This window comes from Kitasatospora sp. NPDC017646 (genome assembly GCF_044329365.1).
GTDB lineage: Bacteria > Actinomycetota > Actinomycetes > Streptomycetales > Streptomycetaceae > Kitasatospora.
Map to the genome: position 1 here is coordinate 49,066 of NZ_JBIRJC010000023.1, position 53,615 is coordinate 102,680.

Genomic DNA, 53,615 nt, shown 5'->3' on the forward strand with positions numbered 1-53,615 from the left:
TTGCACCGGACACTGCGGGGGGAATGCAACGCGTCTATGTGGAGTGGTGCCGCGCGCGCGGGGGTGGCCTCCCACGGGCGCGCGAAAAGGGGGGTGCCGCGACGGGCCCGTCGCCGGTCGACCGCCACAAGACCGGCGGCAAGCACCACCTGATCACCGACGGCGGCGCATCCCGCTCAAGGTCATTACCACCGAGGCCAACGTCAACGACGTCACCGAGACCCTCGCGTTGGTCGACGGAGTCCCGCCGGTAGCCGGCCGTGTCGGCCACCCCCGCAAGCGCCCCGACACGCTCCTGGGCGCCAAGGGCTATGACAGCAACCCCAACCGGAAGGAACTGCGAAGGGGCGGGATCTTGCCAGCGATCTCCCGTAAGGGTCAGCCCGACATCCAGGACCTGGGCAGGCTGCGCTACGTCGTGGAGCAGACCTTCGCGCTGCTGCACCAGTTCAAGCGGCTCACCGTCCACTGGGAACTTCACCCCGACCTCCGCGACGCCTTCGCCTCGCTCGCCTGCTCCCTCATCTGCTGGAGGAGGCTCAGGAAGGGGTAGCTTGATCCTCCAGCGGCGAGGACGAGAACAAAGGGCGGGACGGATGTAGCCAAGATCGTGTTACGGGTTCTACAGCTGCCAGACCATCTACCGGTCGTCGATCCTCGAAATTTTCCGCGGAAAATCCGGAGCCGACAGACGTGAGCCGAGGCGTGCACCGCACCCAGGGTCAACACGGCAACCGGTGGCTGCGGGCATGACCGAACGACTGGTACGGGAGTACCCGGACCTCTGGCCGGTCCTTCGGGTCGAGGCCCCGGCCACCGATGTTGCCAACCGACCTCGGCCAGAAATTTTCCGCGGAAAATCGATCGGCCGCGGGGAGGGAGGCAGGCAGGCAGGCAGGGCACCCCTGACGGAGCGACCGGCCAGGCAGGACCGGACGCCCTGTCGGCGGCGGTTGAACCGTGACCCACTTTGGACGGTTGAGTTCTGACTCTCTCGCGTCGTCGGTGGGTAGCGGGGGAGTTGTCAGCCACCCATGGCCCCGGCACTGCTCAGGCGGTAGAGGACGAGGTCACCGTCCTGGGTCGTGCCCGTCAGGAGGACCGTGCCGTCCGGGCCGGTCGTACACCAGGTCCGACCGATGTGCGGCAAGGTGCCGAGCAGTTCGCCAGTGACCGCGTGCCAGCAACGCACAGCCTGCGGGTCGCCCGAGGCGATCACTACGGGTTCTCCGGCCAGATGCAGCGCGGCTGGCTCCGGGAGTTGCACCCCGCTATCGATGGGCTCGCCCATCGGTTCGCCGGTGGGCAGGTCCCACCGGCGGATACGGCCTTCGAATTCGGCGCCCACGACCAGCGCCGGTCCGTCGGACAGGTCGACGGTCACCACCTGGGGACGCAGAGCGCCTCATCCCCGTCGAGCCGCAGGCTGGGGTAGAGCGCCTTCGCGGTGAGCGCGTCCAGGCGCGGCACCTCCGCCTCCCTGGTCCGGGCGACGATCACCACCGTGCCGTCGCCAAGCATGCAGCACTCACCGCCGGCACGCTCCGGCACCCTTGGTCGAAGTGCTTCCCCTGGTAGTCGGAACTGGGCCATGTCCAAGGCGGCTCCGGAGCAGTCATCACCAGCGCGGGCCGTGCCACTCCGGCTCGGGGTGCATCGTTCAACCTCCCGAGTGACCTTCCCGCAGGCCGCGATGATCCCGTCGTCCGCCACCGGGCGATCGTTAGCGACCGGCTCGGACAACTGAGGTCGTCGGTCAATTTTCCGCGGAAAATTCGGGGGCCCGGCGGAAGGGCTGATCGAAGTCGTGGGGGAGTGATCAGTGGTACCGCACGTCTGGCACTGCCCGGCCAAGCCGGTGGTCCCGGATCGGCGGCAAGCCGGGGCCGGGAGGCGCGGAGCACAGTGGGCCGTGCAGGTTCAGGCTCTCCAACTCTGTGGGCAGGACGACGCCGGGTCAGAGGTGCGCCGGGTCGAGGGCGAGGCTGAGGTGCGTACCGCTGCCGGTCGGCGGCTGGAGCTCCCGGATGCCCTTGAGCGGTCGGAGGCCCTCACAGTCCTGCCGGAATCCCCTTCCGGCACACCACAGCTCGACCGTCGTCACCTCAGCGGACAATGCTGCGAGGGCTGACAGGGACCACCATGCATGGCCGAGCAGGGACCCGGACGATCCGAGGGCAGGCCTACCCGATGCTTCCCGGGCATGCTGGTGGTCCACTGACACGGTGATGCTTCGGTCGCCGGTGATGTCCATGCGGGCGTGCAAGGTGTGCGCCGGGGCTACGGCGGTAGCCGCGTGAAGCAGCTCCTCCCCCAGAGCCGAGAGTACGAACTCGGGCTCGTCGATCTGGACGTTGTCGTACGGGTGCCTCACCACGGGATGACGCTGGCTGCGGTGCCGGGGGAGCGGAGTACGACCTGTCCTGATCGCCTCTGCGAGCGGGCGATGTCGGCCGCGCGGTTGGAGTGGTTCGTCTCCGCCGACCTTCCGCGAATTTTCCGCGGAAAATCGGTCGGCCGGAGCGGGACCGGCCGGCGGCTAGGAGCTGTCCGGCCGATCATTGGTCGGTGCGTACGGTCGGCGGTAGTTGTCTGCGCGACCCCGTAACCTGCGCCCATGACCACCGAGCAGTACCTCTCGACGATTGACGCGTTGACCGTGCAGCCGTTCCCGGAGATGACCTATGTCGACGCTTCCGGGGGCGGTGGACCAGAGCATCATGTGCGCGAACTGCGGGTCAGTCGGGACTTCTGGGATGACGACGACGGGCAGGCCTGGGTTACGGCCGAAGCCGAGCTGCAGGCCTGCCTCGAAGACCTGTCGGCACGCTTGACGGCCCGGTGGGGCAATGCGTCCGTCGTGGATCTCGGACCCTGTCTAAGCGCCGGCTGCGAGGGGGAGCCGGTGCCCGAGCCGCTCGACTACCCCAGTCAACAGGCCGTGAGCATGCAGGTGTGGCCGCTCCCCGACAGCGGCCGTTGGCTCGCGCTGGCGATCGGCCAGGCCGACAAGGAGTTGCCGCTCATCCTGTTCGCTGTGGTAGGCCGGGCTTCCGCCCTCGACTTGAACACGAGTGGCCGGTCATGAGCGAAGCCACACGATGACAGCTGCAGCTGAGACGGTGCCGAGGAACACGTAGCCGTGCTTGTCACACCGCGTAGCCACTGCACGGAAGTTCTTGAGCCTGTTCACGGCTCGCTCGACGGTGTTGCGCTTCTTGTACCGCTCCCCGTCGAAGCCTGGCGGCCGTCCGCCGTGTGAGCCCTTGCGCAGGCGGGCGGCCCGGCTGTCGGCCTTCTCCGGGATCGTGTGCCGGATGCCGCGCCGCCGCAGGTATTGGCGGCAGGGGCCGTTGCTGTAGCCCTTGTCTGCTGCGACTCTGTCCGGCTTCTTGCGGGGCCTGCCCGAACCGGGCCGCGGGACCCGGATCTGCTCCGGCACCGGTAAGAACTGGGTGCCGGAGCCGAATCCGATGGCGAACCCCGTCGATCACCTGCCGGTGATCACGCCACCGCCCACCCCGGACCGTTGCGCAGAGACAGGACCGGCCGCAGTCGTTCCCAATCCGCGTCCGACGAATCACCGCGTTCTCCCCGCCCCATAACGCGAACAACGATCCGCCCAGCCAACAGTCACCTGCTCGGCCGGACAGCGCCTAGTCGGAGTTCTCCCGGACCAGTACGCCGGAACCGTCGGGCGTGATGACCGGAATCCAGGCCTCGGCCGCGTCCGAGAGCCGGAACTCGTCAAGGACCAGCGACGGCGGGTAGGGATCACCACCGCGGCCGGAGCCGTAGATTCCGAGGGAGCCGACGGCGGCCCGCAGCCGGTCGACCACCAAGGCCGGCCACTCCTGGCCGCGCATGCCGTAACCCTTCAGCGCGCCGACGAAGATCTCGTTCATCTCTTCGTCCAGATCCGTTCCGTAGAGCGGGACGAGGTAGTCCTCCTGCTCGTACTGCGCGCAGGCGTAGCCGCCGCACTGGTTCTGATAGACGACGTCGGTGGGGGCCGCCACGATCACGAACATCCAACCCCCGCCGCAACCGTCCGGGTCGAGCTGGACGTGGCGCTTCGTCGTCGTGTCGTGGGGCTGGTCCGTCATCAGGGTCAGTCTCCGGCAATGCGTGGGGGGTCGGCGGGCTGGAGGTGGTCGAGCAGCCGCCTGCCGTCCTTGGCAGCAGGGCCATCGAACCTCGGCCGGGGTTCGCGAGACCATCGGCTTTCGGTGAGCGCCCGGCATGCCCGATCCGGCTATCCAGAGGCTCCGGAATTTTCCGCGGAAAATTCGGCGGGGCCATGCCCCCGCCGATGCCGCTTCTTGATCACTGCGACGATGTATCGATGTCCTCCTCGCCCCTCCCCGCCCTGTGGCAGCGCGGCGTTGCTGCCAACCCGGCCGCTCCGTCCGAGGTCCTGATGCGTCTCCTGTCCCCGCCGGCGCGCGCCGCCTGGCCGGTCCTCTGCCGGGAGAGGCCGCTTCCGACGGACGTCGTCGACGCGGTGCTCGCCCACCCCGAGAGGGCGGTTCGCCGTGCCTTCGCCCGTAACCGGTACGCCGCTCCAGCTCAGCGCGGGCGGCTGGTCGGCGACCCGGATTCCCTCGTCCGCGCGGCCCTGGCCGCAGGCCCTCGTCCCCACCTGGGGGTGGCCGAGCCCCTCCCCGACGACGTCCTGGAGACGCTGCTGACCGCTCGGAACGACGACTGGTCGGAACAGCGGCTCACCGCCGACGAGATCAAGCAGGAGCTGGCGTCCTCCGGGCAGATCCCCCAGTCGTTCCGCCGCGGAATGGTCGATCATCCGAACCCGGAGCTGCGAACCCAGGCCACGAGTCTGTGGCTGTGGCTCAACCCCGCACAGCGCGAAGCGCTCCTGGCCGACCCGGATCCGGCGGTGTCGGAGGCGGCCCGTGAGAGCCACCGGACCCTGGATCCGGTGGCGATGGAAGCGGACCTGCCCGAGCGCGACTGCCACTACCGGGCCCTGCTGCTCGTCAACTACGCCGTCTCCCCGGCGGTGGCCGAGCGGTGCCTCGCCCAGGGGCGCAACCTGTGGGCGCTCGCCTCCAACCGCCACACGCCCGGCAACGTCGTCGCCCGGCTGGCGCGCGACTCCGACCCGGAGGTGCGTGAGCGGGTGGCCGCCCGGGCCGACCTGGATCCGGGGCTCCTGGCGGTCCTCACCGAGGACCCGGACGAGACCGTACGGACCCGGGCCCGGCTGCAGCCGCTTCCGCGGACCTGGCCGCAACGCGCCGCCCTCGACCGGGCCGTCGGGCACACGGCCGAGTGCGTCGGTCCCGTCGGCGAGATGTTCCTGGAGCCGGAGGCGAGCTGGTACGAGGCGTGCGCGGCGTCCGAGGAGCGCCTGTTGCGCCGGGTCGCCGCGACGTACGCGCGGTTGCCGGGGGAGTCGTTGCGGCGTCTGGCCGCTGACCCGGACCCGGAGGTACGGCACCTGCTGGCCCTCAACCATCCGCTGGCGCCGCCGGCTATCGTCCTCGACGCCTTCATCGCCGTGCCCCGCCACCGCCCCTACCTGCTGACGCTGGCCCGGCTACCGCGCACCGGGCTGGGGCACCTCCTCGACCACGCCGACGCTGAGGTCCGCGCTCTGGCTGCCGCCGACAGCAGCCTCGCCGAACCGCCGGTCCGGCTGCTGTCGGACTCCGACCCCGGTGTGCGCCGGGCTGCGGCCGCCAATCCGCTGCTTCCGCCGGAGCTGCTCTCGTCGCTGCTGGAGGACCCGGAGTCGGCCGAGGGAGCCGCGGCCAATCCGTCGCTGCCCGTCGCACGGCTCCACGAGCTGCTCGACCGCAGCGGGCTGCCGGCCACTGCTCCGTAAGGGAGGCGCCATCCGATCGGCGACGGTCGCTGACGGGCAGGTTCCTCTGCGGACAACGAAGAGGCGGGGACTGCTCAGTGCCCGGCGTTCCAGTCCGAGGCCCAGCTCCAGATGTTCACGATTCCCAGCAGGTTGAAGTCGGGACCGCCCAGGGCTGCGGGAACCGCCACGGTATACCTGCACATGCCCGCCTTCGCCAGAGTGGAGGACCCGACGCTGATGAGACCCCACACGATCAGCACGAGCTCGGTCAGGACACCGCCGTTGACGGTGTAACCCGCCGCTCGGTCGGCGGCGTTGCACACAAGGTGCTCGAACCTGGCCGGGACGGCTCGCAGGGACGCGGCGGCACCGGAGCGCCGGAGCATGCGCCGCACGCAGTGCCTCCAGGACTGCTTGCGCGATCTGCTGCACCTACCGTGCGGTGAGTCGTCCCTCCGCCCGGATCGCGCCGTCGAGCGAGCGCCCGGACACCGGTTCGCACCACCCTCCTGGCCTGCGCACGGCCGCCCGGTGTCAGGGGGACTTCGCCACACCGGTCGCAGTCGTCCATCTCCGTCGCGGGACCCGTTGGGTTCGGCGGATGGTGCGGTGGTTCGTCGCCCGTATCGCGGAGGTGCTGGGCGGCCGTGGGGCGGGGGAGGGGCCCGGATAGGCTGGAGAACGGCACGTCAGAGGGCCGTGAGCGGCTGGGGAGGGTCCTGGAGCATGGGGAAGAAGAGCGAGCTGGACGACCTGCGGGCGCGGCTGGAGACGCTGGAGGCGGAGGTCAGTCGCCTGCGTGGTGAGGCTGCGGCGACGAGTACGACAAGGGGTACGACGAGCGGTACGACGACGACGGCAGTGCCCGCTGACCACAACGGAGTGGAGCCCCGCTCCGCCCAGCACGGCCGCCGCACCCCAGCACTGGGCGCGAGCCTTGAGGAGCAGCCCGCGCAGCCCCAGTCGATGACCCGCATCGCGGATGCCCTCGGTGTCATGGTCTCCGGCCGGACCGAGGACCGGCCCGAAGAGCAGACCGAAAAGCAGACCGAAGGCCGGCTGGACGGGCGGCTGGACGGGCGGCTGGACGGGCAGATGATCGAGGAGCGGACCCAGGTCCTGCGGACGCGCCCCGAGCCCCTGGAGAACCGGAGCACCCCGGTCGTCGGGTACGGCGGCGGCCAGTTCCTGGAGAGCCTCCTGTCGGGCCGGCCGGCTCTCCAGAAGTAGCTGCGCCGGTAGGCACGCGGAGGGGCGCCCCGAGCAGTCGGGGCGCCCCCGTCCACGTCCGGAGCCGTCACGCCTTCGGCAGCGTTATCCCCAGCTCGAGCATGGCCGGTGAGGCCGGCCCGCCCTCGGAGCGCTCGGTCTTGTAGCCCTTGACCCCGGGGGCGACGGTGCGCGGGTCCACGGCCTCGGAGGGGGCGCCGGTGGTGTAGAGGCCGTCCGGGTCCTGGTCGCGGTCGTGCGGCAGCAGCCAGAAGACGCGGCGCCGGAAGGTGCCGGAGGCGCGGGAGGACTTGGCGTCGGGGCCGAGGATCGCGTAGCCGACCATGCGGCCGTCGCGGTGGTAGGCCGGGCGACCGCGCCGGGTGGTGAGACGGTCCAGCGACTGGCGCACGTAGTCGAGGTCGGTGGTGTCCTCGAGCCAGACGAGGTCGGTTTCGTGGGCGAGCTCGGCCGGGTCGATCAGCGCGCTCACGCGTTCTGCTCCTCTGTGTCGTCGGTGATCAGGCCGATGCCCGGGTAGTACTTGCGGCTGTTGGACAGGACCATCTCCTTGGGAGAGGTCATACCCAGTGTCTCGCGAACTCGCGCGGCGAACGCGCGGCCGGATACGGGATTGGCTCCCTCGAAGCCGCACCAACGGGTGTAGGCGCCGAAGAGCTGGGACTGTTCGGCGCGCATGCCCTCCCCGGTGACGCAGGCCTCCTTGAGGAAGCGGCCGACGTGGTCCTCGGTCTCCGCGTAGGCCGTGGTGGCGGTCTGGACGGCCTGGGGGCCGGCCAGGTCCTTCTCGCCCGCGAAGTAGCGGCGGGCGCCGTCGATGAGCCAGGCGAGGATACCGGGGCCCTCCTCGGCGACGAGGACGTGGGCCAGGTTGTCGATCTTGCGTTCCTCGGGGACGACCCGTTCGAAGGGAATGAGGCGCATGCGGCGCCAGAAGGCGAAGCCGCCGGTGCCGACCTCGGGGCGGTGGTTGCCGAGCAGCCACAGCTTGTGGGTGGGCTCGAAGGAGAAGAAGTCCTGGCGCATCCGGCGGGCCTTGATCTTGTCGCCGCCGGTGAGCAGCTTGACCCGGGCCTCGTCGAAGCGGTCGCCGGGCTTGAGCTCGGAGCAGACGATGATGCGCCGGCCGTGGAGTTCGGCGAGGTCAGTGGGGTGGCCGTCGAAGGTCTTGGCCATCAGGAAGCCGGGCGGCGCCGCGTCCGCGTAGTCGCCGAGCAGCTGGATCATGACGTCAAGGAGGACGGACTTGCCGTTCTTGCCCTGGCCGTAGAGGAAGGGCATGACCTGGGCTCCGACGTCGCCGCTGATCGAGTAGCCGAGCAGCAGGTGGAGGAAGTCGCGGGTCTGGCGGCCTTCCTTGTCGTCGCCGAAGGTGTCGGTGAGGAAGCGGTCCCAGCGGGGGGTGGGCATCCGGGCGGGGGCGAGCGTGGTGGAGCGCGAGTGGTGGTGGACCTTGGGGTCCGGCGGGACGATGGCGCCGGTGCGCAGGTCGACGACGCCGCCGGGGGTGCACAGGGCATAGGCGTCGGCGTCCAGCAGGGCGGCGTTGAGGACCATTCCGGGGGCGGACTTGGCCTGGGCGAGCATGGCGTTCATGCCCGAGGTGGACAGGGCGCGGCGGCGGTGCCGGCGCAGGTCGGTGTTGGTGTAGACGCCGCGGGCGTCGTGGGTGGCGATGCTCTCGGCCATCTCGCCGGCGGCCCACAGGACGGTGTCGTCCTCGTCGAGCTGCCAGCGATGGGTGGCCCAGCGGTACCAGCCGATGCCGGGGACGTGGCGGTAGTCGCGTCCGTAGAGGTGGACGAAGAGCTTGGCGTTGCCGCGGTCGGAGAGGGAGTCCGGCAGGAGGCCGTGCTGGCTCGCCTGCGGGCCTGCCTGCTGGCTCCCAGGCGAGCCCGGGCGCTGGCCTGTGCGCTGGCCTGCCTGCGAGCCCGTCATGGCCTGGGCGTTCTGCGGTTCCTGAGCATCGTGGAACGGCTGGACGGGCGCCTGCGGGGCCGCGACGGGAGCCGGGGCGACGGGGGCGTCGAGGAGGCTCTCCTGGACGGCGGTCCCGTGCCAGGGGGCCTGTGCGGGCCCTGGGACGGGCGGGTACTCCAGGATCTGCTGGGCAGCGGCCACGGGATCGAAGACCGTCCTCTTGCGGGGGCTGTCGCTCATCCTCGCGCCTTCCCGATGTGCAGGGGCTGCCGAGCCCCGGCAGCAAGGCCGGAGCGGATGACGGCGGAGCTCTGCCGGTCCTGGGAGGGACGGGCGGTGCGGGCGGCGTCGGTCAGCAGCTGCTCGGCGGCGGCGTGGGTGAGGTGTCCGGCGGAGACGAGGCCGCCGACGGTGTAGGCGGCGCGGTTGAGCTTGCCGGTGAACCCGGCTCCCTCGGGGATGGTGGCGCAGTCGGTGACGTCCTGGAGGACGGTGTCGAGGACCCGTTCGGCACCGCGTCGGCCCCCGCCCGCCGCGACCACGGCCTGGCGGGCACGGTCGGGGACGGCCGGCTGGTGGGGACTGGGCTGCTGGGGACGGTCCTTGAGGTGGCCGGTGCGGATGAGTTCCTCGGCGAGCCACCGGGGGAGTGGGGCGGGAACGGTTGCACCGGGCAGGGGGGTGTAGGTGCCGCTGGTGGTGACGGTGCTGGGCGCGACGATGTAGCCGCCGTGGGCGCGGACGTCGACCTGCCAGGCCAGAGCCCGACCGGGGGAGGAGCCGGTGGAGCAGGTGAAGCGGTGGTGGGCGTCGTCGCGGTACCAGATGTGCAGGCCACCGGAGGGGGTGCGCACGCGCAGGGTTCCGGTGTCCTGGGACGGGTCGGGGGCCTGTCGCAGGGCAGCCAGCAGAGCGAGGGTGTGGTAGCCGTTCTCCAGGCCGTCGAGGTCGACGCGGTCATGGATCGGGATCCCCGGCAGGATCCGGTCCCGGGTGGGCACCTCGGCGGGGTGGCTGTCGACGTCGATGACGACCAGGCCCGCGGGGCCGCAGGCGACGCCCGTACCGAAGCCGGGGTTGACCCGCCACCAGGCACCGATGACGTCCTGGTCGGTGGTGGCGGCGTGGAAGCCGTGGCACCAGCGACCGACCCGGGGGCAGGGGCACCCGACGGGGGAGTGGGGGGATTCCTGGCAGGGCTGGCAGTTCGCCGGCGGGGTCTTGCGCCCGGGAGCCAGCGGATGGACAGGCCATCCCTGCGCGGCACACCAGCGCGCGACGGCCAGCGCGTCGGGCTGACGCTCCGCTCGGTCGCTCCCCACGGCCTTCGGCGCCGTCACGCTGGTCCCTTCCCCTTGGTTCGGTAGCTACTGCAGCTACCGTCAGCTTCCTCAGTCGCTGGGTAGCTGTCCGGATTTGGGTCGCTCGTTCAGTCGCTGACGGCAAAAAGCCAGGTCAGAGCACTGGAGGGTGCCGGATCAGCGACTGAAGCGACCGAAGTCCAGAAGATAGCTCACACAGACTAGCCGAGCGAGCACATACGGTCCCGGACTGCTGGGACTTGCGGGGAAAACTGAGCGACCGAACCCTGGAGCAGCGACCGAGTCGCTTCGGTCGCTGTTTTCGGTCCACCGGCGTTTTCGCAGGTCGGAGCCGATTTTCCCAGCAAACAGCGACTGAAGCGACTGAAGCCCGGGTCTATAACGCGCACACGCACACGGGAATGTCTTCATATACCCGAGCTTGAGTCGCTTGAGTCGCTGATGTGGTGGCTCCATGGGCTCTGACCTGGGGTTTTGTCCAGCGACTGAAGCTCAGCGACCGAAAGCGACTGAGTCTCTGGAGGCCTGGTCCCCGGCGTGTCGCGCGTGTCAGGACCGCTGGCAAAGTCCCCGACTCGGTCGCTTGGGTCGCTTGAGTCGCTTCGGTAGCTCCGCCCGCCGTCCTGGGAACGGGAGCGACCGGTGGTCGCCTGCGCGCAGGACTTCCGACGTTGAGTCGCTTCAGTCGCTTGAGTCGCTCGGTCGCTGCCTGCAGGACAAGCCGCATGGGGCCCGGCGCAGGCCCACTGGCAGGATCCGAGCCGTCAGGCCAGCTACTGAAGCGACTCAAGCGACTCTGGTACGGACATGCCTCCGCCTCTGCTGCGAGGCTGGGCCCCAGGCCTGCCCCGGCAGGGTGAGCCCTGAGCTCCCAGCCAGGCCCTGGGTCGCTGCCACGCGCCGCCGCCTGGCTGAAGGACCGGTACTGGGCTGGTCGGAGCCGGGCCGCCGGCCAGCCGAAAGCGGGAAACGACGGGTGGAGCGGAAAAATCCGTGGACCGGGTACCTGGACGCGCCTAGGCTGCTGTCGGCAGTGGCCGAGGGCGGGGAGAAGCGACGGTGGTCCTGTACTTCACGCTGGTCTGCGATGAGGAGCCCAACCGCGTCGTCGTGACCGACCCGGGCCCCCACACCCTGGAGGTCCTGAAGGTCATCAGACGGCGGACCGGACTCAGTCTCTGGCACGGCAAGGTGCTCATCAGCCGACTGCCGGCGACGCTGCTCGAGGACGTGGCGTCGGATGTCGCCGCTGCCACGGTGGAGGAGCTCCGCGCCGTGGGCGCCACGGTAGAGGTGCAGCACTGAGCCCGCCGTCCGACCACCGGACTGGCGGGCGGAGCGACCGGGTCTACCATCAACCGTGCCGTCGTCGGGAGCATCGGCGGACTCGTGGCGGGCCGTCGGCCGAGGCGTTCGTGCCACAGGCCGGGGCACGCCTCGATGAAGTGCTCATCGCCGTCGCAGCCTGCGAACGGAATCCACAGCGTCCCCACCACGGCTCGTCCTGTTCGTCAGGGGCGGCACGGCCCGTTCGCCGGCCGGGTCCGATTCCGTCGCGCTTTGGTAGCGCCTGCCACACATCGCTACGCTCGCGCCATGAAGCAGCTGACCGTGCGAGAGGAGAACCTCGCGCAAGCCCGGGGCCCGGCCGTCGAGGCGGAGTTCGGCCCGTACCCGGCCGCCGGCCCCCGCGATGCCGCGGCGGTTGCCGCGTGATCCTGCGGATCGACCGGGCCTGGCTGCTCGACATCGCCCACCGGTTCGTACCCGGCGACCCGGACGTCACCGACTACGGGACCCTCGCCGCCGCCGTGGCCCGGCACGCCGACGCGGTCATGGGCGTCCCCGTCTACGAGGCCGTGAACCAACGTGCGGCCTCGCTGATGCACCAGCTGATCCGCGTTCCGGCGCTGGAGTCGGCCAACGAGCACTTCGCCGCCGTGGTCGCCGCCTCCTACCTCAGCGCCTCCGGCGTCATCGTCACGGCTGAACCCAAGCAGGCCGTCGAGCTCGCCGCCCGCATCCGCGCAGGGCACGCCGACGTCCGGGAGACCGCGGCCGTCATCCGCACCTGGTACAGCTGACGGCAGTCGGCAGGACCCGTTCGCCGGCGGAGCCGACCGCGGACCGGGCGGCCCTCCCTTCTCAGGCGGTGGCGAGAGCGTGGCCCACGAGCGACACCGCGTCGGGCATCACCCGCCGCCAGAAGCCGTCCGTGTGCTCCCCGTCGGGGAACCGTTCCACTCGCGCTCGCGCCTGCCGCGCGACCTGGCGGGCGGCAGGGCAGAACGGGTCCTCCTGACCGCACCACACGCCGAGGGTGCCGGCCTGGAGCTGCTCCAGACGGAGCGTCGGCTCGTGGGCCCGCCAGTCCGTCTCGTCGGCGTACCCGCCGGTCGTGCGGGCGTCCGTCCAGGTGCGGAAGACGGCCGGGCTGAGCAGCGCCACGGCGTCCAGGTTGCGGCCGGCCTGCGTGCGTCCGATGCCGTACTGCAGGGCGCCTGAGCCGCCCATGGAGATCCCCATCGCGGCACGGGGCGTCGGCAGTTGGCGGGCGTGCAGCCAGCCGGGGAGTTCCTCGCGGAGCATCGCCTGCGGGTCGTCGCCACCGGCGGTCTGCTGGTGCCAGTACGTGGCGTCCCCGCCGTCCACCGCGACGACGGCGAACGGCGGCACGCCGCCCTTGACCGCGGCCGCCAGGAACTGCGGAACCCCGAGCGTCACCATGCCCTGAGCGTCGTTACCGCGGCCGTGGAGCATGACGCAGACCGGCAGGTTCGTGCTCGCCGCGGCACCGGGCGGGAGCATGGTCACCATCGTGACCTCCCCGCCCCGCGCCGCCGAACGCACCTTCTCGACGCGCACGGGGCCCGGGACGACGTCCGGCACCGTGCCGTCCGTTCCGGTCATCCCCAGCGCCTTCTTCAACGTCACCCCACCGGGCAGCCATCCGGCGAGCATCCCGCCCCCGGTCGCGGCCCCGAGCAGGGCACCGCCACCCACGACGCCGGCCCCGATCCGCAGCAGTCGCCGCCGCGACAGCGCGCGGGTGTCGGGGGCCGCTGGGGGCTGCTCAGTGGTGTTGTCGGTGTGTGTGGTCATGTCTGTCGGCCTTTCGCCGTTCGGATTCGTACGCGCGGCCGCGGTCGGGACGGCTCAGAGGTCGGAGTCCGTGAACACGTCCACGTCCCCGGTCGCCCGCAGTGTTACGGGTGGAGCGTGGCGACTCACAGCAGCGGCAGGGGCATTGCCAGGGGCAGGGGCAGCGACCACGGGCCATTGGCGACGGCGGTACTGAGCTGCCTGCTGGTCCGAAGCCTCTGATCGGTCCTGCCCGGTTGAGCGGACCGACGTGGCGGCCTCGCTGAGCGCAGGCAGACGGACGAATGTCGGCACGCTTCCCCCGTCGGCCGGCCCAAGTAAAAACGATCATCGTAGTGGGTGGGACGAGGGAGCAGTCCATGGTCCGCCCCATCCAGGCCGAGCCGTTTCAGGCGCTCTTCGTGTTCGCCGTCGCCCCCGTAACCGCGGATGCCTCCGCCGGACCGCCCTCCGTGGAACGGCCGAGTTCGAGGGGTTACTTACGGCGTCGTCCACCGCCAGGGAGGGGAACGGCGCCAGTTGGCACGATCGTGTGACGCGGCCACGCGACGGCACCCCACCGACGCCCGCTGCGCCAGGATCGGACACGGGTCCCGTGCCGTGCCGCAGGCTCGCTGCGAGCCGAACGACCACTGACCGACCGTCAGGGACGCGCGTACGGAGCGACCGACGGATACTCCACGCCCGAGCACGGGCGATCCTCACCACGAGGAGGCGGTAGTGAAAGCGTTCCATCCCACCTTCGGCCGGCAATTGTGGCCCCACGGCCTGCGCGTGCTCCAGGTGTACGCGCTGCCGGACCTTCCCGCAGGGTCGGCCCTGCGCACCCTGCTCGGCGATCTGCGCAAGTCACTGAGCGGTTTCCCCCTGGTGCCGGTTCCCGACGGCCGCGCGCACATCACCCTCGACATGATCACCTCCGCGCCGGCCGACGCCATCGGTGACGCCGAACGCCGTGAACTCGCCGACCGGCTGCGCACCGCCGTCGTCGGTACCGGGCCGCTCGTCCTTCAGGCGGGATCACCGCTCGCCTACCGCACCGGCGTACGGCTCGACCTCCACCCCGACCACCAACTCGCCGTCCTCCAGCACCGGGTCCGCTCCGCGATCCACCACGTCTGCGGCCCCGACTCCACCGCCTACCCGCTCGGCGTCCTCCACATGACCGCCGGGTACGCCGCCGCGGACCTCGACACCGATGAGCTGGCGCAGGTCATCCACCGCGTCCGGCCCGGCCACGCGCCCTTCACGGTGAGCCGGATCGAGCTGATCGAGGTGTACTGGCGACGCGCGCCGGTGGACGGATCGGACACCTCCGGCTGGCGGATCTGTTGGGACACCGCTGCGGCCGTCCCCCTCGACGACGCGCCCGGCGCCGGACCGAGCGCCCCCTCCGCTTCGCACTGAGACCGCCGGCAGCACGAGTGCGCCCCTGCCCTCCGTGCCGGACCAGGCCGTCCTGGCCGGGGACCGGTCGGGTGCCCCGGTAACGAGCGGGTCGCGGGGAGGCAGGTGCCCGAGGATGCGTCTCGCCCCGGCGTACGGCCTCCCCGCGTACGCGCCGTCCCGCTCGCGCCTCGGGTCACCGGTTCGAAGCGAGGGGGCGGAGCGGCTGGCCGTGGGTTGTGGGTCGTGCGGTCGTATGCGGTCGCCGACGGCGCGGTCCGCGCCCACCTCTCCGGCGAGCGTCCGGGGGCGGTTACGGCCGCCTCCCGGCGGTAGGCCATCCTGGTTCTCCCGGTCGGCTTCGGCGACACGCGGCCGGCCGTCCTTCTACGTGGTGAGGTGTCCCATCGGCAAGAACAGCGGATCGGCGCTGACGGTGTGGCTGCGGGATCTCGACGCGCCCGGGTTGGAGCGGGTCCTGGCGGCGCGCCCGGACGCCGGGGCGGCTCCGGAGCCGCGGTCGCTCGGTGAGCTGGCGGACCGTCTCCAGCGTCCGCCGTCGGTGGCGTTGGCGTTGCCCCGGTTGACGCTGCCGTGTCTGCAGGTGGCGGAGGCCCTCGCCGCCCTGGCGTCCCCGTCCCGGGACGACCTGGCCGGCTTCCTGGACGCGACGGACGGGGAACGCGCCCGCGGACTGGCCGCCGCGCTGGAGGCGCTGACCGATCGCGCGCTGGTGTGGCCGGACGGCAAGGGCCTGCTGCACATGGCGGCGCCGCTGCGGCAGGCCTGGCACTCGCCCCTGGGGCTGGACCCGTCACTGGCCCAACTCCTGGCGCACACCACTTCGGAGGAACTGGCGCAGGTGCTGGCGAAGCTCGGCGTCAAGCCGACCGGCAACAACAAGCAGCGGCGGCTGGCCGCGTTGACCGAGCACCACGGCGATCCGGACCGGGTCGCGGCGCTGGTGGCCAAGGCGCCCGCAGCCACCCGGGAACTGCTCCAGCGGCGGGCACACGAGGTTCCGGAGCTGCCGGACTTCGTCGTGTTCGGGACTCCGTCGGACTCCTCCGAGCCCGGCATCCGATGGGCGCTGGAGCGTGGGCTGCTGATCCGGGACCGCCACCGGTACGGGCCGGCCCGGATGCCCGCGGAGGTGGCACTCGCCCTGCGCGGCCCCGACTGGCACGCCCCGTTCACACCCGCCCCGCCCGGCGTGCGGTCGGTGCCCGTCAGCGTCGCCGAGGTCGAACGGGAGGCCGCGGCCGCCGCGATGGCGTTCGCCGCCGACGCCACCTCCGTCCTCGGGGTGTGCGCGGCCGCTCCACCGACCCGGCTCAAGTCCGGTGGGATCGGCGCCCGTGAGCTGTCCCGGATCGGGAAGGCGGCGCGGTGCGACGAGGTCGTGGTACGGCTCGCGCTGGAGACGGCGAGCGCGGCCGGGCTGCTGGCCCGCGACGGCGACCGGTTCGCGGCGACCGCCGCCTACGACGGCTGGGCAGGGCAGGAGCCGGCCGACCGGCTCGCCGTGCTGCTCCGGGCGTGGTGGGAGCTCCCGCTGACCCCCGGCGGGAGCCGCGACGAGGACGGGAAGGCCCTGCCGGCGCTCGCCGGGGTCACGCCCTGCGGTGGCTGCGTCCAGGCCCGGCACGGGCTGCTCGCAGCCGCGGCACGGCTCCCGGCCAGCGAGGGCGCGGCGAACCCGGGGGACCTGGGGGCGCTGCTCAGGTGGCTGCGTCCGCTCGTCGACGAACTCCCGCAGGACACCACGCCGTTCGCCACTTTGCTCCGGGAGGCGGAACTGCTCGGCGCACTCGCCCTCGGGGCCGTGTCGCCGATCGGGGCGGCCCTGCTCGCCGAGGACACCGAAGCGATGGGCGCAGCCGAAGCGATGGGTGCCGTCGAAGGACTGGGCGCCGCCGAAGCGCTGACCGACGCCTGCCGGCGACTACTGCCCGCCGCCAGCGGGACCGCCCGCTTCGGCAGCGACCTCACGGCGGTGGTCTCCGGCACGCCGTCAGCGGCCCTCGCCGCCCTGCTGGACTCCGTCGCGGACCGGGAGAGCGCCGGTGCGGCGTCCGTCTGGCGGTTCAGTCCGGGAAGCGTCCGCCGCGCGCTCGACGCGGGCCTCACCCCCGACTCCCTCACGGCCGATCTGGCCGCCGTGGCCCTCGCCGTCGCCGCCGAGCCGCTTCCCCCGACGGCTCCCCAACCGCATGCCCAACCGCTGCCCCAACCGCTCTCCTACCTGATCCACGACACGGCGCGCCGCCACGGCCAGGTGCGCGTCGTCTCCGCGGCCTGCGTGATCCACGGCGAGGAGCCCGCCCTCCTGGCCGAACTGGCCGCCCACCGCAAGCTCGCCCGGCTCGGCCTGCGGCAGCTGGCACCGACGGTGCTGATCAGCCAGGTCCCGGTGGACAAGACGCTCGTGGCCCTGCGCGCCGCGGGCTACGCCCCCGTCGCCGAGAAGCCCGACGGGACCGTACGGATCGAGCGGGCCGAGTACCACCGCGCCTCGAACCCGGTCCCGTCCCCGCGCCCGTCCGGCGGCAGCTCCCGCGCGCGGCGTACGGGCACCCGTGCCACGCGCACCGGAGCACCCGTCGACCTGCGCGCCCTCGCCGCCCGGCTCCGGAACGCCCCGCGGGACGTCGCGGGGCCCGAGCCGTCCGACGGCTGCCCGCCCGGCCACCCGTCCGACGGCCACCCGTACGCCGGTGACACCGAGGAGGTCATCGCCGGGTACGCGCGCAACCTGACCGTCGCCGACGTCCGCCAGCTGGCCCACGCCGTCGACGAACGGCAGGCGATCACGATCGAGTACGTCGCCACCTCGGGCAACGCGAGCGTCCGCACCCTCAGCCGGCTCGAACTGGATGCTCCGTACCTCCACGCCTGGTGCCACCTGCGGGACGACGAACGGGTGTTCACCCTCTCCCGCATCCACGGGGTGATGCCCGCGTAGCCGCCGGACGGGCTGATCCTGGCGGGTTCTGTGGGCCGTCCGCAGCAATGTGGCCCGCGCCCGCTTGCGCCTGCTGCCACGGCGCCCGTGCCAGGCCGAACAATCGGCCTGGTCGGAACACAGGGACGAGCCCGAGTGGCAGTGAGGGGAACGAACCGATGGACGGAGCCGGTCGCCCGAGTCGTCGAGCACTGCTCGCCGGTGGTCTGGCGAGCGCCGCGGTGGCGCTCGCGGGGTGCACGACGACGAGGGCGGACTCACCCGCCGCCTCTGCCGCCTCTCCCACGGGCGGCAGCGCTTCGCCGGAAGCACGGCCCACCACGCCCGCCGCGGCGTTCGCACGGCTGATGGAGGGCAACAAGCGCTGGGTCAGCGGAGACCTCCATCACCCCGACCGGGACCCGAACCGGCGTCAGCTGGTGGCGCAGGAGCAGGAGCCCTTCGGGTCGATCCTGGCGTGCATCGACTCGCGGGTGCCGCCCGAGCTCCTCTTCGACACCGGCCTCGGCGACCTGTACGTGATGCGCACGGGCGGCGAGGCGGTCGGCCCTGTGGTCACCGGATCCGTCGAGTACGGGCCCATGACGAGCGGCACCCCCCTCGTCGTGGTCCTCGGGCACCAGCGCTGCGGCGCCGTCAAGGCGGCGTACGAGTCCTTCCGGGACGGCAAACCGCTGCCCGGCAACCTGGACGCGATCGCCAAAGCCCTGCGGCCGGCGTACGACCAGGCGGTCCGGGAGGGCGGCGCCGATCCGGTCGAGACCATGTCCCGCGCCCAGGTCACCCTGACAGCGGCCGACCTGCGCACCAACCAGGACCTGGCCCCGCTGGTGGCCAAGGGCTCGCTCGCCGTCGTCGGCGCCTACTACTCGCTGGACACGGGCGCAGTGGAAGTCCTGTCGGGGGCCCCCTGACCTGACGGGCCGGACGGCCTCGGGCCCGGCCCGCACGAAGGGGACGCGTCGGTCCGGGCATGCGCCGCCCGCGCCACGTCGACCGCCTCTCACCCTCATCCCCTGGGGCCGGCCCGTGCCGGACCGCCCGTCCGCGCGCCGTCCCCCGTCGCTCGGTCAGGCCTCAAGCGGCCCGAAGGCGGTGGGCACGGTGATCGGCGACATGACCTTGCCGAGGTTGCGTCCACCGCGGCCTGAATGACCAGCGTGGCCAACAGCACCGTCATCATCCCACCGCCGACGCCCTGGAGGACGCGGAAGGCGATCAGGCCCGGGGCGTTCCACACCGCGGCGCACAGCACCGACCCGGCGAGGAACAGGCCCAGCGCGAGGAGCCGGGCCAGCAGGTAGGCGGTGGTCACCCACTGGACGGTGGCGAGCGACGTGCGGAGTCGCCCGGCGAGGTCGTCGATGGCGACGCTCACCGGTCGGGAGAGACGGCTACCGGAGGGCCCTGACCACGACGGCGGAGAGCGGAGAGTCCTCGAAGGGCGGTGTTCGTCGACCTTCCGGTGTGCCCACCGTTCCTACACGGCTTGGGCGCCGGTGCGGTCCCGCCGGCGCCGCCCCGCTGGTGGTGTAACCCGGCGGGTGCGGGAGGGGCGGGCCCTTCCCCCACCCGCGACGAGGAAGTCGCTCTGCTGGTTCGGCGGGAGCTCTTACGCCTCGACGGGACCGTCGGACTGCAGCCGGCCGCCGATCGCCCAGTTGTCCGTCGACACGTCGCGCAGCACGACCCAGACGCCGTCCGGCGGGCAGTCGCAGGTCTCGACGAAGGCGTCGGTCAGGCGCTGGACGAGCGCCCGCTTCTGCTCCAGGGTGCGGCCTTCGCGCATGTCCACGGTGATCATCGGCATGGGGGTGCTCCTTCTGGTACGAGCTGGTACGAGCTGGTGCGGGCGGCTGGTGTGTGCTGCTGCGGTGCGCTGCTGGAGCGCGTGCGTCGCGTGTCCGCGTCGCCGGTGCGGGCCACCGGATCGGGCCCTGTCGGCGTGCGCCGCGATGCCTCCGAGTCTGCCGATCCAACGATTAGACGTCCATGTAGGTTTTCTACGCGAATTGCTAAGGTCTGCTTCCGTGATGGAGATGCGCAGGCTCCGCCTGCTCCACAACCTCGCCCGCTACGGAACCGTCTCGGCCACCGCCGAGGCGCTGCGGCTCACGGCTCCGGCCGTCTCACAGCAACTCACTGCGCTGGAACGGGAAGCCGGTACCCGTCTCCTCGAACGGGACGGCCGCAAACTGCGGCTGACCGAGGCCGGCCGGGTGCTGGTGGCCCACGCCGAGGTGATGCTGGACCAGATGGCGGCCGCCGAGGCGGACCTCGTCGCACTGCGTGCCGAGGTCTCCGGCACCGTCCGGATCGCCGCCTTCCCGTCCGCGATGGCCGCCCTGCTGCCACCCGCCTGGACCCGGCTCACCGCGCGCCACGGCACCCGCCTGCGGCTGCGCCTGACCGAGATGGACCCGTCGGACGGCCTGACCGCGCTGCGCCGCGGCGAGGTGGAGCTCACCGTCGCGCACGCCTACGACTTCCTGCCCGCGGCACTGCCGCCGGGCTGCGAGCGCCACGAGCTGGCCACCGACCCGGTGGTGGTCGCCCTCCCCGTTGCGACCGGGCCCCACGAAGGCGCGGACGCCGTCGAACCGGTCGACCTCGCCACCCTCGCCGACCACGCCTGGATCAGTGCCCCGCACCGCACCACGTGCTTCGAGATGTCCCAACGGGCTTGCGGCAACGCCGGTTTCGTCCCGCGGATCATCGCCGAGTGTGGGGACTTCCCCGCGGTCCTCGCCATGGTGGCAGCCGGGATCGGCGTCTCGCTCATCCCCCGGATGGCGGTACGGCACATCCCCCCGGGGGTGATGCTCCACCCCCTGGCCGTTCACGTGACCCGCTCGGTCTTCGCCGCCACCCGTCGCAGCGGCACCCAGTACCCCGCCGTCCGCGTCGTCCTGGACGAACTGCTGGCCACCCCGGCCGCCACGCCGCAGCCTTCCTAACTCCGGTCCCTGGACTGACCGCCGCAGGTGCGGGGAGGATTTTCGGCACCCCGTTGTGTCCTGTCTCCGGGCGAGGGCGTCGCCAAGGGCGGTGTGTGCGCGGCCGGTGAGCTACTGGCGCAGCAGCTGGGCTCGGGACCGGATCAGGCCTTCCCGGTAGCCGCGCGGCAGCCGGGCCCACACGCCCGCGGCCGTCGTGGCGGCACCGGTCCGGTCTCCGGCGACCCGTAGGCACGCGGCGGTGTCCATGGCCAGCAGGGCCCGTGTCATCACGGACGGGGAATCGGTCAGGTTCAGGGCGTCTTCCTGCGTGGCGTAGGCGCGGCTGGAGTCTGGAGAACCGTCCTGCCGCCGTCGAATGCGACACCGACCCGGCCCTGAGCCGCGGACTTCTCATGGGCCTACTCGTCAAGGAACTGATACGCCCCACGCGGGACACCGATCAGCACGACGCCATCGCGAACCTGCCACTCACCAGTGCTCGGCTCCTCGCGAGGCTCCCCGCCGTCGGCTCGGTCCGGTGGCCGGAGTTCGGTACTGGCCGTCGGTCGCCGAGATCCGGACAACTCGGTGCCACCGCCCGGCGCCCCGGTGACGGAGGCTTCTACGCTCGCACGGAATACCGGGTGTGAGGGGGAATGCCGTGGCTCGCAGGCCAGTTCGGCGGCGTCGGTCCGGTGCTGGCCGCCGGATGCGGCAGGCCGGGGACAACGCGCTGCTGGTGGGGATCGCGGCGGTGATCGGGCTCGCGGTGGTTTCGGTCGTCGTGCACTGGCTGGTTCAGCACTTGGCGCTGGTGGCCGCGTTGCTGGTGGTGGGTGCGGGGACGGGTGTGGCGGTGTTGCGTTCGCGGGTCCGCATGCGGCGGCGGGAGTTGGACGCGCGGGCGGCGCAGTTGCGGCACATCGGGCCGTTCCTGACGATGAGCCCGAAGGCGTTCGAGCACGCGTTGGCGGACCTGTGCCGACGGGACGGCTGTACGAAGGTGACGGTGGTCGGCGGAGCCGGGGACCTGGCGGCCGATGTGCTGGCCACGACGCCCGCCGGGCAGCGGATCCTGATCCAGGCCAAGAGGTACGGGCCGCGGACCTTCGTGGGTTCGCAGGACGTCCAGAAGGTCAACGGCACCTATCGTGACGTGCACCGCTGCGACCTGGCTGCCGTGGTGACGACCAGCTCCTTCACGAAGGCGGCGGCCGCGTTCTGTGCCCAGGTCGGGATCAGGGCCGTCGACCGGCGGGAGCTCGCGTTGTGGGCGGAGGGGACGGGCGGTCCGCCCTGGGCCTGAGGGTGACGGAGGTGCCGAAGGTGCCGAAGGTGGCTGCCATGGTGGCGGGGCTCACCGACAGGAGCGGGACGAGGAGACCGAGGACGCGGGCGTCCAGCAGGCCGTGGAAGACGCGGTTGGCGCCGGCGACGGCCAGGGCGGCAGTGCCCAGGGTGGTGACGGCGACGAGTGCCGGCGCCTTTCGTGACCCCTGGCGCAGGCTCACGGCCGTACCGATCCAGGCAACGACGGCGGCTGCGGCGAAGGAGAGGATCGGGAAGGCGATGAACCCCGGGGTGGCAGATGGTTGCCGGATCGGGGCCGCATTTGAGCCTCGCTGCTCCGTCCTGTCGGTGGCATGAGTACGGCTACTCATTCGTGCAGGTCCGGACACCGAATGAGCTGCAGTGACGTTTCCTCAATCATGCTGCTCAGAGGCGTTTTTGATGCCGTGAGCGCCGTGATACGTTCCGTGACGGAAACGGAAAATCAGTTGCCCCGGCGGCGCTACCAACACCCCGGGGCCCGGCGCCAGGAGCAGCAACTCCCGATGCAGATCCATCGTACAGAACACGCCCGCCACTTCACCGTGCTTCCCAATGCCGTCCTGCAGTTTCGGCGGCTGTCCTACACTGCGCGCGGTTTGCTCGCGGACCTCCTCTCCCGCCCCGACGGCTGGCGCGAGGACGGGCGGCACATGGCCGACACCAGCACCCAGGGGCGCGGCGCCATCCGCAAGGCCCTCAAGGAGCTGACGGCCGCGGGCTTCTACCGGATCGAGAAGGTCCGCATGCCTGACGGCACTATCCGCACCGAGGCCCACGTTTACGACACCCCGCAGCCGACGTCACCGAGTACCACCCATCCGGTACCCGGTGAACGAGCCACCGGCCGCGCTGGCGCCCCTGTAGTAAAGAACCAGGCGAAAGCAACCACCCTCCCCGGCAGCGCAGGTGAAGGCGAGGCCGTACCGGACGAACAGGTCAGCGCGGCCGTCGCCGCGCTGTACCGGGCGATCCGGCCTGAGCCGCGGCTGCGCCTCGGCGAGGCCGAGGCTCGGACGCTCGCACCGCTGGTCGCCCAGTGGCTCGAACGCGGGGCGACGCACGCCGACCTCGCCCAGGCGCTCCTGCCTGCGCTCCCCGTCCCCCTGCATTCGGCGGCCGGGGTGATCCGCTACCGCCTGGAGCACAAGCTGCCGCCGGCCCCACCTCCACTCCCGCCCCCGACCGCCGTACGGGCCGCCGAGTGCGCCTCCTGCCACGACCCCGTTCCCCGCCCCGGCATCTGCCGCCCCTGCGCGGGCCTCGGCACACGCACCCTCGCCGTCGGCGGCGGCGAGCCGTTCACCCGCAGCGGCGTGGCCCGGGCCAGAGCGGCCCTGCGCGCGGCCCGAACAGCCGCGTCGGGCCTGGGAAAACCGGCCCCGATCGGGTGAGGGCGCGTCATGGTGCGCACGTTCACCCGCCGGGCTGTGAATGCGCCAGTTCCCGGTACGGCCCGGGCACGGCCGGGAGGCCGTGCCCTCCGTGAGAAGCACCGGCGTACGACGTCCTCCGCACGCCGCCCTCCGCCCTCCGCCCTGCGGCTGCGTCAGCTCGCCTTCCACGCCAGCGGTGTGCCGTCCTTGTCGATCCACAACAGGTACGTCAGCGGCTCGTCGGCCGGCGCCAGGTAGATCGCACACTCGTGCTCGCGGAGTTCCGAGGGAGCGGTCTGCCGTGGCCGATGGTCGAACCCGGGCGGGGAGCCGAGCCGTCACCGCGTGGTGGCACCGAGCATCCGACCGCGCAAGGCGTCAGACGGTCGCCCGTAGTGGTGTGGTCCTGGTCCCGCCGCGACGTGAGCCGCCAAGCCGGACGGCGGGGGCGACGGGGTGAAGCGGATCCTCGGATTTGTCACGGGCGCATGCCCCCATGCTCCGGCAGCCACGGCGGGGTCCGCCTGAGTACGCGTACTCGGACCGGTCCAAGCTGCTACTCGAGCGAATGGAGCACGACGGGCTGCGACAGAGCAGCGGCAGGTGAATCGTTGCGCGTCCCTCTTTTCGTCTGACACGCGTTTATCGGATCATTTGTGTTCAAGGCTCCGAGATGCCATGGTGTCAGCCATGAAGATCACGATCACCGTGGAGGACCCGACCCCTGAGGCCCTTGAGAAGCTGCTCGCCCTCGCCGCCATGCCGGCCGCCGTCGTGACCGCGGTGCCCGACGACCGCTGGACACCGGAGCGAGCCCGCTCGTACTACGACCGGCTCCCGCCCCGTGCCCAGCAGATCCTGCTCCAGGTCGTCGAAGGCGAAGGTGAGTGTGCCGCCGAGGAGTTGAAGGCGAACGGACGGAACCTGCGGGGATCCACGGGCGCCTTCCGGCGGGTGCTCTCCGAGGGCAAGCGGACCGGCCTCTGGCCGGACGCCCTGCCCGTACCGCTCGTCTCGCACATCGTCAGCGGGCAGCTCAAGAAGCTTGAGATGCCGGGCGCCGGTACCGACCACTACGCGTACCCGGTCTTCGCGGAAGGGCTGCGCGACGTGCTGTCCATCGGGTGAAACGGCTGGTGGTGGTGGCCGGCGAAGGGAAAAGGCATCTTCCTCCGCCGGTAGATCCGCGATCCACGCCTTCGAGATGCTCCTCGGCCCGGGCGGAGTCAAAGCCCGTCCCATCGCCACCAATGAATCGGCCGAACCACGGGGGAGCTGACCACACACTGCCGGTCGGCGACCGGGCGCGGCTGCTCAACGGCGCCGAGATGGGACGGCCGCGGACCTGCGAAACCTGCCTGCCGGGCGACGCGACGACCTGAGGGCTCGCTGGCCTCCGGCGAGGTGGGCGCGGTCGGAGTCAGCGTCTCCTCCGAGGAGGCGCTGCGCGCGGCGCTCGACGCCACGCTCTTCGACGCTGTCCAGTTCCCGGCGAACGCCGTCAACACGGGCTTCGCCGCCGTGTTCGCCGAGGCCGAGCGCACCCACCTGCCCCTGCTCAACCGGCCGTTGGCCTCCGGCGCGATCCTCGGCACCGGCAACCAGGATCAGTAGACGACCGCGCTCGGGGACCTCGACGGCGTTCGGGTCGGTGCCGAGGCGGATCAGGAGACGTGTACGGCCAGCCCGCACAGGCCGAGCCCGTTGTCGGCGGCGGCGCGCCACAACCGCAGCGGGCCGTCGAGGACGCACTCGTCCGAGGGCGAGTAGTACAGCCAGTCCTGGGCGTCGGCGGCGGAGCGTTCGTCCCGGGTGAAGGCGAGAGCCCGCTCCACGCGCGGCAGGGTCTGACGGACCTGAGCTGACGTGAGGACGAAGTTGCCGCACCAGCCGGGTAGGAGAGCCGCGCGGGCGGGGCCGATGGCATGGAAGAAGGATGCGACCGCGTAATCCTTGGATTTGACCGAGACGAACAGTGCCTTCTCCGGCAGGTCCGCCCACACGACGTCGACGGCGGAGAAGTCCGGATCGACCAGGCCGGAGCACAGGTCGTCGACGTTCAGCCCTGGAGCGGTGAGTTCCCGGAACGAGTCCACTGCGGCACCGTCCGCCGCCGTGAATCCTGAACTCCTGTACCACGTGCGGTAATCGGGCAGTGGCTCCTGCTGCCACAGCTGCCACCGTTGTTGCGCGAGGGGCTGGGACCGGTCAGCTTTCATCGCGGGCAGCAAGCGGGGGGACAGGTCGGAAATGAACGAGTCGGGGTGGCTGGTGATCGCCCACACACTGGTGAAGCCCATGCTGTGGACGTTAGTACCTGCTGCTGACATCGATGGTGGGAGCCGGTACCGGTGCCGTGACTGTTCCGCCGCCGGCCGGAATGCGGTGCGACGGTGAGTTGGGCGTTCGGTCGAGGACCAAGGACCATGACACGCAGGCATGGCAGTTCGGCGAGGACGATCACGGCCACGGCCTTCGAGGGTGGACCGGAGGTGCCGCAGCCGTTCTGTGTCGTGAGGGGAGAGGGGGCGGGGTCAGGGCGACCACCCGATGGTGGAGAGTCGGCTTCCGCGGGCGATCTCGGCGAGGGCGTGGGCGGTATAGGGCACGGTGTCGGCCGGTAGGCGGTCGACCGGCCAACGGCGTAGCTCCTCGCACTTGTGCGGCTCGGCGTTGCGCACCTCGCCGTCGTAGCGGGCGGGGCGGAAGAAGAGCTGGAGGCGGCTGCGGCCGTCGTCGGCGTCAAGGTGGTGCAGTGTGTGGACGAGTTCGAGATCGTTCTCCGCGATGACGATGCCGAGTTCCTCCTCGGCCTCACGCGCCGTGGAACGGGTGATGGGCTCGCCCCGCTCCATGTGTCCGGCCGGGAGGTGCCACTGGCCGGCCGCGTAGCTGGTGTTGCGGCGCAGCCCGAGAAGGACGGCGCCGCCGTCCGATCTCGATACCGGCCTCCTCGCGGAACTCGCGTACCGCGCTCTCCCGGGCGCTCTCGTCGGCCTCGCGCCAGCCGCCTCCGGGACGACGGTCGTGAGGACGAACTGCCGTACTCGCGAGCCGCGCCGGTCGATGAGGTCCAGGTGCCGCGCGTACTCCAGCGCCGACCCGGTGAGCCCGGTCTGCTCGGCCAGCTCACGCGCCGCGGCCGCCGGTACGGATTCTCCGTTCTCCCGTCCTCCGCCCGGGTACTCCCACGGGCCGGGCAGGGCGTCGTGCGCAGCCCTGCGGATCATCAGGACCCGGCCGGAGGCGTCGCGGACCACCACGCCGACGCCGATCCGCTCGATGCACTCGCGGAGGGTCAGGTCGACCGGCACGTCGAAGTCGATCACTGGAGGGATTCCCTGTTCTCCCGGACCGGCAGGCTGCGTTGGGCGGGCACGCCGGTGCGCTCGTTCTGCAGGTCCCACAGCTCTCTGAAGCGGCCGCCCTCGTCGGCCACCAGCTCGGCGAACGTGCCCTCCTGGAGGACCTTGCCGTCTTCCAGGACCACGATCCGGTCGGCGACGGCCACGTTGGTGAGCCGGTGGGTGACGAGGACGACGGCCCGTTCCCGGGCGACGGCCCGCAGGTTCTGGAAGATCCGGTGCTCGGCGCGCGGGTCGAGGGCGGCGGTGGGCTCGTCGAGGACGAGGAGCCCGGCCTCGCGGTGGAACGCCCGGGCGATGGCGAGGCGTTGCCACTGGCCGCCGGACAGTTCCTCGCCGCCCATCCACTCCACCGCCAGCAGGGTGGACAGGCCGCGGCGGAGCTTGGCGACGACGTCGGCCGCCCCGGAGGCGTCGGCGGCGCGCAGCACCGCCGCGTCGCCCTCGGCGGTGGGCTGGCCCAGCGTGATGTTCTCGCGGCAGGTCAGCGGCCAGCGCGCGTAGTCCTGCGGGACCACGGCGACCTGGCGCCACAGGGCGTGCGGGTCCAGGTCGCGGGTGTCGCGCCCGTCCCAGCGCACCGATCCGGTGTCGGGCAGGTAGAGCCCCGCGAGGAGCTTGGAGAGGGTGGTCTTGCCGGATCCGTTCTCCCCGACCAGGGCGAGGATCTCGCCGCGTTCGACGTGCAGGCTCACCCCGTCCAGCGCCTTGCGGTCGGAGGCGGGGTAGGCGTAGGCGAGGTCCTCCACGGCGATCCGGCGCGGCGGTTCGGGGGCTCCGGTGCCGCGTTCGGGGCGGTGGCCGCCGGCGGTGTCGAGGAAGCTCGACCAGTCGTCCAGGTACATGCCGGTGCGGAAGAGGTCCGCACCGTAACCGACGATGCCGTGCAGGCTGGTGCCGACCGCGGTGAGGGCGAACACCGCCGCGCCGCCGCGCGGCAGGCTCATCCGGCCGGTGCTGACCAGCCACAGCATCGCCCCCCACACCACGGCGGTGCCCAGGCCGGACGCGGCGGCCCCGATCACCGACACCCGGGCGCTCTGCCGCGCCGCCCGCCGCGACGTGGCGTCCAGCCGCCGGCCGACCTGGTCGTACTTGGCGAGCAGGAACTCGCCCATGGTGTCGGAGCGGACCTGGTCGGCGTTGCGCTTGAGGTGGATGTACCAGCGCAGGTTCGCCATGATCCGGCGGTCGCCGATCGCGGCCCGGTTCGCCAGGAACTGCACCCGGGCGGCGTGCACCGACGCGATCCCCTGGGGCAGCGCCGCCAGCACCAGCAGGGGCAGGAGGGCGGGGTGGAGCACGGTCAGCACGCCGGCCGCGCCGAGGAGCGAGGCGAGGGCGGCGAGCAGGTTCTGTGCCTCCCCGACGATGTCCACGCAGACCTCGGCGCCGCGGTCGGCGGCCTCCAGCTCGTCGTTGTAGCCGGCGTGGTCGTAGGCGGTCAGTTCGGCCGCCACGGTGGCGCGCAGCACCGCGGCCTCCGCCTCCCGGGAGATGCGCGGCGACAGGTGGACGGTGACGGTCCGGATCGTGATGCCCAGCAGGGACCGGGCGCCGGCCGCCGCCGCGATCACCAGGATCGACGGCGCCGCGTGGGCGAGCTTGTCGTCGAGGCGGCCCGGGGCGAACAGCGCCGAGATGGTGCCGGTCGTCGCGAACAGGCCTGCCGCGCCGAGCACCGCGGACACGGTCTGGCAGGTCAGCAGCAGCGCGACGGAGGCGCGGTCGATGCGCCAGCCGAGGCGGAAGGCGCGGACGACGAGTGCGGGCAGGCGGCGGGCCATGGCGCTGACGCTGATCGCCTCGATCGCCGCGATGCGGCGGCCGTCGGCGAGCCACTGGAGTTCCTCGTCGGGGGCTCCGGCCGACGCCGTGGTCGTGGTGCTCACGCGTTCGTCTCCTCGCGTGACGCGGACGCGCGCGGGGCGGGTGGGACGTGGATCGCCGGGGCGGGGGGACAGGCCACAGATCCTCCAGACGCAGAGTGGTGCGTGGACGTGAGGAAGCGCCGAAGCAGCCGATGGCGCAGCCCAAGTCGGCTCATCTCAGAGTGAGTTGGCGGTTCCGTCACGACCGGGTGGCGTCCGATGATGGTGCTGTTCGAGTGCGCCGTTCAAGCGGATTTCCTCCGGGCGAGCCCGGGTCGAACGGGTACTTTTCGATTACCTCCCGGGCGCGGGCCAGGCGTCCTCCAACCGGTCGCGCACGGAGGCGATGAAGCAGCGGAACCCAGTGCGCAGGCGGCGAGAGCCTGTTCGATCCCAGCCGTCAGGCCGGCTTCGAGGCGGTCGCGGACGCCCTGGGGGGCGAGGCAGCCGGGCAGCGGGTAGCCGTCGCCGGTTTCACCCGTTCGGTTGGACAGCCACTCGATGAGGTTTCGGAAGGTGGGGTTCTCGGCCCTGCTGCCCAGCACGTAGCCAGCCACTCCGGCCGCTCCCGGGGCGGGCTGACCGCCAAGCTCCATCTGGCCGCTTCGGGCCCACTCCCAAGGAGGCCCGAGCCCCCCCTGGGCGGAGCCCGGCCGGCCCGCCGCGGGCCGCCCGAACCTCGGTACGTCCGGCCGATCCAGTCTCGGCATGCCCGGCCGATCCAGCAATCTGCCCCACCGTCATTCCGGCCCCGCTTCCGCGGAGGAATACCGAGATCGGCCGAATGAGTGAGGAGGAGTCAAGTACTGCCCGGAGAACCGCGATCTGTCCGTCAACTCTGTTGCTGACCAAGCGATTTGGAACACACGGTCGGCCGTCCCGCAGCGGCTCCGGCAGCGGTTCCGGTGGCCTACCTGACACTCATTTAGACCTGCTCGTCAGCCATTTGGCACGGACTGATATGACAGTCATTTAGGCGGTCGGTACGTTCATTCATGTCGGCGCCAAGCCGATTCAGTCCAGAAACAGGAGAAGGTCCATGAACAAGATGACCACCGCCATTGTCCTCGCGGCGTCGGCGGCCGTGGCCGTGACCGGTATCAGCTACGCGTCGGCCGCTTCCGAGCCCGTGACGAAGGCGGCCCCGGTCGTTGAGAAGGCCGCCCCGGCGGCCGTTCCCGCCCTGGCTCCGCTCGACGGCGGCACGAAGGGCAACGAGGGCAAGGGGAACGAGGGCCACGAGCGTCGCGAGCACCGCGAGCACCGCGAGCACCGGGGCGTCATCCACGTCAACGAGCGGTCGTACTCCGCCGACGACTTCGGCTGCATGACCGTGGTCAGCGGCCTGGGCGCCAAGTCGCTCAACATCCGCAACGACAGCCACCGGACCGTCGAGGTCTTCAGCGGCGCGGTCTGCGACAACGGCGCCCCCATCGCCACCGTCGGGCCGCACAGCGCCAGCGACGGTGTGCACCCGAAGCGGGTCCACGAGGGTGTCGAGGTCGACGACGGCGTCGTCGGCAGCTTCCGGGTCGTGCACCACGACTTCGGCTTCGGCGGACGCGGCGGCGAGCGCGGCGGCGAGCGCGGCGAGAAGTAGAACTAACTCCAACGGCATAATCTGGCGCCCCGGCCCGCCGCAATCGGGCCGGGGCACGACACCAGCATCTTTCCACAGGTCCCTGCAGCCCGCCCCGCGATGATGTCCGCCGGGACAGCGCAGCAGCGACCACTCCACGATCCGACCTCGAACAACACCTATCCGATCCCCCCGCCCGGTGGAACCAACCGGGCGGGGGCCTACACCGCCCACCACCACGGGAGAGCTGAGCTCGCCCACACCCCCAGCACATCCGGCGAAGAATGCGCGGAGGTCCCGATATCGACGCAGCCGCACTTCGTCCGGCAAAATCCCGCGATCCTGCGCCCGCAGCCACCTGCAGCCGCCTGCTCGGCGCTCGCCGCCCACGGCGGCCTACGACGTTCCCCACCTGGCATTCCTGCTCGGGGACCTGCCCGCGAAGGTGCTGGAGCGGATGCGCTCGGACCGCGTCCTGCGTAGGAGAGGTCGACCGCCCGCCCAGCGGCGCGACCCCGGAACCGGTGTGGTTGTGGTGCTCCGGCACCGACGCCACCCCCACCGACGTCGACCGCCTCTGGCGGGCGTTCTTGCGTCCGCGACGCCCATGCGGACGTCCTTCCTGAGCGCGGGCGTCCGTCCGCGTCGCGGTCGTTGCCGCGTCCTCTTCCGGTCAGGCGTCGAGCACCTGGCCGGCGCGCCGGACGACCGGGCCTTCCGACGACCACGGGAACTCGATCCAGTCGTCGGTCCGCTTCCACACGTACTCGCACTTCACGAGGGAGTGGGGCTTCTCGTAGATGACGGCGGACCGGACCTCGGCGACGTGGTCGAGGCAGAAGTCGTGCACCAGCCTCAGCGTCTTGCCCGTGTCGGCGACGTCGTCGGCGATCAGGACCTTCTTGTCGGTGAAGTCGATCGCGGCGGGGACGGGCGCCAGCATGACGGGCATTTCGAGGGTGGTGCCCACGCCCGTGTAGAACTCGACGTTCACCAGGTGGATGTTCTTGCAGTCCAGTGCGTACGCCAGACCGCCCGCCACGAACACGCCGCCGCGGGCGATGCTGAGGACGAGGTCGGGCACGTAGCCGTCGTCGGCGATCGTCTGCGCGAGTTCGCGCACCGCCCGGCCGAAGGTCTGGTAATCCAGGATCTCGCGCGCATCAGTCACGGCGTTCAGTCTCCTCAACAGTCGGCCGGTCGGCGAGCACCGGCACGCTGAGGACCGGAACCGGGGCGTTTCACGTCGGCAACACTAGTCCTCGAAGCCGTCGTCGCGGCGGCGGGCCGTTCCGTCCTCGCACCTCCCCGGCGCCCTGCGCGACGACTCCCGCTCCCGCGTCGAATTCCCGGGTCCCACCGGCCTGGCCGGCTGACGTCCGCGGTCGTCCCGGCGACAAACTTCCCGGGTTCGTCACCGGCGGGCTACGCGCGTGGAACCGGGGAACCCCTCCGACCCCGCTGACGTCATGGACCTCAGAGAGCAGGCAGCAGCGGGTTCGGGGGGAGTGGTCGTTGATGGACTTCAAGGCGCGCACGGGGAACGAGCGCAAGCGTTCATGGGCGTCCGTCGCCGTGGCGGTCGTCGTCACGGTGGCGGCCGCGTGGGCGATTCCGACCGTCACCGAGTCGATCGCCGCTCCCCACTCGACCGCCGGACACGAGGGGGGCACGACCGCCGACGGCGGCCACAACGGCCAGGACGGCGCCCAGGGCAGCGGCAGCGGCGGCGGTGCGCAGCAGGGGGCCGGCGGCGTACCCGAGGGCATAGCCCACGCCTCCGAGGCCGGGGGCAACGCCGTCAACATCACCATCGACGACGGACCCGACCCCGTCTGGACCCCGAAGGTCCTCGGCGTCCTCAAGCAGTACGACGTGAAGGCGACGTTCTGCATGATCGGACCGCAGGCCAAGGCCCACCCCGACCTGGTCAAGCAGGTCGTCGCGGCCGGCCACCGGCTCTGCGACCACACCGTGGACCACGACACCTCCATGGACAAGAAGCCCGTCGCCTACCAGGAGAAGGAGATCCTGGACGCGAAGAAGATGATCGATGAAGCGGCCGCGGGCACCGGCGCGGAAGTGCAGTACTACCGGGCCCCCGGCGGCTCCTTCACCCCCGACAGCAGGCGCATCGCCGCCGCGAACGGCATGCGCCCGCTCGGCTGGAACGTCGACTCCAAGGACTTCACCAAGCCCGGTACGGCCGCCATCGTCGACACCGTCAAGAAGGAGCTCAGCAACGGCCCGACCGTCCTCTTCCACGACGGCGGCGGCGACCGCCAGCAGACCGTCGAGGCCCTCGGCCAGGTGCTCACCTGGCTGAAGAGCCAGGGCCGTCCCACCGGTTTCCCGGTGCGCACCACCCCGTGACCAGCCGGCTCCCCGGCCGCCGGGTGCGGCCGGCGGCCCCCGGCTACCCTGGGGCGGGTGCTGCTCCCCACCATCCCGCGGACCCGCCTGCGCCCCGGCGACCGCCCGGCCGTCGACACGCCGTTCGGCCCGCTGCTCTTCACCACCACCGTCGGCAACACGGCCCTCCCGCCGCGGCCGGATGAGCTGTTCGCGCTGCCGGGCGGCCGCACGGTCGCCCGTTGGAGCGTTCCCGCGGCCCGCGTCGAGCTGCTGCTGACCCCGTACGACGCCGAACTCGACCCCGGGACCTGGGGGCCGCTGACCGACTGCCGGGCGGCTGTCTGGCGCATCGACGCCCGTGCGCCGCTCGACCGGGTGCGGTTCTCGGCGAGCCTGCCGGAGCGGCTTGCGGACAAGGCGGACGCGGGCTGGGACGGCGGTCAGGCCCTGGCGGCGATCACCGTCGACGACGACACCACCAAGCTCACCGTCGGCGGCCACGACGAGGAGGCGATCTGCTGGGCCGGCAGCGCCGGCGAGGCCCCCAGCCGGTGGGCCGCGATGATCGACGACGTGTACGACCGCTCGCCCCTCACCTGGGGCGTGGACTTCGGCCACCACCACGGCATCTCCTGGACGCTCCCCCCACTGGTCCCCGGTGACCACTGCGAACTCCCCGTGGTCGCCGCCTGGGCCCCGGCCACGGACGACACCGAGAACACCTGGTACGCCGTCACCGCCTCCCCGGCGGCGCTGCTGCGGCAGGTCGCCGCCCCCGTCCAGGGCGTGGTGTCCTGACGGTCTCACCGGCGGTCCCGCGACACCGCGACGGGGCGCGTCGCCGCCTGCCCCCGGGGCAGGGACCACTCCGGGGCAGTGACCACTCGAAGAAGGCGACCTGGCAGAAAACGCCCGGCGCCCCTCCTCGCCGGACGGGCGGGGAGGGGCACCAGGGCAGGTTGTCAGCTGTTGGTCGTCAGCAGGCGGTTGGCCAGGGCGTCCGCGAGGCGGTAGGCCTCGTCGGCCGAGAGGGTGCGGCAGATGGCGTCGGCCAGTTCCTCGACGTTGTGCCAGTCGACGCTGCTGAGGCCCGTCTGTGGGGCGGTCGGCGTCGGCTGTTCGTCCGACGGGGTGACGGCGCGCTGTTCCGGCATCGGGAGGGGCTCGGAATTTTCCGCGGAAAATCGGTCGGCGCTCGGAGCCGGTTCAGGGCTCGTCGGCAGCGGGCTGCGGGGAGCAGGCTCCGGCTCCGACCGGTCGGCAGCGGGCGTCGGAGCCGCCTCGGCGGGCGGCCGAGCAGACGGCGCAGCGGGCTGCTGAACCGTCGGCTGCTGAACCGCCTGCGGGGCCGGCTGCTGCTGAACCGTTGGCTGCTGAACCGCCTGCGGGGCCGTCGGCTGCGGGGCCGGCGCGTCGGCGGGGGCCTTCGCCGCCACCTTGGCCTCCAGCTTCGCCGCACGCCTGGCGGCGACGGCGTCGGCGTCGGCCTGGAGCAGTTGCTCCAGCTCCGCCGTCTGCTCGGCCAGGGACATCTCCTCGATGCCCTTCACCGACCCGAGCCGCCGGGCGACGTTGATGGAGACGCCCTCCTCGCCGCGCGCCTTGGCCCGTACCTGGCGCTGCAGTTCGGGGTGGAGCTTCAGCAGGTTCTTGCGGTGCGAGATCCAGCTCTGGGACCAGCCCTCCGCCTCGGCGGCCTCCTTGGCGGTCGGGTACTGCGCCACGATGAGCAGGACCGCGTTGGCCTCCTCGATCGGGTCGAAGTCCTTGCGCGCCATGTTCTCGTCGAGCGCCGCCCGCAGCAGGGTCGCCTTGGACTCGGCCACCGAGTCGTCGACGACGACCAGCAGTTGCTCGCGCCCGTACAGCTGCGCGGCGGCCCGGCGGCGGTTGCCGTTGACGATGACGACGTCCTCCGGGCCGGCGCCCAGCGCATGCCGGTCCTCCGGCCACAGCCGCAGGTAGGCGGCCGGGCTGACGGCGAGGCAGCTCTGCAGCTGGCGGTCCTTGATGCTCGCCAGGTCGGAGAGATCGCCCAGCTCGTCACGCGGGTTGCGCGGGTTGGGGAGGCAGTTGGCGGTGGGGATCCACCGCGCCGGGGTGTCGTTGGTGCGGTCCACCCCCGGGGTGTCGACGACCGGGTCGGCGGCCATCGAGGCGAAGGAGACACGACGGCCGGCCATCAGCGACCCCCGTACCCGAGTTCGAGGGACAGCCGGAAGAAGTCCTCGCGGGCCCGGTAGGCCGTGCCGCTCTCCTTGTACTGGGTGACGACCGTTCCCTCGGCCACCGCCCGGGAGTGGATCTTGTACCGGCGCAGGACGGTCTTGGCGCGCGGCCATCCCCGCGCGGCGATGTACGCCTCGGTGTCCTCCAGGTCGGCACGGCCGTCCCGGGGGTCCCAGTTGTTGACGACGACCCGGTACGGGATGTCCATCGGCTCGATGACCTTCTGGATGGTCCGCGCCGTGGGGTCGAAGCACAGCGGCTCGGTGATCATCGGGACCAGGACGTCGTCCGCGATCTCCAGCGCCCGGCGCAGGATCTCCTCGTCGGCCAGGGTGCCCGGCGTGTCGATGAAGATGTGCTCGTACTCGTTCTTGGCGCCGAGGACGTCGAAGGTGCACGCCGCCAGGTTGACCGTGGTGGTGGTCTTGCCGACGCCGCCCTTCTGGTTGGCGATCACATGGATCTTCGCGCCGGTCTTCTTGAGGTGGACCAGCTGTTCGGCCTGGTCGTGCGCCGCCATGAAATCGAAGGGCAGGTTGTCCCCCACCCGCTCGGCCCAGACGACCGCGGACCCCTGGGGGTCGGTGGACACGACAAGCACAGATGGCTTCATGATGTTCCGTTCTTTCCGTGGGCTTCCCGGGCGGCTCGCCCGGTACTGCGGATGTCCGCCGCTCAAAGCCGTGGCGGCGGACTGGGACAGCATTCCAGATGATCCACTCGGAACCTGACACGACCCGCGTGTGTTGGAGCACAACGGTGGTGATTCCGGGTCCGGGTTTCGGGAAACCCGACGGTTCGTCTCATGGCCCTTCCGCCTTGTCGTCTTCCCGTTCGCCGTGACATCCGGGTGGCGGAGCGGGGAAGGAAAGCGCGCGAGCGCTGGGACGGCACGGCGCCGGTGAAATCACCTGACCGTCCGGTCCCGTCCGCCCGACGGGGGGTGTTCGTACCGGAAGCAGCCGGGTAGCGCTGGCCCGGCCCGACTCGTCGAGCGACGGAGGGGCACGGCTCCCCACCTCTCCGCCTTCCACGGCAGGGTCCTCGAACGGAGCCGCTGAGTGTCGTATGCGGCCAACGGTGAGAGGAATGTGTGGTCAGGAATGTTGACCTTGGAGCGGTGTTCTGCGTTATCTTTCAGGTTGGGAGGTGCGCGATGTCCGAGATCTACGCGGCGGTGGACGCGCTGCTGGCGAAGGCGCGGGACGGCGGCGACCTGCCGGAGCCGGCAGAGCGGGAGCGGCTGCGCAAGGCTGCCGGGCTGACCCAGATCGAGGTGGCCGAGGCGCTGCGGACCCGGCGGGAGACGTTCGCCAAGTGGGAGAACGGCACCGCGCAGCCGCGGGCTCCCCGGCGCGGCGCCTACGCCTTCCTGCTGGCGGGCCTGGCCGACATCCACGGCACCCGGGGCCCGGACGGCTGGCTCGTCCTCGCCCGCAGGGCCCGTCCCCTCGACGCCGACGCGACCACCGCGGACGGGGTGTGACCCGCTGATGGACCGCAAGACCTACACCACCGAGCTCGCCGGTCTGCGCGAGTTGCGCGCCGAGATCACGGCCGCCGAGAAGGCGGTCGCGGCCGCGCAGAAGGAGCTGGACAAGCTCACCGCCCAGCGCGCGCGCCGGGTGGCCGGGCTCGCGGGGTACGAGGGCGCCCAGGCGCCTGCCGTCGCGAAGGCCTCGGGCCTGTCGGTCGGCGACGTCGTGCGGATCGCCCCGCTGCTGGACCCGACCCCGGCCGTCGTCCGCGCGGCCAGGAACACCGACGACCAGGCCGTCACAGCCCCTGCCACCACCACCACCACCGCTGCGCCTGTCCAGGCGCAGGCGCCGGAGGCCGCGCCGGTCGCCGCGTCCGCCGTCGCACCGGTGCCGGCCCGCTCCGCCGTCGTACCCGAGCGGCCTGCTCCCGCGGTCGCGGCTCCCCCCACCGCTTCCGCCGTCGCTGCGCCAGTCGAATTGGCTGCTTCGGTCGCTCCGGTCGCTGCCGGACGGCGCCCGGCGGCCGAGGTCGGGCCGCGTGAGCTGCCCACGATTCCCGAGGGCCCGGCGGGCGCGCGGTTCGAGGCCGTGACGACCGGTCTGACCTCCAAGCGCCCGAACTTCACCCAGCAGGCCCGCTCCACGGTGTTCCTGGACGCCGCGACCGGTGACCTCGCGGTTCGTGACCGCGTGGTACGGCTCGACCTCGGCGCGCGCACCCCGGGCGAGATCCTGGACGCCGTCCTCGCGGCCGCGCCCGGCACAGAGCGGGTCTACATCACCGCCGGCGCGCCCTGGCACGACGGGGCCGAGCGCTACTCCACCCTCAAGGACGCGGTCGCCGCCTGGCTCAACACCCCGTCGGAGCGGTGGACCACCGCCGTCGGCTCCGGCCGCGACAAGCTCGCCGGGCACTTCGTGCACCAGCGCCAGCCCGTCGGTCGCTACGCCCCCGCCACCGCCCCCGACAGCGGCACCACGGAGATCCGCTCGATGGGGGAGTGGTTCGACCCGGACGGCTCCGATGTCGTCACCTGCCGTCAGGCGTTCACCCTGCTGTGGCAGGCGCTGCGCCGGCACTGGGACGACGCGGTTCTGATGGGCTCGCCGTCGCAAACGGGCCGGGACCTGTGGTCGCGGACCGTCCCGACCACCGGCAAGTGGGCCGGCGGCTACCCGGTCCTCTCCGAGGAACTGCGCGGCCTGCTGCACGCCACCGGCGGCCAGGGCCGTACCGAGCTGATCCTGCCGCCGCGCGTGCCGGAGCAACTGCCGGCCCTGGTCGAGTACGACCGCACCTTCGCCTACGCCAAGCACCTGTGGAAGTCCCCGGTCGGCACGCCGCGCCGCATCACCGCGGCGGCGTTCGCCGCGATGACCGAGCAGGAGCAGACCAAGGCCCTGATGAGCTGCTCCCACTGGAACATCCGCGTCACGGTCCCGCGGGGCTGGGAGCACGTCGGGTTGCTGCCCGCTCCGGTCACTGGTGACCGGGCCTGGGTCTACCCGTCCGAGCCGGGCGCCACGTTCACGACGTGGGCGGGCGGCGCGGAGGTGCACCTGGCGTTGGCGAACCACCTGATGCCGTGGCGGATCGAGGTCCTCGGCGGCCTGCTCTTCGAGGACGGCAAGCCGCTCGACGAGTGGGGCAAGCGGCTCAAGGCCGCCTGGGCGGACCTGACCAACCTCTCGCGCGTGCACGCCGACGAGCGGCAGCGGCAGGCGGCCTACCTCGCCAGCCGCGCCGTCCGCTCGGTGCTGCTGTTCGGCCTCGGCGGCTTCGCGCAGCGCCCGCGCCTGATCTCCGGCACCACGCCGGTCGGCGAGGCGCTCCCGCCCGGGGTCGAGATCCTCGGCCAGGACGACCAGGTGGTGACCTGGCAGCGGCAGGCCGGCTTCTCCCGCGACCCGTACGCCCACCCCGAGTGGGCGGCGTACGTGTGGTCGGGGGCCCGGGCGGCGCTGCTGGACATGAAGTACCGGCAGGGCAAGGAGGTCATCGGCTACGCCGGGGCGCTGCACGCGAAGCCCGGTACGGTCGTTTACTTCGGCACGGACGGCATCGCCCTGACCGAGCGTCAGCCCTGGCCCTACCGGGGCGAGCCGGGTGACTACCTGCTCAAGGGCCACCTCACCGGCCTCGTCGAGCATCCGACCAGCCAGGAGCAGTACCTCCACCTGCGGGCCCAGGGCCGCGCCGAACTCGCCCGGACGGCAGGTGAGCAGCAGTGAGCCCGGCCGACCCGGACCACCCGAACGAGGCCGCGAGGCTGACCCGGCAGCTGATCGACCAGGGCTACAGCAAGCGCCAGGTCGCCCGGATGCTCGGCCGCGACGCCTCACTCGTCTCGCAGTTCTTCACCAAGGGCAAGGGCGCGGCGTTCGTGAACGCGCTGCGCCAGATCGTGCGCGCGGTGCGCGGCGGCGAACGCGACACCGAGGCGCTGACCGGGATCGCGGCCGAGCACGTGGAACGCCGCCGGACCAGGACCGGGCAGAAGGCGCGGGTGCGGGGCAAGGACGTCGTCGGCGCGCCCGGTGAGAGCATGGCCGGCCGCGCGGGCAAGCAGGCGATCCGCTCCGGCGCGAGCCACCTCGCGCAGGTCGTGCACGCGACGGGCCGGGCCGGCGGCCGTCTGGCCTTCACCGTGCGGATGAGGGCCGACCAGTTCACGATGTCGGCCGGCTCGACGGAGGACTCACCGGGCCTGCGGCGCGGCTTCGTCCCGCGCGCGGACGGCACGGAGGAGCGCACCTACGGCTCCGCGTCCACGGGCGGGTTCGACGCGGCCGAGTGGTCCCGGCGCGTCGCGGACCACCACGGCGACGTCACCGAGGCGATGAAGGCGTGGCTGGTGGAGACCGGCCGCGCCGTCGAGGACGCCGACATCCAGTACCTCGAAGTCCGAGCCTGGGTGCCCGGACCGTGAGACGCGACAACCCCGTGGACACCATGACCACCGCCGCCACCGCCGCCGAGACCGCCGCGCCGGCCGGGCCGCGCGCCGATGCCACGCCGCCCGTCCCGGAGCAGCCGCTCGGCACGGCCAACCCGCTGCCGCTGCACTGGTTCCAGAAGGACGCCGTCGCCGCCGCGGTGCGCGAAGTGAGGCACGGGGGCCGGGCCACGGTCGTCGCGGCCACCGGCTCCGGCAAGACCCTGATCGCCGCCGGCTGCGCCCGCCGCCTCGCCGCGCGTGGCGTCGTCCTGGTCCTGGTGCCGACGATCGAGCTGCTGGAGCAGACCGCCGAGTCCTGGTCGCTGAAGGGCGGGCGCCGGGGACTCGCGGTGGCGGCGTGCTCCCGGGAGGAGGCGCTGGAGAGCGCGGAGGCCGGCGGTCGGACCCGTGCCCAGGTCACCACCCAGGCCGCCCGCATCGCCGACCTGGTCCGCGCGGAGAAGCCCGGAAAGCCGGTCACCGTGTACGCCACCTACGCGAGCCTGGAGCGGATCGTCCAGGCCCACCAGCTGCACGGCCTGCCCGCCTGGGACCTGGTCGTCGTCGACGAGGCCCACCGCACCGCGGGCTCCGACGGCAAGCCGTGGGCCGCCGTCCACACGGACGACCAGGTCCCCGCCGCGCGGCGGCTGTACTTCACCGCCACCCCGCGCATCGTCGACGAGAGCCGCATCCCGCAGGAGGTGGTCGACGTCGCCGAAGGGGCCGTGCTGTGCTCGATGGACGACGAGCGCGTCTACGGCCGGACCGTGTTCACCTGGACCCTCGGCCAGGGCATCGAACACGGCTACCTCGCCGACTACCGCGTCCTCGTCCCGGTGGTCACGGACGAGGACCTGCGCGACCTCCTCAACCTCCCCGCCGTCGCCGACCTGCGCTCCCAGCGCAGCAACGAGGACCTGCTGCGCCTGGCGCTGCAGATCGCGGTGCTGCGCGCGGTCGCGGATCTGGGCCTGCGCAGGGTGATCACCTTCCACTCGCGGATCGCGGGTGCCCGAGCGTTCGCCACGGACCTGCTGGACGCCTCCGAGCTGCTGGAGGACGCGGAGCGCCCGGAGCGGATCTGGGCGAAGGCCGTGGCCGGCACGGACCGGCTGCGCGAGCGCCGCGCCGCGTTCGCCGAGTTCAGGGCCCACACCGGCGAGGACGGCGAGGAATGCGGCATCCTCGCCAACGCCCGTCTGCTCTCGGAAGGGATCGACATCGCGGCCGTGGACGCCGTCTGCTTCGCGGACCCCAAGTCGTCGGTCATCGACATCGTCCAGGCCGTCGGCCGGGCGCTGCGCCAGTCCTACCGGCAGGGCAAGGTCTCCTGGGTCGTCATTCCGGTCTACCTGCCCACCCCCGTCGTCGGCGACGACACCGCCACCGCCGACCCCTCGGAGGTGCGGGACGCCGGCGAGGCCGTGAAGGCCGAAGCCGACGCCGAGCTCGAAGCGTCCTCCTTCCGCACCATCTGGCGCGTCCTGCGCGCCCTGGCCGCACACGACGCCCGGGTGGTCGGCCGGATCACCGAGCTGCGCACCCAGCGCTCCCAGGGCCGGCACCCCACCGCGACCGAGCGCGCCGAGGGCGAGGCCGCGGAGGCCGGGGAAGCCGGGGAGGGTGAGCAGCCGTCGGCCGCGGTGGAGCCGCCGACCGAGTGGCTGAGGATCGACGCCCGCCGGCACGCCGCGCGGATCCTCCGGACCGTCAAGCTCCGTGCCTTCAACCCACGGGCCGTCGAGTGGCAGCGGATGCACGCGGTCGCCGCCGTGTTCCACATCAAGCACGGTCACCTCGACCCCACCGACAGGGAGCAGCACGCGGAGCTGATCTCCTGGCTCGCCCGCCAGCGCCACCTGAACGGACAGGGCCTGCTCGACCCGGCCCGGGTCAGCGAGCTGGACGCGCTCGGCATGATCTGGTCGAAGAACGCCAACGCCTGGGAGCGCGGCCACGCCTACGCCGCCGCGTTCCACCGCGCCCACGGCCACCTGGCGATCCCGGCGACCGCGAAACTCGACGACTACGCGGTGGGCGCGTGGATGCGCCGCCAGCGCAGGGCCGAGAGCCTCAGCCCTGGCCAGGTGGCCGAGCTCGACGCACTGGACGAGCTGTGGCGCCTGGAACCGGACTGGAACCGCTCCTACCGCCGCCTGCTCGCCTACCTCGCCGCCGGCGGCACCCTCGACGGCCCCGTCAACCGCACCGGCCTCGGCGACGACCCGGCGTTCCGCCCCGGCGCCTGGCTGCGCAAACAGGCCAAGGCGCGCACCGACGGGAAGTTGAGTGACCATCAGACCGCGCTCCTGGACGCGCTCCACGGGCACACGGCCCGGACCGTCACCGGTTGACCGTCACCCGGCCGCTCGGCGCAGCGGCTCACCCGGCCGCACGATGTTGCGCCGTCTCAGTTCGAGCGGGGCGAGGCGAAGGGCGCGGGCCGGTCCGTCCATCGCCGACTCCACGGCGAACGCCGGCTTGGTCGTCCCGTAGCCACGCAGCGCCCCGCTCGGGACGGTGTTGGTGTAGACCGAGTAGGCGTCGTACCTCATGCAGCCAGGTTCCCCCGGCGAGCCTGGCATCGCCCTCGCGCCAGTCCGCACCAGGCCGGTCGGGCGGGCGCCGCACGACCTCGGTGACGGTGTTGGGATCCACGGGAACCGGTCTTCCCCACGACGGCCGGCGCGCCTGCGACCGGTGCTGGGAAGCCCCGTCCTCAGTGGGGCGGCTCCGGGAGGCGGCGGACGAAGTCCAGCAGCAGGGCGCAGAACGCGGTGGGCTGTTCCAGCGGCGCCAGGTGTCCTGCGGCGGGGATGACCACGGTGTCGCCCGCGTCGAGGTCTCGGGCCAGTGCCTCGCCCCCCTCGAAGAAGTCGGGCATGTCGTGTTCGCCGACGCCGACCAGGGCGGGAACGGTCAGCGTGCGCAGCGCCGCCGTTCCCGCGCCGAGCGGGCCCGCCGCCTGCGCGGGCTCGCCGTGGGTGAGCTGCCCGGTCAGCTGGTCGCGGAGCATGCGGGCCGCATGCGCCCGTACGTCGCCGGTCGCGCCGGGCGAGGTCCACGCCCGGACGCCGGCCGTCACGGCCGCGTCGAGGTCGTGGGCGGCGAGCGCGGTCCGTTCGGCGTCCCAGGCGGCTCGCAGGCGCGGGGACGCCGGCTGGTGGTGGGACCGGTAGCCGACGAGCACCAGGCCCTCGGCCCGCTCGGGTGCCGTGAGCGCGACCTGGAGCGCCACCAGGGCCCCGAGGGAGTTCCCGGCCAGGACGAAGCGCTCGACCCCGAGGTGGTCGAGCGTGTCGAGGACATCCGTCCAGGGGGCCGCCTCACCGCCCCCGGGCACGGGCGCGTCGCCGTGGCCGGGCAGGTCCAGGGCGATGGCCCGCACGTCCGCGGCGGCGAGCAGGGGCAGGTGGGCGCGCCACATGGAGCGGTCGGTGGGGCGGGCGTGGAGCAGGACGACCGGGCGGCCCCGGCCTGCCTCGTCGAAGGGCAGCAGCATGGCAGACGTCTTTCTCGGGGGGACAGGAAGTGGGGGCGTGGTGGGGGACGGCCGGCTCACGGCGCCGACGGGACTTCCTCCGCGGGGTCGGTCCCGTCCGTCAAGGCCGCTTCCCGCTCGGATTCCGGCTCGGTTTCCGGCTCGGCCTCCCGCTCGGCCTCCCGCTCGGCTTCCCGCTCGGACAGCCGGCGGAGCAGGACCAGGGCGTCGGCGCCGGCGCTGCCGGGCTCCGCACTGTAGACGGACAGGTGCTGTCCGGGGGCGCTGGTCACGGCGAGCGCCTCGAAGTGCAGACGCATCTCCCCGACCCGCGGGTGCCGGAAGCGCTTGTCCTCGTGGGTGCGGGGACGGACCTCGTAGCGCGCCCACAGGCCCGCGAACGCGGGGCTGCGCACGCTCAGTTCGCCGACCACCCGCTCGATCCGTCCGTCCTGCGGGAACTGCGAGCAGGACGCCCGCAGGTTGCCCACCGCGATCCGCGCCGCGTGGTCCCAGTCGGCGTAGAACTCGCGCGCGACGGGGTCGAGGAAGATCATCCGCAGCAGGTTGTCGTACCGGGCGAATCCGCGGTAGAGCTCCCGCGCCATCGCGTTGGCCGCCAGGACGTCCTGCGCCGCCCCGACCACGAAGGCCGGCACGTCGCGCATGCCGTCCATCAGCCGCAGCAACTCCGGAGCGACGGTCGTCGTGGCGGTCACCGTCCCGAAGACGCCCAGGCCCAGCCGGAAGAGGTGGGCGGTGGCCGCGTCGTCCAGCCGCAGGGCCCCGGCGATCGCCCGCAGCACCTGCTCGGACGGGTGCCGCTCCCGGCCCTGCTCCAACCGCATGTAGTAGTCCGTGCTCACCCCGGCCAACAGCGCCACCTCGTCGCGCCGCAGCCCCGGCACCCGCCGGGCCCCGTCACCCGGCAGGCCGACACCCGCCGGCGCGAGCGCCGCACGACGGGCGCGCAGGTAGTCGCCGAATTCGTTCTCGCTTCCCATGGCCGTCACCCTAGGTTCCCCGCAGGCCCCGGGTCGTGGGTGCACTGCACCCACCCGGGAGGCCGGGCGGGAAACCAGGCGGTTCGCCAGGTGCGATCGACCGCCTGATGCGGGGCCGCCTGACGCGGGGCCCTCTGTGGCCGGGTCGGCGGTGACTGGGCCGCCGGTGGCCGGGACGACGGCGCCCCGGCCACCGGCGGCCCGGCGTGACCGTCCGGTCCGGGCGGTTCAGTTCAGTAGGTCGGCGGGGACGTCGGTGGCGCGGGTGAAGACGGAGACCGGGTACTGGGTGTCGCAGTACTTGTTCCCGGTCGACACCATGCCGATCACGACCCCGTTCACCACCAGCGGGCCGCCGGAGTCGCCCTTGCAGATGCTGTCGGTGCGGCCGGGCCCGGGCAGGCCGCAGACCTTGACGCGCGGTGAGTCGGCGGGATCGGTGTAGGGCTCGCAGCCGGCCAGCGGTGAGAGCGTCAGCACGGCCTCCTTGAGACGGGTGCCCGGTCCGTCCGTGCCGGTGCGGCCGTAGCCGTAGACGGTGGCCGGGCCGCCGAGCCGGTACAGGCCCTCGTCGCCCTGCCGCGCCACCCGGGCCGGGCGCTGCGGCAGCGGGCGGTCCAGGGTGAGGACGGCGGAGTCGTGGTCCAGGCCCGCGGTGTAGCGGGGGTCGACCTTGACGCTCTTCACCCGTCGGACCTGCCCGGCGGAGGTGGTCAGGTCGGTCCGCCCGGCGATCACCCGCAGGGTGGTCGGGTCGTCCGCCTCGGCGACGCAGTGGCCGGCGGTGAGCACCTTGGTGGGCGCGATCAGGGCGCCGGTGCACCACTGCTCGCCGGACGCGGTCTCCAACGCCACCACGAACGGGTGGGCCCCGGTGGTGGTGGCGGCGCCGCCGTGCACGGCGGCGGCCGGCGCGGCGGTGGCCGCCACCAGGCCGGCGGCGGTGAACAGCATGGCCATGTGGCGTCGCTTCGGCTTGCGCATCGGATGGGCTCGCATTCTCGGTCGGGGTGTTGTCGGGACGTCGGCTGTCGGTACGTCAGCGCACCGTCTGCCGTCTGCCATCTGCCGGTCACAGAATCGGTCGGGGCACGTCCGGGCCACAAGCCGTGACGGGAAGTCCGGGATGCTGGAACGTGAAAAGGTGCTCTGACCTGTGGTTTCGGGTACGGCCTGGAACGCCTGGCCGGGACGGGAACGCCGACGGCGGCCGCGCCGCGCCCGGCACGACCCCGACGCGCCCACCGACTTCCGGAAGGACTGTCAGCTCGACCTGACCCTGCACGTCCCTGGTGGCTGCACCTACGCGATCGTGTCCGCCGGCTACAGCGGCTTCGCGTCACCGGCGCCGGGTGCCTCCGACACCCAGCGGGCCGGCCACCACTTCCAGGGCGACGCCCGCACGACCGACTCGACCCATCACTTCAAGGGCGGATTCACCGGCGGCGGACGACCGGCACCGTGGACGTCGCCGTCACCTTTCTCTGGGGCAGATCGGTGTTGCACGGCGAGACCAGGCGAATCGGCGCAGCTCAAGGGCATTGCCGAGGACGCTATCGGGTGCAACAGGTGTGAGGTGTTGCGCTATCCCTCGCCGGAGTGATGCCGTCGGCCGAACTCGGCGTCGGATCGCATCGCGCTTCTTGACCCCGAAGTCCTCTTTCTCTGCCGGGCGGGAAGCCGCCGGAGGTGAGGAACACCTGCAGCACACTGGCGGGCATCCACGGCACGCGCGGGTACCGATCGACGTCGCCACGGGCGGGGTACCAGACGCAGACGCTGCCATCAGTCGGCGGAATTGGCCGGGGCCGGCGCCGGGATCGGGGTGGGAGGCGTCGACCAGGTGCAGCGCCACCGTGCCCACCCGGTGCGGGCCGGTGGGCTCCGGCAGCGTGACCCGCGCCGGGGTCACGCCGGTCGAGGCCGACGTGCCCTGGGCGGCCCAGGCGGGGCCTGCGGCGGGGAGCGGCACGGCGGCCCCGACCGCGAGCGCGGCGCCCAGCATGCGACGGCGCGTCATCTCGTTGCGGCTTGTGAACGGCATGGCGGTCACGGACCCTCCCTGGGTCTCTTGGACCGAATCGGGCTGTGCCCCGCGCTCGGGTAGCTGATCCGGCCCGCCAAATTCTTGATCTCCGGATGTCGGCGATCTTGTGATGAGGGCACAGAACCTCGCTCTAGCTGGCACGGGTGGCGCGAGGCGTCCCAGCGCGCGAATGCCTGGCGGGGTCGTCGTAGGAGGCCGACCAGGTCGCTCCCGTCGGCCGGTTGGTGGCTACTGACCGCCTGCCGTCTCGACCTTGGTGATCAGCAGCTTCAGCCGTGCGGTCTCCTTGGCGGGTGCGGCGTGCCCAGCCCAGGTCAGCGTGATCCGGTGCGGCTACCCGGCCGGCGTATCCTTCCCCGCCGAGACCGGTCCAGCCGTGGAGATGGTGGTGCGACTGACGCCCTGCGGCCGGGCCACGGGCGGCGACCGACGTCGTTTGCCGCGGCTGGATCCGGCGGGTCGGCGGGCCGCTGTCGGTGCACTCGTCAGCTGTGGGCTTTCACTGGTCCCGCTTCGGCACGGTGGCTATCGCCAGCACCACCGCGAGCGCCGTCCAGACCGCGTAGACCGTCCAGGCGCCGCCCAGCGTGGAGGGGTAGGGGGTGCCGGTCTCCTTTGCCGACAGCAGCAGCCGGGCCCACGCGTTGAACGGCAGCGCGTTGTCGATGACCGCGCCCCAGTGCGTGTTGTCGTGGACGAAGGACGGGATGATGAACAGCAGGACGAACTGCGTGACCATGGTCGTGACACTGTGCCGGATCACCGCGCCCAGCCCGAGGCCGACCAGCGCGCCGATCGGCGCGAGCAGCGCGGAGGCCGTCACGAGTCGCAAGGCGCCGGGATGACCGATCGAGACGCCGCCGTACTTCCCGGCCAGGATCGCCTCGTCCAACCAGAAGGACACGGTCACCACGAACACGCCGAATCCGGCCGCCACCCCAGTGACCGTCAGCACCTTGGCGGCGATCACCTCCCGCCGGGCCGGCGCCGCGGCGAACGTGGTCCGCAGCAGGCCGGTGGTCTGCTCGCTGAGGATCGCGATCGCTCCCACCGCCCCCATGGCCAACAGGACCAAGGACGCGCACGGCCGGGTGAACGCGTCGTGCAACGCCCCGACCCTGGCGTAGTAGGCCTGTTGGTCGACCGTCCAGGACTCCCATTCGGAGCGGGAGGTCCGCGCACCGTTGGCGTTCAGACCAATGATGGCCACCGCGCTGATCAGCAGGAACCAGGGGATCGAGCGCAGGGACCACAACTTGATCCACTCGGCCGCCAGCAGGTCGGTGAACCTGGCCGGTGGGCTGTCGGGTGCCTGGCGGGTGCTCGTCGCGGGATGGGTTTCCGTCCGGGTGCTCACGCTCGTTCTCCTGCCGCGTATGCCGCGTATTCGACGCTGGCGCCGGTCAGCTCCATGAAGGCCTGCTCCAACGAGCCGGTCCTGGTGGACAGTTCGTGGACGAGGACACCACGCGCGGCGGCGATCCCCGCGATCGCGACCGCGTCGAGGCCGGTCACCGTCAGCAGGCCGTCCGGGGCCTGGACCACCTGCGCGCCCTCGGCGGTCAGAGCGGCCACCAGCGCGGCCGGATCATCAGCCCTGACCTCGACGGTGTTGCGCGAGCCACGGGCGGCGAACTCGGCCACGGTCTCGTCCGCGAGCAACTCGCCGCGCCCGACCACGATGAGACGGTCGGCGGTGTGCTCCATCTCGGTCATCAGATGGCTGCTCACGAAGACCGTGCGGCCCTCGCCGGCCAGGCGTTGAAACAGGCCCCGGACGAACAGCACACCCTCGGGATCAAGGCCGTTCAGTGGCTCGTCGAACATCAGAACCGGCGGATCACCCAGGAGCGCCCCGGCGATGCCCAGACGCTGGCGCATGCCCAGCGAGAAGCCGCCGATCCGCCGCTCGGCGGCGGCGGCGAGGCCGACCTCCCGCAGAACCTCGCCCACCCGGCTGCTCGGGATCGCGTTGCTGCGAGCCAGGAAACGCAGGTGGTCGCGGGCAGTGCGGCCGCCGTGCACGTCACCGGCGTCGAGCAGCGCCCCGACCTGGCGCAGAGCCCGCCGCAGGCCGCGGCAGTCGCGGCCTGCGACGGTCGCGGTCCCGCTGGTCGGGGCGTGCAGTCCGAGGATCATGCGCAGGGTCGTGCTCTTGCCCGCGCCGTTGGGGCCGAGGAAGCCGGTGACGTGGCCGGACCGAACGGTGAAGGACAGATCGTTGACGGCGGTGACGCGGCCGTAGCGCTTGGTGAGATGACTGACTTCGATCACGGGGACCACGGTGCCGCTCACCGGCATCGGCGCACATCTGCCCACGGTGGACAACCACCTGATGCGCAGTCAACCCCGGGATGACATCCGTGGATGACTGTGCCGTCGGAAGGTCGCTCGCTACGCTCGCGACATGAAGCTCACCCGGGTGCCGCCCAAGTACCTCTCGCGCGTGTCGCCCGGCACCTGGATGGTGCTGCTCTGGTTCGCGGTCACGGCATACACGATCTTCGAGCAGATGCAGACCCGGAACGGGCTCTCCGTGCTCACGCTGAACTTCGGCAACCAGATGAGTGAGATCGTCGCGGTGCTGGCCGTGCTCGCCGCCGGCCGCCGCCGACGCCGCCCCCTGACGGCCCTGTGCCTGCTGCTGCTCGGGACCGTCTCGTCGGTCATGGCGATGGCCGTCGCGGACATCCCCCTGCTGCAGTACCTCGTGGTCGACGTCGCGCTCTGCTACCTGGCGGCGACCCAGCCGGCCCGGACCTCGGTCACGGCCGGCGCGCTCGCGCTCGGAACCCTGCTGGGCTACTCGGGCTTCCGCGCCCTGTCCGGCATGGTCGACCACGGCAGCACCACAGTGACCGCGGCCCTGGCCACGGTGATCGCCTGGCTGATCGGACACGCGGTGTGGCAGAGCCACGGGCATGCCGAGGCGCTGCGCGCGCAGGCGACGGAGCAGGCGATCATCTCGGAGCGGCTACGCATCGCCCGGGAACTGCACGACATGGTCGCGCACAACATCGGGATCGTGGCACTGCAGGCCGGCGCCGCCCGCCGGGTCTTCGACACCCAGCCGACGCGGGCCCGCGCCGCCCTCGGGGAGGTCGAGACGGCCGGACGGGAGACGCTGGCCGGCCTGCGACGGCTTCTGGGAGCACTGCGCGAGGCCGACGGGAACGCCACCGACCAGGCCGAGCAGTCGGCCCCGGTGCCCGGCCTCGACGACGTCGCCCGACTCGCCACGACCACGACCGCGGCAGGGGTACGGGTGGACGTGGTGTGGTCCGGCCCGCGCCGCCGGCTGCCGCCCGAGATCGAGCTGTCGGCCTACCGGATCCTCCAGGAAGCGGTGACCAACGTGGTACGGCACGCCCAGGAACGCTCGTGCCAGGTGACGATCGAGTTCCACCCGGCGGAGCTGGCCGTCAGCGTGGTCAACGCCGGCCCAGAGCCCGCCTCACCGAGCACACGGGGCGCGTACGCAGACCACGACGCACACGGTTTCCAACCCCCCGGGCAGGGATACGGCATCGTCGGAATGCGGGAGCGGATCAGCCTGCTGCACGGCGAATTCTCCGCCGGGCCACGCCCCGACGGCGGCTTCCGGGTCGTCGCGCGGCTGCCCCTACCGCAGGAGGCGATACCGGCAGCCGCGCGGCCCGACATCCACCACTCCGCCGCGCCCATTGAACTGGAGCACACCCGATGACGCCGCCCCCTGCCACCACCACACCGGTCCGCGTCCTGCTCGCCGACGACCAGCCGCTGGTACGTGCCTCCCTCGACATGATCATCACCGACGCACCGGACCTCACGGTGGTCGGCGAGGCCGGCACCGGCACGGAGGCCGTCCGCCTGGCCACCGAACTGCGGCCCGACATCGTCGTCATGGACATCCGGATGCCCGGCATGGACGGCATCGAAGCCACCCGGATCATCACCGAGGGCACCCCGGACGCCGCAGACGTCCCGCGCATCCTCGTCCTGACCACCTTCGACCAGGACGAACACGTCTACGGCGCGCTGCGCGCCGGCGCCTCCGGCTTCCTCGTCAAGGACATGGAGCTGGACGACATCCTCGCCGCGATCCGCGTCGTCGCCGCCGGCAACGCCCTGATCGCCCCGACGGTCACCCGGCGCCTGATCGCGCACTTCGCGCGCCAACAGCCCTCGTCATCCCCAGCCCCGGAGCCGGCGAACGCACCCGGCCCGGCCAGGCCCGCCGCGATCACCGACCGCGAGCGCGAGATCCTCACGCTCGTCGGACTCGGCCGCTCCAATGCCGAGATCGCCGCGGAACTCTCCATCACCGCCGCGACTGCCAAGACCTACATCTCCCGCCTGCTCACCAAGCTGGGCGCGCGGGACCGCGCGCAGCTGGTGATCATCGCCTACGAGTCAGGGCTGGTCGGACGCGGCTAGCGTCCACGACGGCCGGCCCGTGTGCGAGTGCTTCGGGCACGGGCCCGCGGTCGATGTTCTCGGGGAGGCCATGACGGGGTGGTGTGGGGGCGCCTGCCTGCGCGGTAACCGGCCACCTGGACACCGAGGAAGGCGACGATGAACCTGCTCGACCTGGCGCCCAGCCCTGCCAGTGAACTGAGCCTGAACCCCCGGTCAGTCGATGCGAACACGTCGGGCAAGCCGGCGCCGGAGACGGTCAGTGCGTGGCGGCCCCGATCCTCCTCCGGGGAAACGGCGACACCCGCCGAAGCGGCGGTGCGCATGGTCACGCGAGGGAGGGGCACACGACCGGTACCACAAGGACCCCGGGGGCGGGGCCTGCCGAGGCTGGGAGAGCGGCGTTGAACGAGACGTTGAACGAGACGACTTCTGTGACCACCACCGGCACGGGCTGATCCGTTCCCGGTCTTCCCGGACGGCGTCCCGTTGCTCGGGCGCGGCCCTGCCGACAGGGCCGCGCCCGAGCGGTGCCCGGACCGGGCCGGACCGGGGCCGGTCCTGATCCCGCAACCGTCGCCGGGCCCACCGCGTGCGTGCCACCATGCGGTGGGCCCGACGCGAGCCCGGAGGCCGCCGGGGCCGGTTCCCGGGAGGATCCCCCGGGTCGGATCCCGGGGTGGGCGCACGGGGAAGGGAAGCATCGGGACGGCACCTGCGGCACCCATGGATATTCGATCTTCAGGAGGCGAGGACATGACGGACGCGGAGACTGCTGCGGCCGGGCGCAGTCAGCTGGTGGGGGTTCCCGACGCCCGGCTCACCGACGCGCTGAACGCCATCGGTGCCGGCGCCTACCTGGTCGACGAGCAGGGGCGCATCGTCGCCGCCAACGTCCACGCCGAGCACCTGTTGGACCGGCCCGCCGCCGACCTGATCGGCCAGGACGCCCACGAACTGCTGCACCGGGGGCCCCAGGGCCAGCCACTGCCCGCCAGCCGGTGCAGCATGCGGCAGGCGTTCCACGCCGGGCACCCGGCACAGGCCGGGGAGGACCACTTCGCACGCCGTGACGGCTCCGTGCTGCGCGTCTCCTGGCTGGTCGCCCCCTACACCGGCGGCTGCCCCGGGCCCCACACGCTCGTGATCTTCCACGCGCCCGAGCAGGCGCGGAGCACCGGCCCGGATCGGGAGCAGTCCGCCGAGCGCTTGAGCGAGCTGGAACGCCTGGCCCTGCTGGCCGAGACCACGACCCAGCTGACCTCCACCTTCGACGTCGACGAGGCACTGCGCCGACTGGTGGCCCTGGTCGTGCCCCGGCTGGCGGACTGGGCCGTCATCGACCTGATCGCCGAACGCGACGAGGTGTGGCGCACCGCCGTGGTCCAGGCCGACGGCCACACCCTCGTGTGGCACGACGACCTACAGGGACCCATGCCGCCGATTCCCGAGGAATCCCCGATGCCCCTGTCCCGGGCCCTGCGGGGCGTCGCCTCCACCCTGGCGGGGCCCGAGACCTACCAGGGCCCCCCGGATTCCGGGATAGCGGTGGAGCAGCGCCGCCTGTTCGAGGCCACCGGCATCCGCTCCGCGGCCATCGCACCGCTGCGCGGCACGCGGGAAGTCCTGGGAGCCCTCACCCTGGGCCGCGCCCGGAAAGCCGGCGCCTTCACCGTCGCCGACCTTCCGCTGGTGGAGGACATCGCGCGCCGCGCCGGTGTCGCCCTGGACAACGCCCGTCTCTACCAGCGCCAGCGCAAGGTCGCCGAGACCATGCAGAACCACCTGCTGCCCCAGATGCCGCAGGTGCCCGGCCTGCAGATGACCGTCCGCTACCTGCCCGCCCCCGACGCCTCACAGGTCGGCGGCGACTGGTACGACGCCTTCACCCTGTCGGACGGCGACACCGCCCTGGCCATCGGCGACGTCCTCGGCCACGACCTGGAGGCCGCCGCCGGTATGGCCCAGCTGCGCAACATGCTCCGCGCCCTGGCGTGGTCCCAGCAGCAGCCCCCAAGCCGGATCGTCGAGCGCCTGGACGAGGTGATCATGCCGATCACCGACGTCGCCATGGCCACCCTCGTCCTCGCCCGGATCACCCGGACGGACGACGGCCAATGGCAGCTGACCTGGACGAACGCGGGCCACCCCCCGCCCCTGTTCATCTCCCGGGACGGCCTGGCCGACTACCTCACCGACGGCCACGGGCTCCTGCTCGGCACCGGAGTGCACAGGCCCCGCCCCGACGCCACCGTCCTGCTGCCGCCCGGATCCACCCTGCTGCTGTACACCGACGGCCTCATCGAAACGCGAGGCCGAACCCTGGACGACGGCCTCAACCGGCTCCGGCAGCACGCGGCCGCCCTCGCCCATCGCCCCCTGCCGTCCTTCACGGACCAGCTGCTGCGCCGCGTCCAGCCGTCCGGCATCGACGACGTCGCCCTCCTCGCCGTGCGAACGCCGCCTCAGGTGACCGACTCCGGAGCCGTCGACCAGGGAGCGTGAAGGCGCGCGGCCGGCACACCAGTGGGGTGGTGCCCGGCCGCGCACACCTCCGGGGCATCGCCGGGGCATCGCCGGACCAGCGGCCTCGGGAGACCCGGTCCTCCCGCCGCACGCCCTCCGCACCGGCTCTGAAAAGATCTCCGCCGTGACGAGCAACGTCCGCCGCGCGGCGGGAACCAAGACCTTCTCCGATGCCCTGCTCTCCCTGGTCGGCATCCGTCGGGCGAGTACGGCGAAGGACCTGGCCGACCTCCAGGCCGGCACCACTCTTCAGGTGTTCTGCTCGAGCTCGACGCTGGGCACGGTCAAGATGCTGTCGGTCGGTAAGGGACGCACCGTTCCGCACATGGCGGCCGGCGACCTGTACCTCACCGCTGACCAGGTCTCGTGGCGGAACCGGCGCACCGGCGAGAGCGTCACCCTGCGGGGCCCCTTCGCCCTGTCGCCGTCGGAACGGAAGACCCCTCACCCGAAGATGGACCGTCTCGACCTCGTGGCGGGCGACGAGCAACACGTGATCGTGATACCCAAGGCCGACATCGCCTTGGTCACCCAGGTCCTGGGGGCGGCCCACCGGTGAGGCACGCACGCCTCGATCGCGGCCGTCCGGTGTCGACTCAGCGTGATGGCTGGCGGGCCGGTCGGTGACGATGCCGGGGGCAGGCTGGTGAGTGCGCTCACATGCTAATGAGGTGTACGACGGCGGATAGTGATGTCCGTTTTGCACCGTTTTGAGGCTGCCTGGCTCGTGATCGAGAGGCGTTCGTGCAGGTCCGCGGGGGGTTACCGGGAATCGCGCCTTCGCGGTGGCGCCCCGCCGTCGGATCGGTGCCGGCCTTGTCGGCTACGACTGCGGATCGTAAGGAGGGGGTCTTGGCGGCGGGGGTTTCGGTCTGGCAGCTTGGCATTCGTCGTCAGTCGCACCGGCTCCTGTCCCGCCGGATGCGGCTAGCCGCCGA

51 protein-coding genes and 4 pseudogenes are annotated in these 53,615 nt (G+C 72.1%); 27 read left to right on the top strand and 28 right to left on the bottom strand.

Going from position 1 to position 53,615, the window contains the following annotated elements:
* The first annotated feature begins 46 nt into the window (after window positions 1-46).
* Entirely contained in the window at window positions 47-553 is a 507-nt protein-coding gene (locus ACH4J0_RS29230) for a transposase (protein WP_396243670.1), read from the top strand.
* Window positions 554-1,024: 471 nt separating this feature from the next.
* Here ACH4J0_RS29230 and ACH4J0_RS29235 read toward each other — a convergent pair whose 3' ends face one another.
* The 3 genes from ACH4J0_RS29235 to ACH4J0_RS29245 all read right to left on the bottom strand — a co-directional run bounded on the left by ACH4J0_RS29235 (window position 1,025) and on the right by ACH4J0_RS29245 (window position 2,377).
* Window positions 1,025-1,384 carry a hypothetical protein gene (locus ACH4J0_RS29235; protein WP_396243621.1) on the bottom strand — a complete coding sequence of 120 codons (360 nt, stop codon included), beginning with the start codon at window positions 1,382-1,384 and terminating at the stop codon, window positions 1,025-1,027.
* Window positions 1,381-1,521, bottom strand: a complete 141-nt coding sequence (locus ACH4J0_RS29240) for a hypothetical protein (protein WP_396243622.1) — start codon at window positions 1,519-1,521, stop codon at window positions 1,381-1,383. The genes ACH4J0_RS29235 and ACH4J0_RS29240 overlap by 4 nt, the downstream gene beginning before the upstream one ends.
* 436 nt (window positions 1,522-1,957) lie before the next feature.
* Complete coding sequence (locus ACH4J0_RS29245) at window positions 1,958-2,377, bottom strand: hypothetical protein (protein ID WP_396243623.1); 420 nt, start codon at window positions 2,375-2,377, stop codon at window positions 1,958-1,960.
* A 240-nt stretch (window positions 2,378-2,617) separates the two neighbouring features.
* Here ACH4J0_RS29245 and ACH4J0_RS29250 point away from each other — a divergent pair, with 240 nt between their 5' ends.
* The gene (locus tag ACH4J0_RS29250; RefSeq protein ID WP_396243624.1) at window positions 2,618-3,088 is read left to right on the top strand and encodes a hypothetical protein; all 471 of its coding nucleotides are present in this window, start codon (window positions 2,618-2,620) and stop codon (window positions 3,086-3,088) included.
* Here the strand turns inward: ACH4J0_RS29250 and ACH4J0_RS29255 are convergent.
* Both ACH4J0_RS29255 and ACH4J0_RS29260 read right to left on the bottom strand, forming a co-directional pair.
* Window positions 3,083-3,436 (bottom strand): annotated as a pseudogene (locus tag ACH4J0_RS29255) (transposase); the annotation flags it as partial. The gene ACH4J0_RS29250 and the pseudogene ACH4J0_RS29255 overlap by 6 nt on opposite strands.
* Window positions 3,437-3,656: 220 nt before the next feature.
* Window positions 3,657-4,106 carry a DUF6210 family protein gene (locus ACH4J0_RS29260; protein ID WP_396243625.1) on the bottom strand — a complete coding sequence of 150 codons (450 nt, stop codon included), beginning with the start codon at window positions 4,104-4,106 and terminating at the stop codon, window positions 3,657-3,659.
* Window positions 4,107-4,345: 239 nt separating this feature from the next.
* Here ACH4J0_RS29260 and ACH4J0_RS29265 point away from each other — a divergent pair, with 239 nt between their 5' ends.
* On the top strand, window positions 4,346-5,848 hold the full coding sequence (locus ACH4J0_RS29265; RefSeq protein WP_396243626.1) for a hypothetical protein: 1,503 nt from the start codon (window positions 4,346-4,348) through the stop codon (window positions 5,846-5,848).
* A 74-nt stretch (window positions 5,849-5,922) separates the two neighbouring features.
* On the opposite strand, the gene ACH4J0_RS29270 is transcribed toward ACH4J0_RS29265, so the two are convergent.
* Window positions 5,923-6,225 (bottom strand): hypothetical protein, encoded by a 303-nt coding sequence (locus ACH4J0_RS29270; protein ID WP_396243627.1) that lies wholly within the window; start codon window positions 6,223-6,225, stop codon window positions 5,923-5,925.
* 331 nt (window positions 6,226-6,556) lie between these two features.
* On the opposite strand from ACH4J0_RS29270, the gene ACH4J0_RS29275 reads away from it, so the two are divergent.
* On the top strand, window positions 6,557-7,060 hold the full coding sequence (locus ACH4J0_RS29275; RefSeq protein ID WP_396243628.1) for a hypothetical protein: 504 nt from the start codon (window positions 6,557-6,559) through the stop codon (window positions 7,058-7,060).
* Window positions 7,061-7,127: 67 nt separating this feature from the next.
* Here ACH4J0_RS29275 and ACH4J0_RS29280 read toward each other — a convergent pair whose 3' ends face one another.
* From ACH4J0_RS29280 to ACH4J0_RS29290, 3 genes are read right to left on the bottom strand one after another with little or no spacing between them, the layout of a single operon-like run.
* A complete protein-coding gene (locus ACH4J0_RS29280) occupies window positions 7,128-7,532 on the bottom strand; it encodes a DUF6009 family protein (RefSeq protein ID WP_030556097.1) in 405 nt (134 codons plus the stop codon).
* On the bottom strand, window positions 7,529-9,220 hold the full coding sequence (locus ACH4J0_RS29285) for a phage/plasmid primase, P4 family (protein WP_396243629.1): 1,692 nt from the start codon (window positions 9,218-9,220) through the stop codon (window positions 7,529-7,531). The genes ACH4J0_RS29280 and ACH4J0_RS29285 overlap by 4 nt, the downstream gene beginning before the upstream one ends.
* A complete protein-coding gene (locus tag ACH4J0_RS29290; protein ID WP_396243630.1) occupies window positions 9,217-10,320 on the bottom strand; it encodes a bifunctional DNA primase/polymerase in 1,104 nt (367 codons plus the stop codon). The genes ACH4J0_RS29285 and ACH4J0_RS29290 overlap by 4 nt, the downstream gene beginning before the upstream one ends.
* 1,041 nt (window positions 10,321-11,361) lie before the next feature.
* Between ACH4J0_RS29290 and ACH4J0_RS29295 the strand changes: the two genes are divergently transcribed.
* Window positions 11,362-11,607, top strand: coding sequence for a ribosomal protein L7/L12 (locus ACH4J0_RS29295; RefSeq protein WP_396243631.1), 246 nt, complete (start codon window positions 11,362-11,364; stop codon window positions 11,605-11,607).
* Between the two features lie 407 nt (window positions 11,608-12,014).
* A complete protein-coding gene (locus ACH4J0_RS29300) occupies window positions 12,015-12,386 on the top strand; it encodes a fic family toxin-antitoxin system, toxin component (protein ID WP_396243632.1) in 372 nt (123 codons plus the stop codon).
* A 61-nt stretch (window positions 12,387-12,447) separates the two neighbouring features.
* Here the strand turns inward: ACH4J0_RS29300 and ACH4J0_RS29305 are convergent, their stop codons facing one another.
* Entirely contained in the window at window positions 12,448-13,404 is a 957-nt protein-coding gene (locus tag ACH4J0_RS29305) for an alpha/beta hydrolase (RefSeq protein ID WP_396243633.1), read from the bottom strand.
* A 720-nt stretch (window positions 13,405-14,124) separates the two neighbouring features.
* On the opposite strand from ACH4J0_RS29305, the gene ACH4J0_RS29310 reads away from it, so the two are divergent.
* From ACH4J0_RS29310 to ACH4J0_RS29320, 3 genes are all read left to right on the top strand, one after another.
* Complete coding sequence (locus tag ACH4J0_RS29310; protein ID WP_396243634.1) at window positions 14,125-14,811, top strand: 2'-5' RNA ligase family protein; 687 nt, start codon at window positions 14,125-14,127, stop codon at window positions 14,809-14,811.
* A gap of 373 nt (window positions 14,812-15,184) precedes the next feature.
* Window positions 15,185-17,755 (top strand): helicase C-terminal domain-containing protein, encoded by a 2,571-nt coding sequence (locus ACH4J0_RS29315; RefSeq protein ID WP_396243635.1) that lies wholly within the window; start codon window positions 15,185-15,187, stop codon window positions 17,753-17,755.
* Window positions 17,756-18,102: 347 nt separating this feature from the next.
* Window positions 18,103-18,669, top strand: a complete 567-nt coding sequence (locus ACH4J0_RS29320; protein WP_396243636.1) for a carbonic anhydrase — start codon at window positions 18,103-18,105, stop codon at window positions 18,667-18,669.
* A 95-nt stretch (window positions 18,670-18,764) separates the two neighbouring features.
* Here the strand turns inward: ACH4J0_RS29320 and ACH4J0_RS29325 are convergent, their stop codons facing one another.
* On the bottom strand, window positions 18,765-19,133 hold the full coding sequence (locus ACH4J0_RS29325) for a hypothetical protein (protein ID WP_396243637.1): 369 nt from the start codon (window positions 19,131-19,133) through the stop codon (window positions 18,765-18,767).
* 234 nt (window positions 19,134-19,367) lie between these two features.
* Window positions 19,368-19,820 (bottom strand): 4-oxalocrotonate tautomerase family protein, encoded by a 453-nt coding sequence (locus ACH4J0_RS29330; RefSeq protein ID WP_396243638.1) that lies wholly within the window; start codon window positions 19,818-19,820, stop codon window positions 19,368-19,370.
* Here ACH4J0_RS29330 and ACH4J0_RS29335 point away from each other — a divergent pair.
* Window positions 19,795-20,712, top strand: a complete 918-nt coding sequence (locus ACH4J0_RS29335) for a LysR family transcriptional regulator (protein WP_396243639.1) — start codon at window positions 19,795-19,797, stop codon at window positions 20,710-20,712. The two genes, ACH4J0_RS29330 and ACH4J0_RS29335, sit on opposite strands and share 26 nt — an antisense overlap.
* A gap of 111 nt (window positions 20,713-20,823) precedes the next feature.
* Here ACH4J0_RS29335 and ACH4J0_RS29340 read toward each other — a convergent pair whose 3' ends face one another.
* Complete coding sequence (locus ACH4J0_RS29340) at window positions 20,824-20,982, bottom strand: hypothetical protein (RefSeq protein ID WP_396243640.1); 159 nt, start codon at window positions 20,980-20,982, stop codon at window positions 20,824-20,826.
* Window positions 20,983-21,403: 421 nt separating this feature from the next.
* On the opposite strand from ACH4J0_RS29340, the gene ACH4J0_RS29345 reads away from it, so the two are divergent.
* Window positions 21,404-22,000, top strand: coding sequence for a restriction endonuclease (locus tag ACH4J0_RS29345; protein ID WP_396243641.1), 597 nt, complete (start codon window positions 21,404-21,406; stop codon window positions 21,998-22,000).
* On the opposite strand, the gene ACH4J0_RS29350 is transcribed toward ACH4J0_RS29345, so the two are convergent.
* Window positions 21,933-22,355 (bottom strand): hypothetical protein, encoded by a 423-nt coding sequence (locus ACH4J0_RS29350; protein WP_396243642.1) that lies wholly within the window; start codon window positions 22,353-22,355, stop codon window positions 21,933-21,935. The genes ACH4J0_RS29345 and ACH4J0_RS29350 overlap by 68 nt on opposite strands.
* Window positions 22,356-22,622: 267 nt before the next feature.
* Between ACH4J0_RS29350 and ACH4J0_RS29355 the strand changes: the two genes are divergently transcribed.
* The 3 genes from ACH4J0_RS29355 (at window position 22,623) to ACH4J0_RS29365 (ending at window position 25,013) form a co-directional block, all read left to right on the top strand.
* Window positions 22,623-23,417, top strand: coding sequence for a hypothetical protein (locus tag ACH4J0_RS29355; RefSeq protein WP_396243643.1), 795 nt, complete (start codon window positions 22,623-22,625; stop codon window positions 23,415-23,417).
* Window positions 23,418-24,089: 672 nt separating this feature from the next.
* Window positions 24,090-24,527: a hypothetical protein gene (locus ACH4J0_RS29360; protein ID WP_396243644.1), complete on the top strand. Its 438-nt coding sequence runs from the start codon at window positions 24,090-24,092 to the stop codon at window positions 24,525-24,527.
* A gap of 276 nt (window positions 24,528-24,803) precedes the next feature.
* Entirely contained in the window at window positions 24,804-25,013 is a 210-nt protein-coding gene (locus ACH4J0_RS29365; RefSeq protein ID WP_396243645.1) for a hypothetical protein, read from the top strand.
* Between the two features lie 50 nt (window positions 25,014-25,063).
* Here the strand turns inward: ACH4J0_RS29365 and ACH4J0_RS29370 are convergent, their stop codons facing one another.
* The 5 genes and pseudogenes from ACH4J0_RS29370 to ACH4J0_RS29390 form a co-directional block, all read right to left on the bottom strand.
* Window positions 25,064-25,495: a hypothetical protein gene (locus ACH4J0_RS29370; RefSeq protein ID WP_396243646.1), complete on the bottom strand. Its 432-nt coding sequence runs from the start codon at window positions 25,493-25,495 to the stop codon at window positions 25,064-25,066.
* Between the two features lie 438 nt (window positions 25,496-25,933).
* Window positions 25,934-26,254 (bottom strand): NUDIX domain-containing protein, encoded by a 321-nt coding sequence (locus ACH4J0_RS29375; protein WP_396243671.1) that lies wholly within the window; start codon window positions 26,252-26,254, stop codon window positions 25,934-25,936.
* Window positions 26,214-26,381: pseudogene (locus ACH4J0_RS29380) on the bottom strand (hypothetical protein); the annotation flags it as partial. The pseudogene ACH4J0_RS29380 and the gene ACH4J0_RS29375, both read right to left, overlap by 41 nt.
* A 95-nt stretch (window positions 26,382-26,476) precedes the next feature.
* Window positions 26,477-26,806, bottom strand: a pseudogene (locus tag ACH4J0_RS29385) (NUDIX hydrolase); the annotation flags it as partial.
* Window positions 26,725-28,656 carry an ABC transporter ATP-binding protein gene (locus tag ACH4J0_RS29390; RefSeq protein ID WP_396243647.1) on the bottom strand — a complete coding sequence of 644 codons (1,932 nt, stop codon included), beginning with the start codon at window positions 28,654-28,656 and terminating at the stop codon, window positions 26,725-26,727. The pseudogene ACH4J0_RS29385 and the gene ACH4J0_RS29390, both read right to left, overlap by 82 nt.
* A 1,018-nt stretch (window positions 28,657-29,674) precedes the next feature.
* Here ACH4J0_RS29390 and ACH4J0_RS29395 point away from each other — a divergent pair.
* Window positions 29,675-30,235, top strand: coding sequence for a hypothetical protein (locus ACH4J0_RS29395; protein WP_396243648.1), 561 nt, complete (start codon window positions 29,675-29,677; stop codon window positions 30,233-30,235).
* Between the two features lie 370 nt (window positions 30,236-30,605).
* Window positions 30,606-30,810 (top strand): annotated as a pseudogene (locus ACH4J0_RS29400) (hypothetical protein); the annotation flags it as partial.
* Window positions 30,811-30,887: 77 nt separating this feature from the next.
* Here ACH4J0_RS29400 and ACH4J0_RS29405 read toward each other — a convergent pair.
* Window positions 30,888-31,385: a phosphoribosyltransferase gene (locus ACH4J0_RS29405; RefSeq protein WP_396243649.1), complete on the bottom strand. Its 498-nt coding sequence runs from the start codon at window positions 31,383-31,385 to the stop codon at window positions 30,888-30,890.
* A 347-nt stretch (window positions 31,386-31,732) separates the two neighbouring features.
* Here ACH4J0_RS29405 and ACH4J0_RS29410 point away from each other — a divergent pair, with 347 nt between their 5' ends.
* Together ACH4J0_RS29410 and ACH4J0_RS29415 are read left to right on the top strand one after the other, a co-directional pair.
* A complete protein-coding gene (locus ACH4J0_RS29410; RefSeq protein ID WP_396243650.1) occupies window positions 31,733-32,587 on the top strand; it encodes a polysaccharide deacetylase family protein in 855 nt (284 codons plus the stop codon).
* A gap of 57 nt (window positions 32,588-32,644) precedes the next feature.
* Window positions 32,645-33,367, top strand: coding sequence for a hypothetical protein (locus ACH4J0_RS29415; RefSeq protein ID WP_396243651.1), 723 nt, complete (start codon window positions 32,645-32,647; stop codon window positions 33,365-33,367).
* 164 nt (window positions 33,368-33,531) lie between these two features.
* On the opposite strand, the gene ACH4J0_RS29420 is transcribed toward ACH4J0_RS29415, so the two are convergent.
* Entirely contained in the window at window positions 33,532-34,752 is a 1,221-nt protein-coding gene (locus tag ACH4J0_RS29420; RefSeq protein ID WP_396243652.1) for a ParB/RepB/Spo0J family partition protein, read from the bottom strand.
* A complete protein-coding gene (locus tag ACH4J0_RS29425) occupies window positions 34,752-35,318 on the bottom strand; it encodes a ParA family protein (protein ID WP_396243672.1) in 567 nt (188 codons plus the stop codon). Before ACH4J0_RS29425 ends, ACH4J0_RS29420 begins: the two co-directional genes overlap by 1 nt.
* A gap of 636 nt (window positions 35,319-35,954) precedes the next feature.
* On the opposite strand from ACH4J0_RS29425, the gene ACH4J0_RS29430 reads away from it, so the two are divergent.
* From ACH4J0_RS29430 to ACH4J0_RS29445, 4 genes are read left to right on the top strand one after another with little or no spacing between them, the layout of a single operon-like run.
* Entirely contained in the window at window positions 35,955-36,284 is a 330-nt protein-coding gene (locus tag ACH4J0_RS29430) for a helix-turn-helix domain-containing protein (RefSeq protein ID WP_396243653.1), read from the top strand.
* 7 nt (window positions 36,285-36,291) lie between these two features.
* Complete coding sequence (locus ACH4J0_RS29435) at window positions 36,292-38,511, top strand: hypothetical protein (RefSeq protein ID WP_396243654.1); 2,220 nt, start codon at window positions 36,292-36,294, stop codon at window positions 38,509-38,511.
* Window positions 38,508-39,209, top strand: coding sequence for a helix-turn-helix domain containing protein (locus ACH4J0_RS29440; RefSeq protein ID WP_396243655.1), 702 nt, complete (start codon window positions 38,508-38,510; stop codon window positions 39,207-39,209). Before ACH4J0_RS29435 ends, ACH4J0_RS29440 begins: the two co-directional genes overlap by 4 nt.
* Window positions 39,206-41,575: a Helicase associated domain protein gene (locus ACH4J0_RS29445; RefSeq protein WP_396243656.1), complete on the top strand. Its 2,370-nt coding sequence runs from the start codon at window positions 39,206-39,208 to the stop codon at window positions 41,573-41,575. The genes ACH4J0_RS29440 and ACH4J0_RS29445 overlap by 4 nt, the downstream gene beginning before the upstream one ends.
* Window positions 41,576-41,578: 3 nt before the next feature.
* Here ACH4J0_RS29445 and ACH4J0_RS29450 read toward each other — a convergent pair whose 3' ends face one another.
* From ACH4J0_RS29450 to ACH4J0_RS29465, 4 genes are all read right to left on the bottom strand, one after another.
* Window positions 41,579-41,776, bottom strand: a complete 198-nt coding sequence (locus ACH4J0_RS29450) for a molybdopterin cofactor-binding domain-containing protein (protein ID WP_396243657.1) — start codon at window positions 41,774-41,776, stop codon at window positions 41,579-41,581.
* Between the two features lie 164 nt (window positions 41,777-41,940).
* Entirely contained in the window at window positions 41,941-42,723 is a 783-nt protein-coding gene (locus ACH4J0_RS29455; RefSeq protein WP_396243658.1) for an alpha/beta fold hydrolase, read from the bottom strand.
* Window positions 42,724-42,779: 56 nt separating this feature from the next.
* Window positions 42,780-43,706 (bottom strand): helix-turn-helix domain-containing protein, encoded by a 927-nt coding sequence (locus ACH4J0_RS29460; RefSeq protein WP_396243659.1) that lies wholly within the window; start codon window positions 43,704-43,706, stop codon window positions 42,780-42,782.
* 228 nt (window positions 43,707-43,934) lie between these two features.
* The gene (locus ACH4J0_RS29465) at window positions 43,935-44,690 is read right to left on the bottom strand and encodes a S1 family peptidase (protein ID WP_396243660.1); all 756 of its coding nucleotides are present in this window, start codon (window positions 44,688-44,690) and stop codon (window positions 43,935-43,937) included.
* A 172-nt stretch (window positions 44,691-44,862) separates the two neighbouring features.
* On the opposite strand from ACH4J0_RS29465, the gene ACH4J0_RS29470 reads away from it, so the two are divergent.
* Window positions 44,863-45,309, top strand: coding sequence for a DUF4360 domain-containing protein (locus ACH4J0_RS29470; RefSeq protein ID WP_396243661.1), 447 nt, complete (start codon window positions 44,863-44,865; stop codon window positions 45,307-45,309).
* A gap of 943 nt (window positions 45,310-46,252) precedes the next feature.
* Here ACH4J0_RS29470 and ACH4J0_RS29475 read toward each other — a convergent pair.
* Both ACH4J0_RS29475 and ACH4J0_RS29480 read right to left on the bottom strand, forming a co-directional pair.
* The gene (locus tag ACH4J0_RS29475; RefSeq protein WP_396243662.1) at window positions 46,253-47,110 is read right to left on the bottom strand and encodes an ABC transporter permease; all 858 of its coding nucleotides are present in this window, start codon (window positions 47,108-47,110) and stop codon (window positions 46,253-46,255) included.
* Complete coding sequence (locus tag ACH4J0_RS29480) at window positions 47,107-48,027, bottom strand: ABC transporter ATP-binding protein (RefSeq protein ID WP_396243663.1); 921 nt, start codon at window positions 48,025-48,027, stop codon at window positions 47,107-47,109. Before ACH4J0_RS29480 ends, ACH4J0_RS29475 begins: the two co-directional genes overlap by 4 nt.
* A 133-nt stretch (window positions 48,028-48,160) precedes the next feature.
* Between ACH4J0_RS29480 and ACH4J0_RS29485 the strand changes: the two genes are divergently transcribed.
* The 4 genes from ACH4J0_RS29485 (at window position 48,161) to ACH4J0_RS29500 (ending at window position 53,236) form a co-directional block, all read left to right on the top strand.
* Entirely contained in the window at window positions 48,161-49,459 is a 1,299-nt protein-coding gene (locus ACH4J0_RS29485; RefSeq protein WP_396243664.1) for a sensor histidine kinase, read from the top strand.
* A complete protein-coding gene (locus ACH4J0_RS29490; protein WP_396243665.1) occupies window positions 49,456-50,172 on the top strand; it encodes a response regulator in 717 nt (238 codons plus the stop codon). The genes ACH4J0_RS29485 and ACH4J0_RS29490 overlap by 4 nt, the downstream gene beginning before the upstream one ends.
* A 735-nt stretch (window positions 50,173-50,907) precedes the next feature.
* On the top strand, window positions 50,908-52,656 hold the full coding sequence (locus tag ACH4J0_RS29495) for a SpoIIE family protein phosphatase (protein WP_396243666.1): 1,749 nt from the start codon (window positions 50,908-50,910) through the stop codon (window positions 52,654-52,656).
* Between the two features lie 145 nt (window positions 52,657-52,801).
* Window positions 52,802-53,236: a hypothetical protein gene (locus tag ACH4J0_RS29500; RefSeq protein WP_396243667.1), complete on the top strand. Its 435-nt coding sequence runs from the start codon at window positions 52,802-52,804 to the stop codon at window positions 53,234-53,236.
* The last annotated feature ends 379 nt before the right edge of the window (window positions 53,237-53,615 follow it).

What these genes read in the sequence shown, in the direction of transcription:
- ACH4J0_RS29350 (WP_396243642.1), bottom strand. Translation starts at nt 22,355, where the DNA reads ATGAGTAGCCGTACTCATGCCACCGACAGGACGGAGCAGCGAGGCTCA.
- ACH4J0_RS29460 (WP_396243659.1), bottom strand. Translation starts at nt 43,706, where the DNA reads ATGGGAAGCGAGAACGAATTCGGCGACTACCTGCGCGCCCGTCGTGCG.
- ACH4J0_RS29395 (WP_396243648.1), top strand. Translation starts at nt 29,675, where the DNA reads ATGAACAAGATGACCACCGCCATTGTCCTCGCGGCGTCGGCGGCCGTG.
- ACH4J0_RS29425 (WP_396243672.1), bottom strand. Translation starts at nt 35,318, where the DNA reads ATGGCGGCGCACGACCAGGCCGAACAGCTGGTCCACCTCAAGAAGACC.
- ACH4J0_RS29305 (WP_396243633.1), bottom strand. Translation starts at nt 13,404, where the DNA reads ATGACCACACACACCGACAACACCACTGAGCAGCCCCCAGCGGCCCCC.
- ACH4J0_RS29335 (WP_396243639.1), top strand. Translation starts at nt 19,795, where the DNA reads ATGCGCAGGCTCCGCCTGCTCCACAACCTCGCCCGCTACGGAACCGTC.
- ACH4J0_RS29360 (WP_396243644.1), top strand. Translation starts at nt 24,090, where the DNA reads ATGAAGATCACGATCACCGTGGAGGACCCGACCCCTGAGGCCCTTGAG.
- ACH4J0_RS29450 (WP_396243657.1), bottom strand. Translation starts at nt 41,776, where the DNA reads ATGAGGTACGACGCCTACTCGGTCTACACCAACACCGTCCCGAGCGGG.
- ACH4J0_RS29375 (WP_396243671.1), bottom strand. Translation starts at nt 26,254, where the DNA reads ATGGAGCGGGGCGAGCCCATCACCCGTTCCACGGCGCGTGAGGCCGAG.
- ACH4J0_RS29320 (WP_396243636.1), top strand. Translation starts at nt 18,103, where the DNA reads ATGGAGGGCAACAAGCGCTGGGTCAGCGGAGACCTCCATCACCCCGAC.
- ACH4J0_RS29490 (WP_396243665.1), top strand. Translation starts at nt 49,456, where the DNA reads ATGACGCCGCCCCCTGCCACCACCACACCGGTCCGCGTCCTGCTCGCC.
- ACH4J0_RS29485 (WP_396243664.1), top strand. Translation starts at nt 48,161, where the DNA reads ATGAAGCTCACCCGGGTGCCGCCCAAGTACCTCTCGCGCGTGTCGCCC.
- ACH4J0_RS29260 (WP_396243625.1), bottom strand. Translation starts at nt 4,106, where the DNA reads ATGACGGACCAGCCCCACGACACGACGACGAAGCGCCACGTCCAGCTC.
- ACH4J0_RS29420 (WP_396243652.1), bottom strand. Translation starts at nt 34,752, where the DNA reads ATGGCCGGCCGTCGTGTCTCCTTCGCCTCGATGGCCGCCGACCCGGTC.
- ACH4J0_RS29285 (WP_396243629.1), bottom strand. Translation starts at nt 9,220, where the DNA reads ATGAGCGACAGCCCCCGCAAGAGGACGGTCTTCGATCCCGTGGCCGCT.
- ACH4J0_RS29465 (WP_396243660.1), bottom strand. Translation starts at nt 44,690, where the DNA reads ATGCGCAAGCCGAAGCGACGCCACATGGCCATGCTGTTCACCGCCGCC.
- ACH4J0_RS29340 (WP_396243640.1), bottom strand. Translation starts at nt 20,982, where the DNA reads ATGACACGGGCCCTGCTGGCCATGGACACCGCCGCGTGCCTACGGGTC.
- ACH4J0_RS29430 (WP_396243653.1), top strand. Translation starts at nt 35,955, where the DNA reads ATGTCCGAGATCTACGCGGCGGTGGACGCGCTGCTGGCGAAGGCGCGG.
- ACH4J0_RS29250 (WP_396243624.1), top strand. Translation starts at nt 2,618, where the DNA reads ATGACCACCGAGCAGTACCTCTCGACGATTGACGCGTTGACCGTGCAG.
- ACH4J0_RS29345 (WP_396243641.1), top strand. Translation starts at nt 21,404, where the DNA reads ATGCGGCAGGCCGGGGACAACGCGCTGCTGGTGGGGATCGCGGCGGTG.
- ACH4J0_RS29275 (WP_396243628.1), top strand. Translation starts at nt 6,557, where the DNA reads ATGGGGAAGAAGAGCGAGCTGGACGACCTGCGGGCGCGGCTGGAGACG.
- ACH4J0_RS29410 (WP_396243650.1), top strand. Translation starts at nt 31,733, where the DNA reads ATGGACTTCAAGGCGCGCACGGGGAACGAGCGCAAGCGTTCATGGGCG.
- ACH4J0_RS29265 (WP_396243626.1), top strand. Translation starts at nt 4,346, where the DNA reads ATGTCCTCCTCGCCCCTCCCCGCCCTGTGGCAGCGCGGCGTTGCTGCC.
- ACH4J0_RS29240 (WP_396243622.1), bottom strand. Translation starts at nt 1,521, where the DNA reads ATGCTTGGCGACGGCACGGTGGTGATCGTCGCCCGGACCAGGGAGGCG.
- ACH4J0_RS29455 (WP_396243658.1), bottom strand. Translation starts at nt 42,723, where the DNA reads ATGCTGCTGCCCTTCGACGAGGCAGGCCGGGGCCGCCCGGTCGTCCTG.
- ACH4J0_RS29495 (WP_396243666.1), top strand. Translation starts at nt 50,908, where the DNA reads ATGACGGACGCGGAGACTGCTGCGGCCGGGCGCAGTCAGCTGGTGGGG.
- ACH4J0_RS29435 (WP_396243654.1), top strand. Translation starts at nt 36,292, where the DNA reads ATGGACCGCAAGACCTACACCACCGAGCTCGCCGGTCTGCGCGAGTTG.